At 61.0% G+C, this 56677-nt stretch carries 55 protein-coding genes (2 of these 55 only partly in view); 44 read left to right on the forward strand and 11 right to left on the reverse strand.

Going from position 1 to position 56677, the window contains the following annotated elements; genetic code table 11:
* From phnH to E0H22_RS06165, 9 genes are all read left to right on the forward strand, one after another.
* Positions 1-7 carry the end of a phosphonate C-P lyase system protein PhnH gene (gene phnH, locus E0H22_RS06125; RefSeq protein WP_233024759.1) on the forward strand. 602 nt of this gene lie to the left of the window's left edge, so 7 of the gene's 609 nt are visible here — the last part of the coding sequence; the start codon falls outside the window, past its left edge; it ends in the stop codon at positions 5-7.
* Between the two features lie 2 nt (positions 8-9).
* The gene (locus E0H22_RS06130; RefSeq protein ID WP_233024760.1) at positions 10-1119 is read left to right on the forward strand and encodes a carbon-phosphorus lyase complex subunit; all 1110 of its coding nucleotides are present in this window, start codon (positions 10-12) and stop codon (positions 1117-1119) included.
* The gene (locus E0H22_RS06135; protein ID WP_233024761.1) at positions 1116-2000 is read left to right on the forward strand and encodes an alpha-D-ribose 1-methylphosphonate 5-phosphate C-P-lyase PhnJ; all 885 of its coding nucleotides are present in this window, start codon (positions 1116-1118) and stop codon (positions 1998-2000) included. The genes E0H22_RS06130 and E0H22_RS06135 overlap by 4 nt, the downstream gene beginning before the upstream one ends.
* On the forward strand, positions 1993-2793 hold the full coding sequence (gene phnK, locus E0H22_RS06140; protein ID WP_233024762.1) for a phosphonate C-P lyase system protein PhnK: 801 nt from the start codon (positions 1993-1995) through the stop codon (positions 2791-2793). Before E0H22_RS06135 ends, phnK begins: the two co-directional genes overlap by 8 nt.
* A gap of 7 nt (positions 2794-2800) precedes the next feature.
* Entirely contained in the window at positions 2801-3499 is a 699-nt protein-coding gene (gene phnL / locus E0H22_RS06145; protein ID WP_233024763.1) for a phosphonate C-P lyase system protein PhnL, read from the forward strand.
* A 10-nt stretch (positions 3500-3509) separates the two neighbouring features.
* Positions 3510-4664: an alpha-D-ribose 1-methylphosphonate 5-triphosphate diphosphatase gene (locus E0H22_RS06150; protein WP_233024764.1), complete on the forward strand. Its 1155-nt coding sequence runs from the start codon at positions 3510-3512 to the stop codon at positions 4662-4664.
* A complete protein-coding gene (phnN, locus tag E0H22_RS06155; RefSeq protein ID WP_233024765.1) occupies positions 4661-5245 on the forward strand; it encodes a phosphonate metabolism protein/1,5-bisphosphokinase (PRPP-forming) PhnN in 585 nt (194 codons plus the stop codon). Before E0H22_RS06150 ends, phnN begins: the two co-directional genes overlap by 4 nt.
* A 122-nt stretch (positions 5246-5367) precedes the next feature.
* A complete protein-coding gene (locus E0H22_RS06160) occupies positions 5368-5988 on the forward strand; it encodes a pyridoxamine 5'-phosphate oxidase family protein (protein ID WP_233024766.1) in 621 nt (206 codons plus the stop codon).
* Between the two features lie 244 nt (positions 5989-6232).
* A complete protein-coding gene (locus E0H22_RS06165) occupies positions 6233-6532 on the forward strand; it encodes an HU family DNA-binding protein (protein ID WP_233024767.1) in 300 nt (99 codons plus the stop codon).
* A gap of 100 nt (positions 6533-6632) precedes the next feature.
* Here E0H22_RS06165 and E0H22_RS06170 read toward each other — a convergent pair whose 3' ends face one another.
* Positions 6633-6806: a DUF1328 domain-containing protein gene (locus E0H22_RS06170; protein WP_233024768.1), complete on the reverse strand. Its 174-nt coding sequence runs from the start codon at positions 6804-6806 to the stop codon at positions 6633-6635.
* A 425-nt stretch (positions 6807-7231) separates the two neighbouring features.
* Here E0H22_RS06170 and E0H22_RS06175 point away from each other — a divergent pair, with 425 nt between their 5' ends.
* From E0H22_RS06175 to E0H22_RS06195, 5 genes are read left to right on the forward strand one after another with little or no spacing between them, the layout of a single operon-like run.
* Positions 7232-9463 carry a GumC family protein gene (locus tag E0H22_RS06175; RefSeq protein WP_233026168.1) on the forward strand — a complete coding sequence of 744 codons (2232 nt, stop codon included), beginning with the start codon at positions 7232-7234 and terminating at the stop codon, positions 9461-9463.
* Positions 9460-10611, forward strand: a complete 1152-nt coding sequence (locus E0H22_RS06180) for a glycosyltransferase family 4 protein (RefSeq protein WP_233024769.1) — start codon at positions 9460-9462, stop codon at positions 10609-10611. Before E0H22_RS06175 ends, E0H22_RS06180 begins: the two co-directional genes overlap by 4 nt.
* 31 nt (positions 10612-10642) lie before the next feature.
* Positions 10643-12142, forward strand: coding sequence for a murein biosynthesis integral membrane protein MurJ (murJ, locus tag E0H22_RS06185; RefSeq protein ID WP_233024770.1), 1500 nt, complete (start codon positions 10643-10645; stop codon positions 12140-12142).
* Positions 12143-12187: 45 nt separating this feature from the next.
* Positions 12188-13204, forward strand: coding sequence for a polysaccharide deacetylase family protein (locus E0H22_RS06190; RefSeq protein WP_233024771.1), 1017 nt, complete (start codon positions 12188-12190; stop codon positions 13202-13204).
* Positions 13197-14348: a glycosyltransferase family 4 protein gene (locus tag E0H22_RS06195; protein ID WP_430715219.1), complete on the forward strand. Its 1152-nt coding sequence runs from the start codon at positions 13197-13199 to the stop codon at positions 14346-14348. Before E0H22_RS06190 ends, E0H22_RS06195 begins: the two co-directional genes overlap by 8 nt.
* Positions 14349-14354: 6 nt before the next feature.
* Here the strand turns inward: E0H22_RS06195 and E0H22_RS06200 are convergent, their stop codons facing one another.
* Both E0H22_RS06200 and E0H22_RS06205 read right to left on the reverse strand, forming a co-directional pair.
* Positions 14355-15533, reverse strand: a complete 1179-nt coding sequence (locus E0H22_RS06200; protein WP_233024773.1) for a glycosyltransferase family 4 protein — start codon at positions 15531-15533, stop codon at positions 14355-14357.
* A gap of 270 nt (positions 15534-15803) precedes the next feature.
* Positions 15804-16598: an IclR family transcriptional regulator gene (locus E0H22_RS06205; RefSeq protein ID WP_233024774.1), complete on the reverse strand. Its 795-nt coding sequence runs from the start codon at positions 16596-16598 to the stop codon at positions 15804-15806.
* A gap of 136 nt (positions 16599-16734) precedes the next feature.
* Here E0H22_RS06205 and E0H22_RS06210 point away from each other — a divergent pair, with 136 nt between their 5' ends.
* From E0H22_RS06210 to E0H22_RS06240, 7 genes are read left to right on the forward strand one after another with little or no spacing between them, the layout of a single operon-like run.
* The gene (locus E0H22_RS06210) at positions 16735-17622 is read left to right on the forward strand and encodes an FAD binding domain-containing protein (protein WP_233024775.1); all 888 of its coding nucleotides are present in this window, start codon (positions 16735-16737) and stop codon (positions 17620-17622) included.
* Complete coding sequence (locus E0H22_RS06215; RefSeq protein WP_233024776.1) at positions 17610-18107, forward strand: (2Fe-2S)-binding protein; 498 nt, start codon at positions 17610-17612, stop codon at positions 18105-18107. Before E0H22_RS06210 ends, E0H22_RS06215 begins: the two co-directional genes overlap by 13 nt.
* Positions 18104-20395, forward strand: a complete 2292-nt coding sequence (locus tag E0H22_RS06220; protein WP_233024777.1) for a xanthine dehydrogenase family protein molybdopterin-binding subunit — start codon at positions 18104-18106, stop codon at positions 20393-20395. Before E0H22_RS06215 ends, E0H22_RS06220 begins: the two co-directional genes overlap by 4 nt.
* An 8-nt stretch (positions 20396-20403) precedes the next feature.
* Entirely contained in the window at positions 20404-21408 is a 1005-nt protein-coding gene (locus E0H22_RS06225; RefSeq protein ID WP_233024778.1) for an amidohydrolase family protein, read from the forward strand.
* Positions 21409-21458: 50 nt separating this feature from the next.
* On the forward strand, positions 21459-22487 hold the full coding sequence (locus tag E0H22_RS06230; protein WP_233024779.1) for an ABC transporter substrate-binding protein: 1029 nt from the start codon (positions 21459-21461) through the stop codon (positions 22485-22487).
* A gap of 25 nt (positions 22488-22512) precedes the next feature.
* Positions 22513-23310, forward strand: a complete 798-nt coding sequence (locus tag E0H22_RS06235) for an ABC transporter ATP-binding protein (protein ID WP_233024780.1) — start codon at positions 22513-22515, stop codon at positions 23308-23310.
* Positions 23307-24080 carry an ABC transporter permease gene (locus tag E0H22_RS06240; protein ID WP_233024781.1) on the forward strand — a complete coding sequence of 258 codons (774 nt, stop codon included), beginning with the start codon at positions 23307-23309 and terminating at the stop codon, positions 24078-24080. The genes E0H22_RS06235 and E0H22_RS06240 overlap by 4 nt, the downstream gene beginning before the upstream one ends.
* A gap of 6 nt (positions 24081-24086) precedes the next feature.
* Here the strand turns inward: E0H22_RS06240 and E0H22_RS06245 are convergent, their stop codons facing one another.
* From E0H22_RS06245 to hemP, 6 genes are all read right to left on the reverse strand, one after another.
* On the reverse strand, positions 24087-25403 hold the full coding sequence (locus E0H22_RS06245; RefSeq protein WP_233024782.1) for an FAD/NAD(P)-binding protein: 1317 nt from the start codon (positions 25401-25403) through the stop codon (positions 24087-24089).
* 189 nt (positions 25404-25592) lie between these two features.
* Positions 25593-25958 (reverse strand): response regulator, encoded by a 366-nt coding sequence (locus E0H22_RS06250; RefSeq protein ID WP_233024783.1) that lies wholly within the window; start codon positions 25956-25958, stop codon positions 25593-25595.
* Positions 25959-26093: 135 nt separating this feature from the next.
* Positions 26094-26906: a heme ABC transporter ATP-binding protein gene (locus E0H22_RS06255; protein ID WP_233024784.1), complete on the reverse strand. Its 813-nt coding sequence runs from the start codon at positions 26904-26906 to the stop codon at positions 26094-26096.
* Positions 26903-28000: a FecCD family ABC transporter permease gene (locus E0H22_RS06260; RefSeq protein ID WP_233024785.1), complete on the reverse strand. Its 1098-nt coding sequence runs from the start codon at positions 27998-28000 to the stop codon at positions 26903-26905. Before E0H22_RS06260 ends, E0H22_RS06255 begins: the two co-directional genes overlap by 4 nt.
* A gap of 1 nt (position 28001) precedes the next feature.
* On the reverse strand, positions 28002-28979 hold the full coding sequence (locus tag E0H22_RS06265; RefSeq protein WP_233024786.1) for a heme/hemin ABC transporter substrate-binding protein: 978 nt from the start codon (positions 28977-28979) through the stop codon (positions 28002-28004).
* A complete protein-coding gene (gene hemP / locus E0H22_RS06270) occupies positions 28976-29170 on the reverse strand; it encodes a hemin uptake protein HemP (RefSeq protein WP_233024787.1) in 195 nt (64 codons plus the stop codon). The genes E0H22_RS06265 and hemP overlap by 4 nt, the downstream gene beginning before the upstream one ends.
* A 250-nt stretch (positions 29171-29420) precedes the next feature.
* Between hemP and E0H22_RS06275 the strand changes: the two genes are divergently transcribed.
* The 3 genes from E0H22_RS06275 (at position 29421) to hutX (ending at position 32742) form a co-directional block, all read left to right on the forward strand.
* The gene (locus E0H22_RS06275) at positions 29421-31772 is read left to right on the forward strand and encodes a TonB-dependent hemoglobin/transferrin/lactoferrin family receptor (RefSeq protein ID WP_233024788.1); all 2352 of its coding nucleotides are present in this window, start codon (positions 29421-29423) and stop codon (positions 31770-31772) included.
* A 95-nt stretch (positions 31773-31867) separates the two neighbouring features.
* Entirely contained in the window at positions 31868-32203 is a 336-nt protein-coding gene (hmuQ, locus tag E0H22_RS06280; protein ID WP_233024789.1) for a heme-degrading protein HmuQ, read from the forward strand.
* A 32-nt stretch (positions 32204-32235) separates the two neighbouring features.
* Positions 32236-32742, forward strand: coding sequence for a heme utilization cystosolic carrier protein HutX (gene hutX / locus E0H22_RS06285; protein WP_233024790.1), 507 nt, complete (start codon positions 32236-32238; stop codon positions 32740-32742).
* 2 nt (positions 32743-32744) lie between these two features.
* Here hutX and E0H22_RS06290 read toward each other — a convergent pair whose 3' ends face one another.
* Positions 32745-33647: a LysR family transcriptional regulator gene (locus E0H22_RS06290; RefSeq protein WP_233024791.1), complete on the reverse strand. Its 903-nt coding sequence runs from the start codon at positions 33645-33647 to the stop codon at positions 32745-32747.
* A gap of 160 nt (positions 33648-33807) precedes the next feature.
* Here E0H22_RS06290 and E0H22_RS06295 point away from each other — a divergent pair, with 160 nt between their 5' ends.
* From E0H22_RS06295 to ftsH, 18 genes are all read left to right on the forward strand, one after another.
* Positions 33808-35025 (forward strand): amino acid ABC transporter substrate-binding protein, encoded by a 1218-nt coding sequence (locus E0H22_RS06295; RefSeq protein WP_233024792.1) that lies wholly within the window; start codon positions 33808-33810, stop codon positions 35023-35025.
* A gap of 28 nt (positions 35026-35053) precedes the next feature.
* Positions 35054-35920 carry a branched-chain amino acid ABC transporter permease gene (locus E0H22_RS06300; protein ID WP_233024793.1) on the forward strand — a complete coding sequence of 289 codons (867 nt, stop codon included), beginning with the start codon at positions 35054-35056 and terminating at the stop codon, positions 35918-35920.
* A complete protein-coding gene (locus E0H22_RS06305) occupies positions 35917-36867 on the forward strand; it encodes a branched-chain amino acid ABC transporter permease (RefSeq protein WP_233024794.1) in 951 nt (316 codons plus the stop codon). Before E0H22_RS06300 ends, E0H22_RS06305 begins: the two co-directional genes overlap by 4 nt.
* A complete protein-coding gene (locus tag E0H22_RS06310; protein ID WP_233024795.1) occupies positions 36860-37621 on the forward strand; it encodes an ABC transporter ATP-binding protein in 762 nt (253 codons plus the stop codon). Before E0H22_RS06305 ends, E0H22_RS06310 begins: the two co-directional genes overlap by 8 nt.
* Before the next feature lie 7 nt (positions 37622-37628).
* On the forward strand, positions 37629-38345 hold the full coding sequence (locus E0H22_RS06315; RefSeq protein WP_233026170.1) for an ABC transporter ATP-binding protein: 717 nt from the start codon (positions 37629-37631) through the stop codon (positions 38343-38345).
* Between the two features lie 27 nt (positions 38346-38372).
* On the forward strand, positions 38373-39128 hold the full coding sequence (cnbZ, locus tag E0H22_RS06320; protein WP_233024796.1) for a 2-amino-5-chloromuconate deaminase CnbZ: 756 nt from the start codon (positions 38373-38375) through the stop codon (positions 39126-39128).
* Positions 39129-39193: 65 nt separating this feature from the next.
* Positions 39194-39895 carry a TetR/AcrR family transcriptional regulator gene (locus tag E0H22_RS06325; RefSeq protein WP_233024797.1) on the forward strand — a complete coding sequence of 234 codons (702 nt, stop codon included), beginning with the start codon at positions 39194-39196 and terminating at the stop codon, positions 39893-39895.
* 128 nt (positions 39896-40023) lie between these two features.
* Entirely contained in the window at positions 40024-40506 is a 483-nt protein-coding gene (locus E0H22_RS06330) for a DUF2852 domain-containing protein (RefSeq protein WP_233024798.1), read from the forward strand.
* Positions 40507-40886: 380 nt separating this feature from the next.
* The gene (tolQ, locus tag E0H22_RS06335) at positions 40887-41597 is read left to right on the forward strand and encodes a protein TolQ (RefSeq protein ID WP_233024799.1); all 711 of its coding nucleotides are present in this window, start codon (positions 40887-40889) and stop codon (positions 41595-41597) included.
* Between the two features lie 37 nt (positions 41598-41634).
* Positions 41635-42108, forward strand: a complete 474-nt coding sequence (locus E0H22_RS06340) for an ExbD/TolR family protein (protein ID WP_233024800.1) — start codon at positions 41635-41637, stop codon at positions 42106-42108.
* Positions 42109-42129: 21 nt separating this feature from the next.
* Positions 42130-43194 carry a cell envelope integrity protein TolA gene (gene tolA, locus E0H22_RS06345; RefSeq protein ID WP_233024801.1) on the forward strand — a complete coding sequence of 355 codons (1065 nt, stop codon included), beginning with the start codon at positions 42130-42132 and terminating at the stop codon, positions 43192-43194.
* 68 nt (positions 43195-43262) lie between these two features.
* Positions 43263-44588, forward strand: coding sequence for a Tol-Pal system beta propeller repeat protein TolB (gene tolB, locus E0H22_RS06350; protein ID WP_430715220.1), 1326 nt, complete (start codon positions 43263-43265; stop codon positions 44586-44588).
* A gap of 185 nt (positions 44589-44773) precedes the next feature.
* On the forward strand, positions 44774-47095 hold the full coding sequence (locus E0H22_RS06355) for a putative bifunctional diguanylate cyclase/phosphodiesterase (RefSeq protein ID WP_233024803.1): 2322 nt from the start codon (positions 44774-44776) through the stop codon (positions 47093-47095).
* A 167-nt stretch (positions 47096-47262) separates the two neighbouring features.
* Entirely contained in the window at positions 47263-47997 is a 735-nt protein-coding gene (locus tag E0H22_RS06360; protein ID WP_233024804.1) for an N-acyl amino acid synthase FeeM domain-containing protein, read from the forward strand.
* Between the two features lie 290 nt (positions 47998-48287).
* On the forward strand, positions 48288-48785 hold the full coding sequence (gene pal / locus E0H22_RS06365; protein ID WP_233024805.1) for a peptidoglycan-associated lipoprotein Pal: 498 nt from the start codon (positions 48288-48290) through the stop codon (positions 48783-48785).
* 166 nt (positions 48786-48951) lie between these two features.
* Positions 48952-49971: a tol-pal system protein YbgF gene (ybgF, locus tag E0H22_RS06370; protein ID WP_233024806.1), complete on the forward strand. Its 1020-nt coding sequence runs from the start codon at positions 48952-48954 to the stop codon at positions 49969-49971.
* 51 nt (positions 49972-50022) lie between these two features.
* Entirely contained in the window at positions 50023-51063 is a 1041-nt protein-coding gene (tilS, locus tag E0H22_RS06375) for a tRNA lysidine(34) synthetase TilS (RefSeq protein WP_233024807.1), read from the forward strand.
* A 196-nt stretch (positions 51064-51259) separates the two neighbouring features.
* Positions 51260-53176 (forward strand): ATP-dependent zinc metalloprotease FtsH, encoded by a 1917-nt coding sequence (ftsH, locus tag E0H22_RS06380; protein WP_233024808.1) that lies wholly within the window; start codon positions 51260-51262, stop codon positions 53174-53176.
* A gap of 68 nt (positions 53177-53244) precedes the next feature.
* Here ftsH and E0H22_RS06385 read toward each other — a convergent pair whose 3' ends face one another.
* Positions 53245-53928 carry a GntR family transcriptional regulator gene (locus E0H22_RS06385; protein ID WP_233024809.1) on the reverse strand — a complete coding sequence of 228 codons (684 nt, stop codon included), beginning with the start codon at positions 53926-53928 and terminating at the stop codon, positions 53245-53247.
* A gap of 202 nt (positions 53929-54130) precedes the next feature.
* Between E0H22_RS06385 and E0H22_RS06390 the strand changes: the two genes are divergently transcribed.
* A complete protein-coding gene (locus E0H22_RS06390; RefSeq protein ID WP_233026172.1) occupies positions 54131-55336 on the forward strand; it encodes an ABC transporter substrate-binding protein in 1206 nt (401 codons plus the stop codon).
* 329 nt (positions 55337-55665) lie between these two features.
* A protein-coding gene (locus E0H22_RS06395) for a glycosyltransferase family 87 protein (RefSeq protein WP_233024810.1) crosses the window boundary here: on the forward strand, positions 55666-56677 show its 5' portion. The gene runs 236 nt beyond the window's last position; 1012 of the gene's 1248 nt are visible here — the first part of the coding sequence; its start codon is at positions 55666-55668; its stop codon lies beyond the right edge, outside the window.

A 56677-nucleotide genomic window follows, 5' to 3' on the forward strand; every position in this document is an offset into this window, starting at 1 on the left:
GGGCTGAATATGTATGTTGCTGTCAAGGGTGGCGAACGCGCCATCGAAAATGCCCATCGCTTGCTGGCGCATGAGCGCCGTGGCGATCGCAGTGTGCCGGAAGTCTCGCTGGATCAGATCTCCAATCAGCTCGGTCTTGCGGTCGACCGCGTGATGACCGAAGGCTCGCTCTACGATCGCGAGCTGGCTGCGCTCGCCATCAAGCAGGCGCGCGGGGACATGATCGAGGCTATTTTCCTGCTGCGTGCCTTTCGCGCGACGCTGCCGCGCTTCGGCTCGAGTGAGCCCGTCGATACGTCGAAGATGCAGGTGCGCCGCCGTGTGTCCTCGACCTTCAAGGACATGCCGGGTGGGCAGGTGCTCGGCCCGACCTTCGACTATACGCATCGTCTGCTCGATTCCGCGCTGATGGGCGAGGGATCGCCGGACCTTCCGAATGTCGTGGCCGATGCGGAGCCGGGTATTATGCCACGCGTCACGGACATTCTCGGCCGCGACGGTCTGATCGAGCAATCACCTCCCGAAGATCCGGAACAGCCCGTCGGTGATCTCACGCGCGATTCGCTCAGCTTTCCGGCCGACCGCGATCTGCGCCTCCAGAACCTCGCCCGTGGCGACGAGGGTTACTTGCTCGCGCTCGGTTACTCGACGCAGCGCGGCTATGGCCGCAACCATCCCTTCGCCGGCGAAATCCGCCTCGGTGAAGTCGAGGTCGAATTCGTGGCTGAGGATGTTGGCTTTGCGGTGCCTCTGGGGTCGATCACGTTGACCGAGTGTCAAATGGTCAATCAGTTCAAGGGCTCCGACACCGAGGCGCCGTGCTTTACCCGCGGCTATGGTCTGGCCTTCGGTCAGTGCGAACGCAAGGTGATGTCGATGGCGCTCGTGGATCGCGCGCTGCGTGCGCGTGAACTTGGCGAGGAAATCAAGGCGCCGGCGCAGGACGAGGAATTCGTGCTGTCGCATTCCGACAATGTGCAGTCCACCGGCTTCGTCGAACACCTCAAGCTGCCGCATTACGTGGACTTCCAATCCGAGCTCGGTCTGCTGCGCAAGCTGCGCAGGGAGTTCGCCGAGGCCAATGAAGCGCCAGAGCCCATGCAGGAGGCTGCGGAATGAACGCGCCGTCTTACAATTTCGCCTATCTCGACGAACAGACCAAACGGATGATCCGTCGCGCGATTCTGAAAGCGATCGCGATCCCCGGCTATCAGGTGCCGTTTGCGTCCCGCGAAATGCCGATGCCTTACGGCTGGGGCACGGGCGGCGTGCAGGTCACCGCGTCCATTCTCGGACCGGATGATCAGCTCAAGGTCATCGACCAGGGCTCGGACGATACGACGAACGCGATCTCGATCCGCAAATTCTTCGAGAAAACAGCGGGTGTTGCAGTTACTACGAGCACGCAGGACGCGACGGTGATCCAGACGCGCCATCGTATTCCGGAAGCAAAACTCGGCGCGCAACAGGTGCTGGTTTATCAGGTACCAATTCCCGAGCCGCTGCGTTTTCTGGAGCCGCGCGAGACCGAGACGCGGCGCATGCACGCGCTCGGCGAATATGGCTTGATCCATGTGAAGCTCTATGAAGACATCGCCCGCTTCGGTCACATCGCCACGGCCTATGCCTATCCGGTCAAGGTCAATGCACGCTATGTGATGGACCCGTCGCCGACGCCGAAATTCGACAATCCCAAGATGGACAATTGTCCGGCCTTGCAATTGTTCGGTGCCGGCCGCGAGAAGCGCATCTATGCGATCCCGCCTTACACCAAGGTGCAGTCGCTGGACTTCGAGGATCATCCGTTCGAGCCCTACAAGCACAAGGCTTGCTGCGCGCTCTGCAACGCAGAGGATTCCTATCTCGACGAGGTTGTCACCGACGACCAGGGCAGCCGCATGTTCGTCTGCTCCGATACCGACTACTGCGAGACGCGGCAGGCGCAAGGCCATCGTGGGGTTGAAAACGCCGCTCCTTATGCGGAGAACCGTCATGCTTGATCGCACCACGACATTGCAGGACGACGCGCCGTTGCTGATCGCTGAAGGGCTCGGCAAGACCTATGGCAAGCTGCAGGCCTGCCGCGACGTTTCCTTCAAGCTCTATCCCGGCGAAGTTCTCGCCATTGTCGGCGAAAGCGGCTCGGGCAAATCGACCCTGCTGCAGCTTCTCTCGGCGCAGCTCGCGCCGAACACCGGCCGCGTGTCCTATCGCATGCGCGACGGCGTTACGCGCGATCTCGCTGCGATGGGCGAGGCCGAGCGCCGCCTGCTGTTCCGTACCGATTGGGGCTTCGTTCATCAGGACCCCGCGATGGGCCTGCGCATGGCGGTTTCTGCCGGCGCCAATGTCGGCGAACGCCTCATGGCTGTCGGCCATAATCACTATGGCAAGATCCGCGAGACCGCGACGACCTGGCTCGAACGCGTCGAGATTTCGGCCGAGCGTATCGACGACGCGCCGCGGACCTATTCCGGCGGCATGCGGCAGCGCCTGCAGATCGCGCGCAATCTCGTCACCGAGCCGCGCCTTGTCTTCATGGATGAGCCGACTGGTGGTCTCGATGTTTCCGTCCAGGCTCGCCTGCTGGATATGATGCGCTCGCTGGTCGGCGAGCTCGGCCTCTCGGCCATCGTCGTCACGCACGATCTCGCTGTCGCGCGGCTATTGTCGCATCGCGTGATGGTGATGCAAGGCGGCCGGGTGATCGAGACCGGTCTCACCGATCAGGTGCTCGACGATCCCCGCGAGCCTTATACCCAGCTGCTTGTTTCTTCGATCCTGCCGGCGTGAGGACACCATGACTGCGATGATCGAACTCCGAAATGCCGAGAAGACCTTCGTGATGCACCTCCAGGGCGGTGTGCGGCTGCCGGTGATGCATGGTGTAAGTTTTGATGTGAATGCCGGCGAGTGTGTCGTGCTGTCTGGTCCGTCAGGCGCGGGCAAGTCATCGATCCTGAAAATGATCTTCGGCAATTATCGCTGCGATGGCGGCGCCATCACCGTGCGGCATCTCGGTACATGGGTGGATATCGCCAGCGCCGAGCCACGCCAGATCCTCAGCGTTCGCCGCGATACCATCGGCTATGTCAGTCAGTTCCTGCGAGCCGTGCCGCGTGTGGCCGCGATCGACGTGGTTGCCGAGCCGCTGCTCAATGCCGGCATCAACCGCGAGGAGGCGCATGCGCGCGCGGGTAGCCTTCTGAAGCGTCTGAATATCGGCGAGCGTCTGTGGTGGCTGCCGCCATCGACGTTCTCCGGCGGCGAACAGCAGCGCGTCAATATCGCGCGCGGCTTCATCTCGGACCTGCCGATCCTGTTGCTGGACGAGCCGACGGCCTCGCTGGATGCAGTCAATCGTGCTGTGGTGGTCGATCTCGTCGCTGAGAAAAAACGTGCCGGTGTGGCCATGGTGGCCATTGTCCATGACGACGAAGTGCGGCATCTGATCGCGGACCGGCTGATCGACGTCACGTCCTTCGCCGCTGCCGCCTGAGAGGGAGACCATGAGCGCTTCATCGACTGAAATTGTCATCGGCAACGCCAAGCTCGTTCTGGCTGATCGTGTCATCGACAAGGGCTGGGTTGCTTTTGCGGATGGCCGCGTCGCCGAATTCGGCGAAGGCGATGCGCCCCGCGGTGCTGAAGATGCGCGCGGCGATCTGGTGATGCCGGGTCTGGTTGAGCTGCATACCGATCACCTCGAGGCGCATTTCATGCCACGCCCAAAGGTGTTCTGGGATCCGATCTCCGCTGTGGTTTCCTATGACGGCCAGCTTGCCACGTCGGGTATCACCACGGTGCTCGACTCCGTGCGGGTCGGTTGCGAGGATTCGAGCCAGGGCATCGATAGTTATGCCGAGCTGCTGGTCGATTCCATCGCCAATGCCGGCAAGGCCGACCTGCTGCGGGTCGAACATTTCCTGCATCTGCGCTGTGAGATCCCGATGCCTTCCGTTGTCACGGAAGCCAAGGCGCTGCTCGGCAAGACCGAGGTGCGGCTGATGTCTCTGATGGATCACACGCCGGGTCAGCGTCAGTTCCGCGACGAGGAGAAGCTGCGCACCTATTATCGCGGCAAGAGCGGCAAGACCGACGCCGAACTCGATTTGCTGTTCGCCAACAGGCTCGCTTGCCAGCAGCAATATGCGGCCGGCAATACGCGTGCGATCGTGGCGCTGGCCCATGCCAACAACATCCCGCTGGCAAGTCATGACGACACCACGGACGGCAATGTCAGTGAGGCGGTCGCGGACAAAGTGTCGGTGGCAGAGTTCCCGACCACTTTCGAAGCGGCGCATGGCCTGCACAAGGCCGGCATCGGCATTTTGATGGGCGCACCGAATGTGGTTCGCAACGGCTCGCATTCCGGCAATATCGCCGCCATCGATCTCGCCCGCGAAGGCATGCTCGATATCCTGTCGTCGGATTACGTGCCGTCGAGCCTCTTGATGGGGGCGCTGCAGCTTGCGACGAAGGTGCCGGCCATCGATCTCGCCAGCGCCGTTCGCACGGTCACCAAGCGGCCGGCGGAAGCGGTCGGCCTGACGGATCGCGGTGAAATCGCGGTAGGCAAGCGGGCGGATGTCATTCGTGTCCATGTCGCCCATGATGTGCCGGTCGTGCGCAGCGTGTGGCGGGAAGGGCGGCGCGTGGCATGACGGGTCTCGCAGCGGCCCCCGACGCAGCGGCGAAGATCGGACCCGGCCGGCTGGTGCTGGTCGTAGGCCCATCCGGTGCCGGCAAGGATACGCTGCTGGGTCTGGCACAGGCCGCACTGGCCGACGATGAGAATGTCGTGTTCGTTCGTCGTGTGGTGACGCGCGAGGCGTCTGCCTACGAGAATAACGAGCAGGTGACGCCGGAAGCCTTTCACGCCGCGAAGGCGGATGGCGCCTTCGCCGTCGATTGGGAAGCCCACGGCCTCTGCTACGCACTGCCTCGAACGATCGACGACGATCTCAGGGCCGGGCGCAATGTGGTTGCCAATGTCTCGCGCACGGCTATCCCGGCATTGCGTGCGGCCTATGCCGATGTGATCGTGGTGTCGATCACGGCGCCGCCGGACGTTCTCGCGGTACGGCTTGCGGCACGTGGCCGCGCCAGCGATGGGCCGATCAGCGACCGCCTCAGGCGCAGCGTCGAGACATCTGGCGCAGATGTGACGATCAATAATGTCGGCACCGTGGAGGCGCATGCCTTGGAGCTGATACACGCGATCAACGGCCGTAGGGCGGATTAGCCCAACGGGTCGCGCGAAGCGCGCCCGATGATAAACTCCGGCGTAATCCGCCGGCCGAATATGTGCGACGAAGAAGAGCGGATTACGCTGCGCTAATCCGCCCTGCGAAAGGGAGAATGGCCATGGCAATGATCGAGAGCGTCGAACAACTGGAAGCCATTTATGGCCGCTTCGACGATGTGGCAGAGGCGTCCACGGCCAAGGTCGCTGACCGCGTCACAGCCCAGTATCGCCGCCTTATCGAGGTCTCGCCCTTTGTGGCCCTTGCGACGTCGGGCCCCGAGGGCCTCGATAGCTCACCGCGCGGCGACATGCCGGGCTTTGTCCGCATCCATGATGAAAAGACCCTGATGATGCCGGATCGCCGCGGGAACAATCGTATCGACAGCCTCCGCAATATCGTCAGGGATCCCCGCGTCGGCCTGCTGTTCCTGATCCCCGGATCCGGCACGACCCTGCGCGTCAACGGCACCGCGCATCTGTCCGACGATCCCGACCTGCTGCAATCCTTTGCCGTGACCGAAAAGGCGCCGAGGACCGTGATCGTGATGCAGGTCGGGGAGATCTATTTCCAGTGCGCCCGTGCCATCGTCCGCTCCGAGCTGTGGAATCCCGACAAGCACATCGATCCGAAGACCCTGCCGACGCCTGGCGAGATTCTGGCCGAGATGAGCGGACAGCGGGTGGGCGGCGCCGAATACGACCGCGCCTGGCCGGAGCGGGCGCGGCAGACCATGTGGTAACGAGCTGGCGGGGGCGTTTGCCGCAATCCGGCAAAGGGCGAATCCCTTAACCCCTTTATTTATAGGAAATGGGCTTGCGCAGTCCTCGAATCCCTGCCGTACAAGGCGAATCGGGGTTTGTGCGCCAAAAAACACCGTTTTTTACGGGAAAAACGGCGTTCAGGCTGATTGAACACCTGCTTTTTCCGGCGATTCCGCTAGTGTCAGGTTCACCGAATCACTCCTGCTAACGCAAAGGTGCAACATGGCAGAACAACTGACGAAGTCGCAGCTCATCGAGAAGATTGCCGAAACCACCGAACTCACCAAGAAGGATGTCAAGGGCGTTCTCGAAAACCTCGCCACCCTGGGCTACAAAGAGCTGAAGAAGAACGGCGTGTTTCTGGTTCCGGGCTTCGCCAAGTTCGTCGTCATCAAGAAGCCGGCGACCAAGGCACGCAAGGGCACGAACCCCTTCACCGGTGAACCTATGACCTTCAAGGCCAAGCCGGCCCGCAAGATTGTGCGCGCCCGCCCGGTCAAGGCTGCGAAGGACGCGGTCTAAGAATGTCCGGAACGGCCGTCCGGTCGTTCCACTCGATTGCGCCCGGCGCGGCATTGCTTCGGCGATGCCGCGCCGGTTGCGTTTGGCGACGAAGGCTGCGCTAAGCCCGGAAGATCGTGATACCGAGCAGCAAGAGTACGACGCAGATCGCCAGGAAGATGTAGAAAAGAATTTTGGCGACATCGGCTGTTGCGGCTGAAATGCCAGTGAAGCCAAACACGCCGGCGACGATCGAGACCAGAAAGAAAATCAGCGCCCATTTCAGCAGGCTCATGGCATTGCTCCGATTGAACTCAAATCGGGAACGCCAGCCTCAGGCTATTGGTTCCGGAGCGGAGCCTTTTCCGGAAATGGAGAAGGCTTGCGAGGCCACGCGCAGAAGCTCTCCGCTCGCGTAGAAATGTACCAATTTGGATCACGTCGGCGGAAAAGTCGCATTTTAAACGAGACCTTAACCAAGACATCCCTAATGAAGAGTGAGTGACCGCTGCAGTCGTTTTTGCATGCGGGACGCCGCATCAGGGTGTTTGTATGCGTATGGTGGTCGTTGAGTACTGGACCCGTAGAGTGGGCACCGTGAAACTGCCGCGCGCCGTATCGACGCCGAGCGACATCGTGTGACACGCTATGTTCATCCGACGACCCGCAAACTCTTCGTCCGCCGCTGAAGCGGCGCCGACCGAGAGCCCGTTGCAGAAGGTGTGGCGTCACCGTCAGATCTTCGGCGCCGTCCTTTGTGGCGTCATGATCGTGACCGTCATCGCGCTGTTCGTCGTGCCGGTGCGCTACTTCGCGACGGGCTCCGTTATTGTCGCCGAACAGGAACCGAGTAACAGCAACGCCTCGGCGGCATGGGCTGCCAAGATCGGCGATCCCGCCGACGTGGAAAGCCAGCTCCTGATCGTCAAGTCGCCACGTATCATGCGGCTGGCCCTCGATGCACCCGGCGTCCGCGAGGCGGCGATCCAAGACTGCTTCGCGCGCAGCACGATCGGCTCGACATGCGAGAAGGCGAAGGAGGACACCGGCGCGCTGGTCGATTACATCGCTGCCAATTATTCCATCGGCGGCGCCGGCCGCTCGCGCGTCATCAACATCTCCTATACTTCGCCGATCGCCGAGGTCGCACAGAAGATGGCCAACGCGCTGACCAATGCGTTCCTCGACGATCAGCGCGTCACCGGCTCGAACAGCAAGGAGCTCGCGGCCTCCTATCTCTGGAAGGAAGCCAAGGATCTTGATGCCGAACTGCGAGACGCCGATGCCAAGATCCAGGCTTTCCGCCGCAACAAGGGTCTCGCCCGCGGCCAGCAGGCGCCGATCTGGTCGGAGCGTCTCACCAGCATCAGCCAACAACTGGCCAATGCCGAGAACGCGCGTGCCGAAGCCGCGGCACGCCTGCAGGAAATCAAAAGCAATCAGGCGCGTGCCATCGACTCGCCGGCTGCGCAGTCGAACCGTTCGATCTCCGATCTCAAGCAACAGTTGACCGTGGTGACGGCGCAGCTTGCCAACCAGTCAAATTCGCTCGGTCCGCGTCACCCGTCGATCCGTGCGCTCGAGCAGGAACAGGCGGCGATCCGCGACCGCATCAATTCCGAAGTTGCCAGTATCATTGCAAGTGCGCAGAAGGCCTACGATTCCAGCGACGCGCTGGTGAAGTCCCTGACCAAGCAGATGGACGCCGCCAAGGCTGAAGTCGGCTCGGCCACCTCGGACGAGGCCACCATCGAAAGTTTGGCGCGCAATACCGAGATCAAGCGCGCGCAATATGCGGATCTCTATCGCCGTGCCAGCGAACTCGAGACCGAACGCCGCGTGCTGATCGGTAATACGCGTCTCGTCAGCTTGGCTGAACTGCCGATGAAGCCGTTCTTCCCGAAAAAGATCCCCTTCATCGCCGCGGGAGCGACCCTTGGTCTGCTGCTGGCGAGCTTCGCCGCATTTTTCGGCGATAGTATCCGGCTCGACGGCTTACCGCGGATGCGTTTGCCGCCGCGCCGCAACCCGGAGATTGAACCTGTTGCGGCAGCGCCGATTGTCGTCCCCGTGGCCGCGTCTGCCGCTCCGCCGGTCGAGTCGAGCGCTCCGATCGATACACCGTCGCCGCTCCGCCCAGCCTCCGTGCCGGCCGGAGCCACGTCTGAACTTTCCGTCGTCACCGGCGCACCGATCCTTGCGCATCTGCCGGCAATCCGGCGAGACTCGTCGGAATCGGCGATCGGCGCGATCCTGTCTGCACAATCGGGCGCCGCATTGGCGCGCAGCCTGTCGAAGGCGCGGGAGAACAATCATTATCAGGATGCGTTGCGGGATCTCGCGACAAATCTTCTCACGCCGGCCGGCGGCAAGGTTCGCAAGCGAATTCTCGTGGCTTCGCCCTCGACCGCCGAAGGCAAGACCTTCCTAACTCTGTCGCTGGCCCATCACTTGGCTGCCGCAGGCCGCAGTGTGCTGGTGATGGAATGCGATCTTGGTGCGCCGAAGTTCGAAGCGGCGCTCGGTCTGCGCAGCAGCCTTGGCCTGCAGGGCGTCCTGCGTGGCGAGATCACGTCACGGGAGAGCGTCGTCAGCTCCGGTGTACCGAATCTCGATGCCATCCCGGCCGGTCCCGTCCCGGCATCGACCGAACTCCTGATGCGAAAATCATTCGCCGATGTGCTGCAATGGGCGGACATTTACGACGTCGTCCTCGTCGATGCACCATCGCCCGGTATCCAGACCGACATCGGTGTGCTCGCCAAACATGTCGATGGCGTGCTGCTGTGCATGCGTTCCGGGCGCTCGTCGATCGGGCAGGCGGTTGCCACCTCCAGCGCCATTCGCGCCGCAGGAGGCGCGCTAATTGGCATTGCCATCACCATGGTTCCGGATGCAGGCCCGATGCGTACTGCGTCGGCTACGAGCGATGCCTATGCCGGAGCGACATGATGTCGTCGCGTGTTCTGTTCGTGTGCCATACGGGCTCGATCTCCGGCGCTGAACTGGTCTTGCTGGATCTGGTGCGGCCATGGATAGGGCAATCGGCTTTGCTGTTCGAGGATGGCCCGCTGCATCAGGCGCTCGCTGCACGCGGTTTGAACGTCAAAGTCTCCCCCTGGGGGAGCGGACTCAACGATGTCCGGCGCGACAGTTCGTTCGTCAAAGTCGTGCCTGCCGCCGGTGCGATGCTCGGTATCGTAGCCGAGGTTGCGCGGTTCGCGCGCAGGCATGACGTGGTTTATGCAAATTCGCAGAAAGCGTTCGTACTTTCGGCGATTGCCGCGAAGCTGGCGCGCCGTCCTCTGATCTGGCACCTGCACGATATCATTTCGCCGGCGCATTTCGGGAGGATGCAGCGCCGCGTTCAGGTGATGCTGGCAAACCATTGCACGATCAAGGTTGTCGTTCCATCCAAGGCGGCAGCCGATGCGTTCGTTGCCGAGGGCGGCCGCAAGGAACTCGTTGCCATCGTCCCCAATGGACTCGATATACCGCCGGAGACGCAAACTTCTGCAGAGTTACGTCGGGAACTGGACCTGCCGCAAGGACCGCTTGTGGGCGTCTTCAGTCGTCTCGCGGAATGGAAAGGGCAACATGTCGTGCTGCGTGCCCTGGCAAAGGCGCCTGGCGTCAGCTGCATCCTTGCGGGATCAGCCTTGTTCGGCGAGGAGACCTATGAACAACGGCTGCGCCAGATGGTGGGCGATCTCGACATTGCCGATCGCGTGCATTTCCTCGGACAGCGCAACGACGTGCCGCGATTGATGCGCGCGGTCGATGCGGTGATCCATCCGTCCATCGATCCCGAGCCGTTCGGTCGGACGTTGGTCGAGGCAATGCTGGCCGAGGTGCCTGTAATCGCGACGGACGCTGGTGCGGCATCGGATATTCTTGAGGACGGCAAGGCCGGCACGCTCGTGCCGCCAGACGATCCCGACGCGATGGCACATGCGATCCGCAACGCAATGTCGCCTTCGCCTGCGCATGCGGAGCAGATCAGGCATGCGGCCGCACGTGCGCGCTCGCATTACAGTGTTGGGCAGATGCTCGATGCGACATCGGGTCTGATCCGCCAGGTTGCCGGAGAGAAAGCGTGATAGGACGCCGCATCACTGGGGTGTATGCCTCATGACGGCGCCGCGACAATCGACCGGGCGTTTCGTCGCCAAGCTGATCAGCGGCGCGCTTGCGAGCAAGCTGCTCGGTTTTGGTCGTGAGATATTGATGGCGCATGTGCTCGGCGCAACCCTCGTTGCCGACGGTTTTCGCGGAGCAATCACAGCGGTGTTTCTGCCGGTGGCCTTTCTGCAGAACGAGACCGTGCCGGCAGTGATGATTCCGATGCATCGCGATGCGTTGAGGGGAGACGACGCGCCCCGAAAGCTTGGCGCCCTGGCTATCGCGACCACGGGGATTGCTCTGATCCTGATGGCGGTGCTGCAAGGGCTCGGCGAAGTGGCGGTTCAGGCTCTGGTAGGCGGTTTTTCGCCGGAGGGGCGCAGCCTGACGCTCGACTTCATCCGCATTATGGCTCTCGGCATGCCGGCTTCGGTGCTGGTGAACGTGCTCGCATCCGGTGAGATCGCCCTGGGGCGAACGCGACTGACCAATATCCGGGCGAGCATCCTCAATATTTCTGTGTTGGTCGGAATTGTTCTGATCGTGTTGACGAGCGATTTCCATGCGTTGGCATGGTCATTCACCGTTGCGTTCAACGCCCTCGCCATCTGGGGTCTGGTTACTTTGAGGCGCGAAGGCGCAATCAGTTTTCGAGACATGTCGTTTGCTGCGGTACTGGCATCGTCCCGCGAATTCTTTCGCAGGCTACGCCCATTGCTGGCGCTGCCTATCGCGGAGCAGGCGAATATTTGGGTGGAGCGTCTGCTGGCATCGCGTGTCGGCACCGGCGCCGTGGCATCGCTCGATTATGCGCGCACGCTGACGGAAAGTGCCCTGCTGCTGATCAGCCAGCCCGTCGGTCTTGCTGTGCTGTCAAGCGCGAAGCCGAAAGAACCTAGCGACCAGATCGCAAGCATCGCGCGGCCGATCCTGGCGCTGGCCGTTCCCGCATCGGCGTTTCTGTTCATGTTTGCGCCCGACATCGTGCGCCTCGTCTTCTTCCGCGGCGCCTTCAATGAGCAAGCCGTGATCCTGACCAGTCAGGCGTTGCAAGGCATTTCATGCGGCTTGTGGGCTGCAACGCTCGGCTGGATCCTGATCCGTATCTTGAACGGGACCGGACGGAACTTCGTCGCTGCGCTGATCATCGTCATCGCCTATTTGGTTAACATCGGAATTAACCTTCTCACATCGTATCTGCCGCACGTTTCGGAGTCCGGCACACTGCTGCTTGGACTGGGCGAAGCGACCCGTGGTATCGTTCTGCTTGCCGGAGTCATGATGGTTCTGAAGTCGCGGAAGAAACTGCTTTTCTGGCTGTTTCTCGCGAGCATTCCGGCTGTTCTGATGATCCTATCGGGTTGGCAGATCCACGCATGGTTCGCCGGGTCTTGGCAACGACTGTTCGTCGGCAGCGTCGCGTGTCTTGTGTGCATCGCGCTGGCTTTCGCGATGCTTCTGCCAAACGCCTATGTTGCGGCATTCGCGCGCTTGCGCAGCCGATTCTGATTTGAGTAGATCCGTTGGGGTGCAGGGCGGCTGAGGAATTCTTCGATGAAGCGACTGTTGTCTGGTGCGGCCAGGCGGATGGCTCGGTCTGGAGCGCTCACGCGTCCGATCAGCATGGCTGCGGATATGGTCATGAGTGACCGCGGTTGCCTCATGACCTTTCATCGGGGAGCGCCGGCCCAGCTCTGGGAGCAGCTGCCCAATCGGGATTTTTATCTCGATACGACGTTTCTGGACGAATTCCTCAGCTATTTGAAGAAGCGTGAATGGGATGTGGTGACGATCGAGGAATCCATACGTCGTTCCCGAAAAGGGAGAGGACGCTTTGTAAATTTCTCCATCGACGATTGCTATCGCGATACTTACGAGAACATAGTGCCGCTGTTCCGGCGCCATAACGTACCCGTGACGCTGTTTGTGACTACGGGGATTCCGGACGGAACGTTGCCGCTGTGGGCTGCAGGACTTGAGGACACGCTACTCAACAACGATAGTGTCATGCTTGACGATGGCGCCATTCGGGTGCCTGATTTTGAAACCAAGCAGGCAGCGTTCTATCGGATAGCAGATAGTTGGGATGGGCCGCAGGCAGCGAGCAGCTACGCGACGTTCTGCGAGTTGAACGACGTCGATATGAAAGCGATGCACTGGAAGCACGCGATCACCTGGGAAATGCTCGAAGAGTTGCGCGAAGATCCGCTGGTCGAGATTGGCGGTCACACCGTCACTCACGCTCGCATCTCGTCCCTGCCGCCGGAAGGTGCTCGCTTCGAGCTGCAAGGCTGCCGCGATCGGCTGATTGAGCGTCTCGGCATTCCCGCGCGGCATTTTGCGTTTCCGTATGGACGCGCCGGTGATTGCGGCGCGCGCGATTTTGCGATCGCACGCGATGCCGGCTATGCGAGTGCATCGACGACGCGCAAGGGTCTCGTGCTGGAAGGGCAGGATCCGTATTCTTTGCCTCGCTGTACCATCAACGGATCGGACCGCAGCGTCGCCACCATGGAATTGCATCTCTCCGGCATGACTGGCTTGGCTGCGCGGATGGCAGGACGTGTCTAGCTCGGCACCTCCGAGAATTCTGTCGATTGCGCACCCAGCGGTGAGTCGGGATGCGGGGCGGCTGCGCTACTATCCGCTCGGGCATCGCAACGATGTCGATGTGCATCTCGTCGTGCCGGCGGTCTGGCATCAGTTCGGGCGTGTCATCGTCGCCGATCCTTCGAACGATCCCGGCATCACCGTGCATTTGATGCCGATCCGGCTGCCGAAAGCGGGGCCGATGAGCTGGTATCTTCATTTCTATCCAGGCCTGCGAAAGCTCATCCGTGAACTCGATCCGGATGTGATCCACCTTTGGGAGGAGCCATGGAGCGTCGTGGCCATGCAGGCGCGTCTTCTCAGGGGGCGGGCCGCCCTGGTGATGGAAGTGGATCAGAACATTCTGAAACGTCTGCCGCCGCCGTTTGAATTCATTCGCAAGCAGGTGCTTGCAAATACCGATCATGTGCTGTCCCGAAGCCCGGATGCCACCGCGGTGGTGCGTGCGCGGGGATATCGCGGGCCGGTGTCCTCGATTGGTTACGGAGTCGATCTCACCAATTTCCATCCTGATGTCGAACCGTTGTTGCCTCCCGTCGCACGGCCGGCATTCAGGATCGGCTATGTCGGCCGTCTGGTAGTGGAGAAGGGGATCGACGACGCGCTGGATGCGATAGCGCGCACGAAGACGCCCGTTGCGCTTGCTCTGATGGGCGAGGGACCGCATGAAGGGGCTCTGCGGCAGCGCGTGATCGAACTCGGATTGACTGAACGTGTCAGCTTTCGCGGCTGGGGCAAGCCGGCGGAAGTTGCCGGCTTTCTGCGTAGTCTCGATGCGTTGATCCTGCTGACGCGCACGACCAATGCCGTGAAGGAACAGTTCGGGCGCGTCATCACCGAGGCGCAGGCTTGTGGCGTGCCGGTGATCGGATCAACCTGCGGTGCAATTCCCGATGTGACCGGCAAGGGGGGCTGGATCGTGCCGGAAAGCGATCCGGGCGCGCTTGCGGCCCTGATCGATCGTATCGCGGTCGATCCCGATGAGATGCAGAAGCGCAGCCAGGCAGCGTTGGACAATGTCGTGAGCCGCTTCACCTATGACGCCGTCGCCGGTGACCTCGCCAACGCCTGTTTGACGGCCGCCGCACGGCGGCGTGGCAACTGAACGGACTCAGGCGCCGGCAGGCATGGCGCCGTGCGGGAAGGCTTCCTTAGACGCATGCACCTGTTCCAGCAGCTCGATATAGCGTGAGCCGACATGGTCCCAGCCGTAGTTGAGTGCCGTGGTATGCGCGCCCTCCCGCAATTTTGCGAGCAGGTCCGGATCGGCAAAGGTTGCGGCAATTTTGGTGGCGATGTCTTCGGCGTCCATCGTTATCCGGTAGCCGTTTACACCATCGCGCAGATAGTCTTCGATGCCGCCGACCGGAGTTGCGAAGACCGGCGTCGAACATGCCATGGCTTCCATGCAGACCAGTGAGAAGGTCTCATAAGCTGTGGGCAACACGAACGCGTCGGCGGCCGAATAGAGGGCAGGCATATCCGTGCGGGATCCCGCAAAGATGAGCCGATCCGCAGATGTCGTCGCGATTTTGCGATAAGGAGCTGGATTGTCCGAGCCGACCACCAGCATCCACGCCTCTGGCCCAAGGCGGTCGAGTGCGCCGATCGCGTGAGCAAGGCCTTTGCGACGAAATTCGTGACCGGCAAACAGCAGCAACTTGGCATCCAGTGGGATACCGAACTCGCGGCGCATGGCAATGCCTGCGGCGATGTCCCGCTTGAAGCGCGTGAGATCGATACCATTCGGGATCACACGTATGCGCGACGCCGGCACCTTGTAGATATCCTGCAGTTCCGTCGCAACGCGCGGCGAGACCGCCACATACATGCGATAGCGCAGACCACCGATCATCCAGCGATCCCGCAGGCTCACCCACAGATGCATCGGGTTGACCATCCATTTCCAATCGCCGGCATTGCGCTTCTCGATCAGGCTTTGCGCATTCACTGCATGGACCACGAGCACGTCGCCGCTCAGGCTGTCGCCATGGCTGAGAACGACAGCCTTGGCATGATGTTGGAGTGCGCGCGTTGCCAGCATGGTGAAGATCGGCACTACGAGGAAGCGGCCGACATAGCGCAGCATGCCGCGCGTCTTGATGCGCGACAGCCACCCGCCGACACGTTCCACATGCGTGCCAGCGGCAGCTCTCTCGCCGACTGCGCTGGCAAGAACGGTATTGGCGATTTTTGCCCGGCTGAACGCGCAAGCGAGTTCATTCGCGACGCTCTCGACGCCGCCGACCGAACTTAGCTCTTGGACGATCTGTACGATCTCGATGGTCATGGCGTAACGCTCGAAAATGGCCGAATGAACCAGCCGCGAAATTCACCGCGGATCGCAATGTTGATCCGTCCTGTTCTTGGCAGGCTTTCACCTGCGACACAATGTCCAATTCCAGAAACAGCATATGATCATCCAGCCGGGACATATTTCGACATATTACGCCGATGTGGTCCGGTTGAATGGTTCTGATGTGTATCGAATTGAAGTACCCGGTCTCAAAAGGAAACAGGTGAAGCAGGCCGGTAAAAGCGATTGCGCGACGAAGCCGTATCAGAGGTTAACAGCGGAATAGGCCTTGCTGATGGCGGCTGCTGCCCGCTGCAGCTTTTCACGCAGATTGATTTGACCGGCTTTGGGAGTCCGGAAGGCGGGCGCGACGAAGGAAATGGCCGCGACGACACCGTTGCCGTCGCGAACGCCGGCGGCGACGGCATAGACATGCGGTGTGATTTCCGCGTGCGATTCCGACCAGCCTTCCTCGCGGATCGTTGTCAGTTCATGCGCCAAGGCTTTGCGATGTTGACCGAAGCCGGGATCGCGCAAAATAGCGTCCTCGAGCAACTGCTCGATCTCGGCCTGCGGCTGGTATGCGAGCAGGAGCTTCGGTCCCGCGCCGCGATGCAGCGGCAAGGCGGTGCCGACCTCGAAGGTGAGACGTATGCGCGACGACGACTCGGCGCGTTCGATGCAGACAGCGCGATCGCCCGAGCGGCGCAGGAGAATGACGGTTTCACCGACGTCCTGTGCAAGCCGCTTCATATGCGGGCGTGCCATGGAGCTCAGATCCGTGCCGGCGCGTGCCGCTTGTGCAAGGCCGATGACGCGCGGCGCGAGAACGAACGAGCCGCGTCCGTCTTCGTCGATGAGTTCGGCTTCGCGGAGAATGCCAATATAGCGATAGGTGGAGGAGAGCGGGACGCCGATCTGCTCGGACAGGCTTTCAGCCGAATGCCGCGGGCGCTCGGTCGAGAAAGCGAGGAGTGCACGCAGGATTTTACGCGAACTGCCGTCCACTACTTGCGTCCGGTTCGTTCCGTCGCGCGCTGCGGTGGTTCTCTTGATCACCAATGCGCTCTCCATTCGCTACAGCTTGCCGATGGAAAAGGCGGTTCGCGGACATCGATACATGCGATCAAACCTTGCCACGCCGCTCAATTCTTATACCATAAGACAGTGTTCTCATCAATTGAGAAGTAGCGCTATGAAGCTTCCGTCGCTGGACTATGCTCGCCCCGCTACACTCAACGAGGCGATCGCGATTCTCGCCGCGCAGGGGGGGGATGCGAAAGCGATCGCTGGCGGTCAAAGCCTGATGCCGATGCTGGCGTTTCGGCTTGCTGCGCCAAAATTGCTCGTCGATATCGGGCGCTTACCCGGTCTGAATCGAATCGATGTCTCCGAAGATGGCGTCGATCTCGGCGCGCTCGTGACCTGGCGCATGATCGAGCGCGATGCGCGTCTCGCGCAGGCCCATCCACTATTGGCCGCTGCAATTGCTCATGTTGCGCATTATCAGGTGCGTAATCGCGGCACTGTCGGCGGTAGCCTCGCGCATGCCGATCCTGCAGCGGAAATGCCCGGCATCGCGGTGACATGCGATGCGCTGCTGACGGTCGTCGGTCTGAACGGCATGCGCATCGTACCCGCAGCCGCCTTCTTCCGCGGTGGCTTGGAGACCGTTCTGGCGCCCGATGAGCTGATCGTCAACGTGCGTTTGCCGCCATGGCGACGCGCGCGGCGATGGGGGTTTGCAGAATTCGGACGCCGGCGCGGCGATTTCGCCATGGCCGGCGTTGCAGTCTACTATGATCTCGATGTGCAGGGAGATATCGGCGATGCACATGTCGGCGTCATCGGTGTGGCCGATCGGCCGGTGCGACTCAAAGACGTTGAGGGCATCCTGAATGGCCAGCGGCCAAGCGTGGACCTGATCCGGCAGGCGGCTGATGTGGCACGAGGCGCCGTCGATCCTTCGGATGATATCCATGCGGAAGGCGCCTATCGCCGTGAACTCGTCGGTGTCTTGCTCGAACGAGTGCTCGCCACGGCCGGCAATATAAAAATACCGGAGGCGGCATGGCATCTCTGATTGCGGTTCATATCCGCGTCAATGGATCGGATGTGTCGATGATGGTCGAGCCGCGAATGACGCTGGCCGATACCCTTCGCAACGAACTCCGTCTGACCGGCACGCATCTCGGCTGCGAACATGGCGCATGTGGCGCCTGTACCGTGATAGTGGATGGTGCGGCCGTGCGCGCCTGCCTGATGTTGGCTGCGCAGGCAGAAGGATCCGATGTGATGACAGTGGAAGGGCTTGGCGGTATCGCGCAGCTCGGTCCATTGCAGCGCGCCTTCCGGAAAAACCACGCTTTGCAATGCGGCTTCTGCACGCCCGGCATTTTGACCACGGCGCATGCGCTTCTGATGGAGGAGCCGGATGCTGATGAGGACCGTATCCGTGAGGTGATTTCCGGTAATCTGTGTCGCTGTACCGGTTATCTTCCGATCATCGCCGCCATTCTCGAAGCGCGCGAGGCGTATCGCGATCAGCAGCGTGAGGCGGCGCAATGACCGCACCCGTGAATCTTTTAGTGGGCAGCGCCGTCGAGCGCATGGAAGACGCGCGTTTCCTCGCGGGTACGGGAACGTTTGCCGACGATCTCATCCGCGAAGATATGCTGCATGCGGTGATCCTGCGTAGTCCGGTCGCGCATGCGCGTATCGTCAAAATCGATGCGGCAGTGGCTTTGGAGATGGCGGGCGTGCATGCTGTTATCACCGCTGCCGATATTGGCGCGGATATCCCGCTGATTCCGTTACGCCTCGCGCCAATGGTGGAGTTCGAGCCGTTTCGACAGCCCGTTATCGCCAGCGACAAGGTGCGCTATGTCGGCGAACCGATCGCCCTGGTCGTCGCCAGATGTCGTGCGCTGGCCGAGGACGCGCTCGAGGCGATCGAGGTCCAGTTTGAGACACTGACGGCAGTGACCGGGCGAGGCGTCGGCGCGGACGCGTTGTTCGACGGTGCGAATGAAAACGTCGCCGTGCAATATGATGCAGGTTTTGGCGAGGTCGATACCGCATTTATTGGGGCAGATTACATCCGCACCGAGTGCTTCAGCGTGCAGCGACATACGGCGCTGCCGATGGAAACACGCGGTCTGCTCGCCGAATGGGATATCGCATCGCGCCGCCTTGTGGTCAGCGGAGCGACAAAGGTCACCTTCTATAACCGGCGTACACTCGCAAGCATGCTCGGTATGCGCACGGAAGACATCGATCTGATCGAGATTGATGTCGGTGGCGGCTTCGGTGTCCGCGGAGAGTTCTATCCCGAGGATTTTCTTGTGCCATTCGCGGCTCGTAGGTTGGAACGTCCCGTCAAATGGATCGAGGACCGCCGCGAGCATTTGATGGCAATCAATCATTCGCGCGATGTCGCCTGCGAATTGTCGATTGCTTGCCGCAGCGACGGCTTGTTTCTCGGCCTGCGTGGTAAGCTGTTCAGCGATATGGGCGCCTATATTCGCACCAATGGTGGCGTCGTGCCCGCCAAAGCCGCGCAATTCCTGCCGGGGCCTTACCGCATTCCGCATGTCGGCATTTCGGTCGAAGCGTTTCTCACCAGCAAGACGCCGGTTGGCACCTATCGCGGCCCGGGACGCTTCGAAGCCAACTTCTTTCGCGAGAGGTTGATCGACATGGTAGCTGCGGATCTCGGCATCGATCCCGCGGAAATCCGTCGCAAGAATCTCATCACCGAAGCAGAGTTGCCCTATCCCATTGATGGGCTCGTTCCCTATGAAGGGTCGACCGCGTACGACACCGGTAATTATCTGGCTGGATTCAAACGCGCGCTGGACGAGATCGGCTGGCATGAGAAGATGGATTTGCAAGGCAAGCTCATCGACGGCGTTCGTCACGGCATCGGGCTTGGCTGCTTCGTTGAAAGCGGCGGTGCAGGACCGAAAGAGAACGCGTTGCTCACGGTGGAAGTGGACGGTTCATTGACCGTGGCCGTCGGCTCTTCGGTGCTGGGGCAGGGACTGGAAACAGTGCTCGGCCAGATTGCCGCGGATATGTTGTCGATTCCGTTCGACCGCATTCGTGTCCTGCATGGCTCGACGACCCTGCTCGATGAAGGCTTCGGCACCTACCACTCGCGGGCCGTCGTCATGGGCGGATCTGCTGTGCTCGATGCAGGGAAGAAATTGCGCGAGAAGATCCTGGCGCGTGGGGCGGAGCGGCTGGGGCGGCCGAACAGCGAGTTGATCGTCCTCGATGGCAATGTAGTAGCTGCCAATGGCGCGACCGTCTCGTTTGCGTCGCTTGCCAGCGATGGCGCTCTCTCAGCGAGCGGTACATTCTCCAACAATCAACGCACGTATAGTTACGGGACGCATGCCGCGCATGTCACGGTCGATCCTCGAACCGGTGCGGTAGAGATCCTCGATTATGTGGCCGTGGAAGATGTCGGCCGGGCGATCAATCCGGCCGTGGTGCACGGGCAGGCGATCGGCGCCATCGTCCAGGGGCTCGGCGGCGTATTTCTCGATCATCTCATCTATGATGAGGAAGGGCAGTTGTTGAACGCTTCGCTGGCGGACTACTTGGTGCCAACGGCGAGCGATTATCCGGCACTGCGGGCGATCACGCTTGAACTCTGCCGGTCGCCGAGCAATCCGCTCGGTGCGAAGGGGGCCGGTGAAGGGGGTATCGTGGCCGTGGCCGCGGCGACGGCGAATGCCGTAGCGGCAGCTCTGGCGCCGCTGAATGTACAGATTCATCATCTGCCCCTGACGCCGCCGCGTCTGTGGCGTCTCATCAAGGATGCGCGCGAACCCGCCGCTGCTGCATAGGAACGCTTGTGCCGATCGATATTCACGCTCACTACGTGCCGCCCCAACTGCTCTCCGCCGTTGCGGACCGTGGTGCGATGTGCGGCGTCAGGCTGCTGCCGGCGGGGAATGGTCGTCCGCCGGCGCTCGGCTTTGACTATGGCTTCAGGGTTCGCCCCTTCTTCCCCCAGCTCGTCGAACCGGTTGCTCAGCGCCGCGCCAGCCTCGATCGCCAGAGGCTGGACCGCCAGCTGGTCGCAACCTGGCCCGATATCTATGGCTACGGTCTCGAACGCGGCGCCTGCGCGCAGTGGCATCGCATGCTCAACGACACGCTGGCGGAATGGTGTAACGCCAATAGCGATCGTTTCTCCTTCGTGGCATCGGTGCCGCTGGTCGATACGAACGATGCGGCTGCCGAGCTCGAACGGGCGATCTATCTCGGCGCAGTCGCAGCAATGATTCCAGCCAATGTGGAAGGCGTCAATATTGGCGAGAAAGCGCTCGATCCATTCTGGGCCAAGGCCGAAGCGCTTGGCCTTCCCGTGATTTTGCATCCCGTTCTCGTCGAACCGGCGCCCCGGGCAGCAAAGTTCGCGCTGACACAGATCGCCCAGTATACATTCGATACCACACTCGGCATTGGTTCGGTCCTGCTGTCAGGTGTGCTGGATCGTTTCCCCGCGCTGACGCTCGTGCTCAGCCATGGTGGTGGGGCATTTCCTTATTTGCTCGGGCGATTCGATGTGATGCATGAGCGGATGGACAAGGCGGCACAAGGCAATGTCGCGCAACTCGCGCCGTCCGCCTACGCGACACGGGTCGGCTATGACACCATCGTGCATGCGCCGAAGGCGTTGCGGTTTCTGGTCGACACGGTAGGCATCGAACAGATTGCGCTCGGTACCGATGAGTCCTTTCAGCCGGCCGATCGAGATCCTGTCGCCAGCGTAAAGGCTGCGGGGTTCTCGCCGGTCGATGTCGAGCTGATCACAGAGATCAATCCGAGACGCCTGTTTCCCCGCCTTCCCTGAATTTTGGCGCTGTCCCGCCTGGTTATACATGAGAGTGAGAGGAATGACCGATGCTGAAAGATCTGCTTGTCGTCGCTGCCGCTACCTTTGCACTGCTCGGTCACGCGCAGGCTCAGACCATGAAGACGGTCAAGGTCGGGACCACCAATCTCTCGTCGGATATCGGCTTGTTCCTGGCGGAGAAACGCGGTTATTTCAGGGATGAAGGACTGAAGGTCGAGCTCGTTCCCTTCGATGCCGGTGCCAAGATGGTGGCGCCGCTCGGTGCTGGCGATCTCGATGCCGGCGCGGGCGCTGCATCTGCGGGACTCTATAATGCCGTCAATCGCGGACTGAAGCTGAAAATGGTGGCTGACAAGGGCACCAATATCTCCGGCTACAGCTACAAGGCATTGATGGTGCGCAAGGATCTGATCGAATCCGGAGCGTTCAAATCATTGGCCGACTTGAAGGGCAAGAAAGTTGCGATCATTGCCAACGGTGCGGCGGACGAGTCGGTGATCAATCAGGCCCTCAAGAAAGCGGGACTGAAAGATGACGATATCGAAAAGGTATTCCTGCCGTTTCCGCAGCATCTGACCGCCTTCGCCAACAAGGCGATCGACGCTTCCATTTCTGCTGAACCTGGCGTCACCGCCATGATACGCAACAACGCCGCGGTGCGCTTTGTCGGTATCGATGACTTCTATCCGGTGCAGCAGACCGCGATGTTGCTCATCAACGGGAAATTCGCCGATGATCGCAAGACCGTTACGGCCTTTCTCAAGGCCTATCTGCGCGGCGTGCGCGATTATGTAGCAACCCTGAAGGACGGAAAGATCGCAGGTCCCGGCGCCGAGACCATGATCCGGGACATCGCCGAGATGACGGGAATTAGGGATACGACGCTGCTTCATCAAATGGTGCCGGTATTCATCGATCCGGACGGACAGATTAATCGCGCCAGCGTCGAGACCGATCTGGCGTACCTCAAGTCTCGCGGTTTGGTCGCCAATGATATTTCAGCCGAGGGCGTCGTCGATATGTCCTTCGTCGAAGAATTAAAGCCTGTGCTCGGATCGTTCAAGGCGTCAAACTGAGCGAGCGATCACTCCGATGTCCTCGTTGGAGCAGCCGGTGACTGCCGCGAAGATCAGTCTCTGCAATGTGTCCAAGCGCCATGGCGAGCAATTGGCGTTGGCCAACATCACCCTCGACATTCCCGTCAGCACCTTTTTTGTGGTGGTCGGGCCAAGTGGCTGCGGCAAAACGACTTTGTTGCGGATGCTGGCAGGTCTCGATGCGCCATCCGATGGCGAGATCCGGATCGGTGAGCCGCAGCTGGGACAGCCGCAAAACGCGATGGTCTTTCAGGGCGACTCGCTTTTTCCATGGATGACGGTGTGGGACAACGCTGCATACGGTCTGACGATGCGCAATGTGCCGTCCGCACGCATCGCCGAGGTGGTCGGGCACTTCCTGAACAAGACTGGCATGTATGACGCGCGGGCGCTTTATCCGCATCAGCTCTCCGGCGGCATGCGCCAGCGTGTGTCGATCGCGCGGGCTTTTGCCACCGATCCCGATATCCTCCTGATGGACGAGCCGTTTTCGGCACTCGACGAGCAAAACAGGGTGTTGCTGCACGAAGAGCTGCTGCGGATCTGGGAGGAGGCGCGCAAGACCGTGGTATTCATCACTCACAGCGTCGATGAAGCCGTGACGCTGGGCGACCGGATCATGGTGATGACGGCGGGCCCCGGACGCATCAAGACCATTGTTCCGGTCACGCTGCCACGTCCGCGCAATGTGGTCGAGCTTCGGCACACGCCGGCTTATGGTGAGCTCGTCTATGACATCTGGGCGCAACTGCGTGAGGAAGTTGATCGCGTACGCAGCCGCGAACCCAGGGGGAAGACATGAGTGCTTTGCGATCGAAATCGCTCGTGAGCGACCGCGCCATCGGTGTACTTTCGCCGTTGATCCTGCTCGGTATATGGGAAATCTGCGCGCGCGCTGCGATTGTCGATGCCAGATTCTTTCCTGCTCCGTCGCTTGTGACCAGGCATCTGATCGAGATGATCGGGGCGGGCGATCTGTGGCGGCATCTCGGTGCCAGTCTCTATCGTCTTGTGATCGGCTTTTTTGTCGGCTGTGTGCCGGCGATCGCAATCGGTCTTGCGATTGGGCTGTATCGACCGATCCGCGCGGCCTTCGATCCGCTGATCTCGGCGACCTATCCGATTCCGAAGAGTTCGCTCCTGCCGCTGATCTTGCTCGTTTTCGGACTCGGCGAGAGTTCGAAGATTGCCATGGTCGCAATCGGCGTGTTCTATCCGGTGGTCATCAATACGGCGGCCGGCGTGCGACAGATTGCGCCGATCTTTCTCGACGTCGGCCGCAATTTCGGCGCCAACCAGTTTAACATGTTCCGCACGGTAGCGCTTCCTGGCGCGTTGCCGATGATCATGACCGGCGTGAAGCTCGGTGCCGGCATGGGCCTCGTGCTGATCGCCATCGCCGAGATGGTGGGAGCCAAAAGTGGCCTTGGTTACATGATCTGGAACGCCTGGGAACTGTTCGACGTCCAGACCATGTATGTCGGTCTGTTTGTCATCGCGATCATTGGCTTCCTGCTCAATGCCGGATTCGACATGCTGGAGCGTGTGATCGTGCCGTGGCGGAAAGGCTGAGACGAACTAGCGGATCGTTGTCGTCTTCAGTGCGTCGGCGATGCTGAGAATTTGCTGGCGAATATTGGTCGCCGCCGTCACCTCCCAGAACGCACCGCGCGTTGCATGCCCGATCGCGTAGAGACCCGTCTGAACCTCTCCGGCGCGATCCCTGATCCGACACGCTTCGTCAACATCTAGCCCTAGGCCGTTATTGCCCCGCTGTGCGATGCCGCTGGCGAGCATCGATCGGACGAGCGGGTTCTCGATCCGGTCGTAACGCTCTTCGGGACCGGTGCAGTTCAGGATCCAGTCGGCGGTCATCTGCATGGCGATTCCGCCACGTCGATGGATCGCGACGTCGTAGCCCGTGGGCGTTACTCGAGCATTGATGATCCGGCCAGCGAGTACGTTGAGGTTGCGCTCGCTCTGCAACCTATTCAGTGACTGTGCCACGTCCGGCGCGAGCCGGTGTCGATGCACAAGCCAGATGGCGCGGAGGTGGCGTGAGAAGCGCTCGCGCTCGGTCAGCGAAGCGCCGGTCCAGAGTCGGCCGATCTGGAGGCGGAACGTATCGACCGAGGTCTGCCATGGAATGCCGGTCGCCATCTTCTGGCGCGTATCCTTCAGCAGGGCGGCGAAGATACCGCGTGTGGTCGGCTCCGGCCAGTTCTCCAGCGGAGTGGGATCGGTCTGCGCTGGTGCATCGATCAGCGGTAGCAATCCGCGGCGCGAGATAATGGTGATCGGCTGTTGCATGCTGCGGCGATTGAGGTCGATCACCACATCGACGGCCGTCGCGCCGGTGCCGATCACCAGCACGCGGTCATTCGGGCCTATGGGATCGAGTGCGCCGGGCGCCCAGACATCGGTGATGGAGCGCGGAGAGGTCTCGATGCCGGGAAACGGCGACGGAGATGGATTGCCGAGGCAGAGCAAGACGATATCGAACGTCTGGCGCTCGCCGGACGAACGCGTCAGCTCATAACCGGATTGTCTGCGTTCGAGATGTTCGATCACGTCGGTATGCATGGTTGCATGGCCGCTTCCGGCAATCGCGGACAGCTGCGCTGCAATGTAGTCGCCATAGACCCATCGTGGAACGAACGAATCGGAATAGTCGCGCCAGTTCGCTTGTCCGGTGGCGCCGAGCCAATCGGCAAAGCCTTCCGTGTCTTCGGCGCCGACACCGCCCATTTTGTAGGCTGGCACATTGATGCGATGCCAAGGTGATTTCGCCGAATAAGCGAGGCCTCGGCCGAATGCGCCATGCCGGTCGAAGACCGTGATCGATTCGATTTGCTGTAGCTTCGCAAGCGCGATGGCTGTCAGGGAGCCGGCCACGCCGCCACCAACGATCGCTGCACGCCACCGCCTGGGGAAAGCTGGAGTCATCGGACTGGAGCGTTGCGACAGGGTGATCGGCTCGTAAACGGCGTGAAACCGTCCGATTTATTCCATGCTGCAGCAGCTCAACGCAAGCCCTTCCGCACGACCAAGCCAGGAGCGTGCGGAACGCATAATAGGCAGAGTTCAGTGGAGCGCTTGTTCCGCAACCCGCAGTATGTCGATCGGGCTCCAGGGTTTTGCCATGAACAATGTGCCGTCCGGCAGCCGGCGGACACGCGGGGCTCCAGAAGTAACGATGACCTTCAAGTCGGGATAACGTTGCCTTGCAAGACAAGCGAGCTCGACGCCATCCATCATGCCTGCAAGCTCAATATCGGTAAACACCATCGAGACATTGTTGCCAGACTCTTCGAGCACGAGAATGGCGGCTTCCGCGCTTTCACATTCGATGACATCCATTTCACTTTCTTCGAGCAAAAGGCTGACGAGCGTGCGCTGTGCCTCGTCGTTTTCGACCACCAGAGCAGTTGACCGGCGTGCATATCCCATGGGGAAACCTCCGTGGTTGTTGATTGGAGGGCAATGCATGAATTCATCGGGAGTTCATCAATAAGGCAGAGTTCCCTGCAAACAATCTTGTTGCGAGCATGCAATCCCTGGATCAGCCACCCTTCGGCGGTTCATTCAACATCGGGGATGAAGGTCCGTCACTGTTTGCATCGATTGTGGCAGCAGATAGGGCGTTCCGTCTTCTGATCGTGCCATCGGAACTTCGATCTGGAACACGCGCCTGAGGATATCGCTGGTGATCGTCTCGTGCGGTGTTCCCTCGGCGGCGACGGCGCCGTCGCACATGACGACGATGCGATCCGCAAAGCGGATGGCGAGATTGATATCGTGCAGCACGGCAATGACTGCGGTGCCATTGCGCGCACGCTGCTTCGATGTCTCCACCAATGCAATCTGGTGACGTAGATCGAGGCTCGACGTCGGTTCGTCAAGCATCAGCACGCCGGGGCCGGACGTCGCTTCGCCGCACGCCAATTGTACCAGGATGCGGGCGAAATGTGCGCGCTGCTGCTCGCCGCCGGACATTGTCGGCAGTTCGCGGTGCCGGAATACATCGAGTCCGACTTCAGCGATCGCATCGTCGATCAGGTGCTGCACCGCCGGGAGAGAGCGATTGCCAGCTCCCATGCAAATGATTTCTTCCACCGTGAAGGGAAAGCTGACCGAGACGTGCTGTGACAGCATGGCGCGATGCAAGGCAAGGTCGGCGGGAGACCATGCGTCGATGCGCCGCCCCTTCAGCGCGACGCTGCCGCGTGTGGGGCGCAGATCAGCCGACAACAGACGCAGCAAGGTCGATTTGCCGGCGCCGTTAGGGCCGACAATGGCGACCATTTCGCCACTGCGCAGCGACAGGTCGACATGTCGGAGCAATGTCGCTTGTCCGATCGCGAGCGAGACGCCTGATGCTGTGAGGAGTTCTGTCACAGGCCGACCAATCCGCGCTGTCGTAACAGAATGAGCAGGAAAATCGGCGCACCGACTGCGGCAGTCAGAATGCCGATCGGCATCTCCGCTGGAGCGACGATCGTACGGGCCAGCGTATCGGCGCCGACCAGCATCATCGCACCAAGTGCGACCGATGCCGGCAGCAAGAGCCTGTGCCCAGGCCCGATCATCAGCCGCAGCAGATGCGGAACGACGATGCCAACGAAGCCGATGACGCCGCATACGGAGACGGCCACGCCGGTCATCGCGGAGATGACCACGATGCAGATGCGCTTGAGGCGCTCGACGTCGATGCCCGAGTGAAACGCTTCGGACTCGCCCAGGATCAGCATGTCCAAGCCGCGATGGATGAAGATCATGACGATCGAAGCGAGCGCGAAGACAGGGACGATCGTCATCGCCTTGCTCCAGGTGGCGCCACTAAGCGAACCGAGTAGCCAGAAGGTGATGTCGCGGAGCTGGCGGTCGTCGGCGACGAAGACGAGCAGGCCGATGCCGGCATTGGCGATAGCCGCGATGGCGAGCCCGGCGAGCAGGAAGATGGCGATCGAGGTGCGCCCGCTACGCGTGGCGATACGGTACAGGATCACTGTCGTCAGTAAGGAGCCGAGAAAGGCCGCAAGCGGCAACAGCATCGGCTGCAGGAACTGGATATGCACGGCGAAGCGGCTGTCGCTGATGACGATGGCGCTGGCAGCCGCGAAGGCCCCGCCGCTGGACACTCCGACCAGTGCAGGATCGGCCAGCGGATTGCGAAACAGTCCCTGCATGATTGCGCCCGCCGCCCCGAGGATGCCGCCGATCATCGCAGCCACGGCAATGCGTGGCAGGCGGATCGACCACAGGATCAGCTGATCTCGGGCATGGAACGCATCGCCGGGGCTGGGCGCTGCAAGGCCCAGCGCTGCTGGCAGACGCGAGAATGGAATGCCGGCAGCGCCCACCGTGGTTGCGAGGATGACGGCGAGCGACAAGAACAGAATGAGGCTGCTGACGACCAGCAATGCCGACGGACGTCGGACATGACCTTTCGTTCTGACGAAAGCGCCCGGCTTGACGTTGGCGAGGCTCATTTCACTGGCGGCAATTGACGGTCGGCAAAGCCGGCTGGAATGCCGTTCCTACCTTCGACAGGGTCGGATCGATCTTGAGTGCCAGATCGTGCGCCGCGGAGGCAGTACGCGGGCCGAAGCCGAGCAGATAAAGGCCGTCCATGGCCACAAAGCTCTTGCTCTTGGCTGCCGGGGTCAGCGCGAAGGCGGGATTGGCAAAGATCGCGGTTGCCTGTACCGAGTCCTTGCCGCGATCCATGACGAGGATGTGATCGGGGCGGGCTGCGGCGATCGCCTCGTCGCTCATGACCTTGTAGCCGTCGAAACCATCAGCAACATTGGTGCCGCCGGCTAGTTTGATGATCTCGTTGGCGGCGGTCTTCTTCCCTGCCACCATGGCGCGGCCGTCGAGGAAGGACATCACGAACATCACCCGTGGAGGGGTCGTCACCTTGGCGCGCAGATAGCTCAGCCTGGCGAGATCGGCCTCGACGGATCTGGCGAGGCATTCGCCACGTTTTTCAAGACCGGTGACTTTTGCGACCATCCGGATTTTTTCGATCATGCCGGTCTCGGAATAGGAGTCGGGGATCACGATCAAGGGGACCTTGGCGGCATCGATAACGTCGATGGTCTCTTTCGGTCCGGCACCCGCAATCGCCAAGACCAGCTGCGGGTTGAGGCCGAGCACGCCTTCCGACGACAGCTGGCGCATATAGCCGACATTGGGTTTGTCGGTCATCGCCTCGGGCGGATAGAGGCTGGTGGTGTCGATGGCAACGATCCTGTTTTCGGCACCCAGAGCGTAAAGAATCTCGGTAATTGCGCCGCCGATCGAAACGATGCGGGTCGGATGGCCGATGGTGACGTCGCGGCCGCGGGCATCGTGAATGACCACGTCCTCAGCCGCTGCAGCGGCAGAAAGAGCAAGGCATCCACCCAGGGCAGCGCATTGGAAAGCGCGGATGAGGGGGCGGCGGCGGCGCTGGGCGGGGGTCATTTGGTCAGGATCAGCTTGTTCTGGAAGGTCAGGCGCAGTCGATAGGTATCCTCGCCATGCGTGATCAACAGTTCACGCTGGTCGGCGAATAGCTCCTTGCTGTCCATCCTGTCGCCATTCACGAAGATGCTGCGCTGCGCCGGAGCTTTGATGCCAGCGGCGTTGCTGCCGTCGTGAGAACCTGTGTCCATCGTGTCAATCTGCCCGGTCGATGAAATTCATCAGGCAGTTATAGGTTTCGGTCGCGGGCATCGCCAAGCGTTGCAGTCTATAATCAATGTAAAGAGACCGGTGGTCGGTTGACCCCTTCGTTCCGGACCCGTAATCGAAAATGGCGGTTTGGTGGCGGGGATCACCGAGTCGTGTCAAAAGCCAGCAAGCCTGCATCATTTCGCAGCGTCAGCCAGCCAAGCATGTCCATTGTCACTTGGGGAATAGGTCATGGCTCTCGCGGGCAGGACGAAGTGCGCCTTGTTGCTTGGCGTATCGGTCGTAGTTTTGGGAGTGGTCAGCGCGCAGGTCGCGAGGGCGCAGGCAGTCGAAACGGTTCAAGCGGCCAAGCCGAAGAAGAAGCGGGCCGCAGCGCCACAAGCTGTTTTTCCAGAGCCGGTGCGCAACGCCAATGCTCAGATCGGCCGCCAGACCACGCAGGCGCTCGATGAAATTACGGTGACTGCCTCGAAGAGCCCCGAGCGCGCCATCGATGCGCTGGCTCCGGTCAGTGTGATGACACTCCAGCAGATCCAAGGGCGCCAGGCTTCGACGGTCGGTGCTCTCGTGTACAACATGCCGGGCGTCTGGCTTCAGGACCGGGGCGACGAACCCTCGACCTCAATCAATATCCGCGGCCTGCAGGACTTCGGCCGCGTGGCAGTGGTTGTCGATGGCGCGCGTCAGAATTATCAGCGCACCGGCCATTTTGCCAACGGCTCGTTCTTTCTCAATCCTGAGCTGATCGGGGGCATCGATATTACGCGCGGACCGACCGCGAATATCTATGGTTCTGGCGCCATCGGCGGCGTTGCATCGTTCCGTACCAAGGATATTCAAGACGTTCTGCGCCCGGGCGAGACGTGGGGCGTGGATGTCAACAGCATGTTCGGAAGCAACACCGCCCGCGCGATGAGCTCTGCTTTCGGCGGCGTGCGCATCAATCCGAACGTCGATTTCTTCGCCGGAGGCACCTATTCGACGCAAGAAAACTACCGCGACGGGAGCGGTGTCACGGTGTCCAACACAGGCAACAAGCTGTCGAGCGGCCTGGCCAAGCTGACGGTCCGACCGGCTGACGGGCATGAAGTGAAGCTCGGAACGGTCTTCCAGGAAGACCTTTACAGCGTCGGTCAGCCTGCGCGCCCGGCCGGCTTGCCAAACTCCGCGGGCGGCGCGCTGAGTACGGGTACTTCGGTCTATGCGACCAATGTCAAGAATTATACGACGACGCTGGGCTGGACCTATTCGCAGCCTGACGACAAACTGATCGATTGGGATGCCAAGATCTATTGGAATCGTACCGAGAACGATCAGACCAAGATTTCGCATAATGGCGTGTTCAGCGCGGCGCCGACACCGTTCCCGTCGAACTGTACGCCGCTCCGCGTAGCCGGGAACAATATCACGGGGTGTATCGGGGATCAGCGCAGCTACCGCATCGATACATTTGGCTTCGACGTGCACAATACGTCGCGGTTTGAGTTCGGCGACTGGCGAAATGCCATCACTTATGGCGGCGATGGCTTCCGGGACGATGTCTCAACCGCCGATCAGAACGGCAATTCAAACGTCACGACGCCGGGAGGTCAGCGCACGGTCACCGGTGCTTTCGTGCAGTGGAAAGGGAACTATACTTCGCTGCTCGAAGTCGTTGGCGCGTTGCGCTACGATAGCTATGAACTGTCGTCGGCCCGCAACAGCACCAGTGGCGATCGGCTGTCGCCAAAGATTACGATCGGCTTCCTGCCCACATCGATCGTCACCCCTTATCTGAGCTATGCCGAAGGCTACCGTGCGCCTTCGATCACCGAGTCGTTGATCTCTGGCGGGCATACGGCGACCAGTATCGGTGCAGGTGATACGGCGCGTTGCGCTGACGGCTCTCGTGGCTACTTCTGTTTCATTCCGAATACGGGGCTGCGACCGGAAGTCGGCAAGAACAAGGAAATCGGCATCAACCTGAAGAAGAACGATCTGATCGTTGCCGGGGACGGCCTACGTGGCAAGTTCAACCTCTATCAGAACGACGTCGAGGACTATATCGATTACAACCTGTTCACCTGTCCTCCGGGCAGCGGCAATACCGGCCTGTGCTATCAGTATCAGAACATCACTGGTGGTGCGCGTATCCGCGGCTTCGAGGCCGAGGTGATGTATGACGCGAATTCGTGGTTCGTGGGCGTGTCCGGGAGCGCGCAAGAAGGCAAGCGCGTACAGACCGGCGTCGGCTTGCTCAATATACCGTCGCAGAAGATCACCACAACGGCGGGCGTCCGCTTGCTCGACAACACCGTGATCCTGTCGGGCATGTGGACCAACGTGAAAGCCAACACGGATCTGCCGGCCGGCACCATTCCGGCGACATCCTACAATCTCGTCAATCTGTATGCGACGGTGCGACCGACCAAGGATATTTCGGTCCAGTTCTCGGTCGAGAATCTGTTGAACCAGTACTACCGTCCCTACGCGATCCCCGGGCCTGATCCCGGCACGGGTCTCGCACAGAACGACGTTCTGTGGGCGAGTGCCGGTTCCGGTATCGTCTTCAAGGGCGGCTTGAAGTATCACTTCGGCGGATAATCGATCGGACTGATCACGGCCGTAGTGTTGTGGTCAATGCCTCCGAAGCCGCGTCGATGTCCCGACGCGGTTTCTTCCATGACCAGGAGAAAACCATGTTTATCGCCATGAACCGCTTTCAGGTCAAAAAGGGCTCCGAGCAGGCCTTCGAACAGATCTGGGCCACCCGCGAGTCCTACCTCGGCGAGCTGCCGGGCTTCGTCGAGTTTCATCTGCTGAAGGGGCCGGCGGCCGAGGATCACACGCTGTATTCCTCACACACGGTCTGGGCCAGCAAGCCTGATTTCGAGAATTGGACCAGGTCCGAACAGTTTCGCAAGGCGCATGCGCGTGCCGACAACAAGTCGGAAGGTGCGAGCCTCTATCTCGGTCATCCGAAGTTCGAAGGCTTCGAGGTCATTCAGACCGAGAAGAATGGCAGCGCGGCCTGACCGTTGCGCCTCGATCGATCACGGAGCACATCATGTTGAATGCCGACTTGCCTGCACTCCAGGCTTATATGGCGGAGAATCCCGGCGCCGTGATCGAGACCGTGGCCCATGAGCGCGGCGTGACGCCACGGGCGGTCATCGAGGCGTTGCCGTCCGGAATGGTGAAGCTCGGTGGCGGTGCTGACGCATTCGTTACGGTGATGCAGGACATCGCCGAATGGGGCGAGGTGACGCTGATCGTCCATACGGATGACGGCATCTTCGAAACCACTGCGCCGTTGTCGCCCGGCAAGCTCGGCCATGGCTACTACAATCTGACCGAACCGAAGGGCCTGCATGGCCATTTGCGGCATGAACGGTGTGGCGGCATTGCGTTCGTCGAGCGGCCGTTCATGGGCAAGTCATCGGCCTTCGTCGCCTTCCTGAATGTCGATGGCGGCGTGATGTTCAAGGTCTTCGTCGGCCGAGACGAAACGCGCGCGCTGAATCAGGACCAGCTCGCGCGGTTTCGTGCACTGGCGGCGCAGATCGTTGCTTGATCCTATTCGTCGAGTTCCTTCATCCGTGCCATCAGCATTTCTGCCACCAGCCGTGTCGATGGCGAGGAGATGCGCGCGGCGAGCTGGACAAGAGCGACCTGGGTTGCTTCCAGGCGCTTGTCGCGGAGGGGGACTGCTGTCAGGTGGCCGGCATTGATCGATGCCATGGCGGAGACCATGGGCAGGAAGGTCGCGAGATCGGTCCGGGCGGTGATGGTTTGCGTGAAGGCCAGCGAATTGGTTTCGCTGCACATTTCCAGTTGAATACCAGCTTGGGCGCAGGATTTGTCGAGCTCTTGGCGGATGCCGAAGGACGTGTCCGGCAGGATGACGCGCAAGCCGGCCAAATCCTTCATGCGCAATGACATCTGACCTGCCAGTGGATGTCGCGGCGAAACGATCAAACAGACCGGCTGGCGCATGCGGCCGAGCTCGTTGAGATCGCGCTGGTTGGCGCGGCCGAAGATCAGGCCGAGGTCGACTTCGTTTTGTCCGACCAGCTCAACCACGTCGCGCGAGCCGACGGCGGTGACCGATAAAGCGATGCCGGGATATTGCTGGGACAGATTGGCGAAGACGCCTGGCAGGAAGTCCGACAGCATGCCTTCCACCGTGGCGATCTTCACCTGGCCGCGGCGCAGCGATGCGAATTCCTCGACCTGGCTGCGCAAACCATCGAGCTGGTTGCGATTGTCGATTGCATAGCGATAGAGCACGTGGCCGGCATCCGTCAGGTTCATGCCGCGTGCGCCGCGCTCGAACAGTTTGACGGCCAGCTCCTCTTCCAGCCCCTGCACCTGCCGGCTGATGGCGGACGGGGCGATCCGCAGCGCCGTGGCCGCCTGTTTAATCGATCCACATTCGGTGACCATGCGAAAATAGCGGATGGCAGTGGATTCGATCATCGAGCGGCCTCTCATATGCCATGCCCGCTACGGCGGCAGCGGTTGACTAGCGTTCTGATTTTCAGATCGGCTGCGTCGAAATTCAATGCTTTTATTCGATATCTAAATTTGTCAGACTTTTTGCCGGGTCAAAAGTCACCGTTCCTGATGGAGAGCTTGGATGTTTCACCTCCGGTCTGCCTTCCCGACACGCCTTTCAGCTCTCGTGCTGGCGGTGGCCGGCTTTGCCGCGGGGACGACAGTTGCGTCGGCGCAGGATGTCATCCGCTTCGGTGCGCCGCTGCCGATCACAGGCCCGCTCGCGCCGGAAGCTGTGAAACAGCAGCAGGGCTACGATCTCTGGGCCGAACAGGCCAACAAGGCTGGCGGCATCAATGTCGGTGGCAAAAAGTACAAAGTCGAAATCGTCTATTCCGACTACCAGTCGAATACGCCGCGCTCGGTGCAGACCACCGAACAGATGATCACCCAGGAAAAGGTGAACTTCATGTTCGGCCCGTTCGGCTCGGGCGCCGCCAAGGCCGCGAGCACGATCGCCGAAAAGTACAAGATGCCGATGTTGGCGGCGACCGCATCCTCGGTGCAGGTCTATGACCAGAACTACAAATATCTGTTCGGCACCTTTACGCCCAATGACACGCTGACCACGCCGCTGACCAAGCTCGTCAAGGCCAAGGCCGCAGACGTGAAGAAGGTCGCGATTCTCGCCCGCAACGACCTGTTCCCGCTCGCCATCGCGCAGGAAATGGAGAAATCGGCCAAGGAAAACGGGCTCGAAGTGGTCTATTTCGAGAAATATGCGATCAACACGCTCGATCACTCGGCGACGCTGTCGCAGATCAAGTCGCTGTCACCCCAGTGGATCTTCGTCACCGGCTACACCAACGACCTGCTGCTGGTCCGCAAGCAGATGGCCGACCAGCAGATCAAGGCTGGCGTCGTCACCATGATTGCAGGTCCGGCCTATCAGGAATTCATCGATTCCGCCGGGCCGACGGCCGAGAATATTTCCAGCGCGTCGTGGTGGCATCCGGCCGAAAAATATGACGGCAAGGACATCTTCGGCTCGACAGCCAATTTCGTGAAACTGTTCAAGGACAAGTACAAGTCCGAGCCGGACTATGCGCATGCCTCCGCGGCGGTCTGCGGCGCCCTGTTCCAGATGGCCATCGAGAAAGCTGGTTCGCTCGATCGCGACAAGGTGCGTGACGAGCTCGCCAAGATGGACGTCGTCACTTTCTGGGGACCCGTGAAATTCGGCGCCAACGGCCAGATCAATTCGCTGGAGCCTCCCGTCTTCCAGATTCAGGGCGGCAAGCCGATCGTGCTGTTCCCTGAGGCGATCAAGCAAGGCGACTTCAAATTCGGTGTGAACTGAGCACGGCCGGGACCGGCGAGGGGACGACATGCTGGCAGTCCAGGTTCTCATCAACGCACTCGTGCTCGGGTGCCTCTATGCCTGCATCGCCATCGGCTTCTCGCTGGTCTGGGGTGTCCTCAACGTTATCAACCTGATCCATGGCTCCTTCATCGTGCTCGGAGCCTATCTGGCATGGGGCGCGTATAACGGGCTCGGATTGTCGCCCTGGTACTCACTGCTGATCGCGGCGCCGGCCTTCTTCTTGTTCGGCTATGTCTTGCAGCGGGTTCTGCTCAATCGTGTCATCACTGCACCGGTGCTGGTGACGCTGACGTTGACCTTCGGGCTCGATCTGATCCTGAACAATGCGATGATCTATTATTTCAAGGCGGATTATCGGAAGCTCATCCTCAATCCGCCCACCGGTTCCATCTCGATCTTCGACGTGGTCGTGCCGATCGATCGCCTGATCGCCACCGGCGCGGCGTTGCTGCTGACATTTCTACTCTATCTGCTGTTGCGTCGCTCCAGGGTCGGTCGCGCCATTGTTGCGGTCCGTCTCGATCGCGACGCCGCTGTCCTGATGGGCGTCGATGTCAAATCCATCTACGCCGTCGCTTTCGGTCTTGGCGCGGCGCTGGCCGGCTGCGCCGGCGTGCTGATGGCACTGATCTTCCCCATCTCGCCGCTGACCTCCTCGGCCTATCTCGGCAAGGCTTTCGTGGTGTGCGTGCTCGGTGGTCTCGGTAGCGTTTCGGGCGCGCTGGCCGGCGGCCTGCTGCTGGCTTTGGTTGAGGGTATCGGTTCGATCTATCTCGGCCCGGCTCATGCGGTGACGCTGTCTTTCGTTCTGCTGATCGTGTTTCTCATCGTCAGGCCGCAGGGCCTGCTCGGCCGGAAAGGCTTTGAATGACCCGGTCTCACTACGCTCTGTTCGGCTTCCTTGCCTGTGTCGCGACGCTCCCGCTGTTTGGTGAAGCCTATGCGCTCAGGCTCGGCACCATCGCCTGCATGTATGCCGTGTTCGCGCTGTCATGGAACATTGTAGGGGGCTTTGCCGGCTATCCTTCTTTCTCGACTGCGGCCTTCTTCGGCCTCGGCGCCTATACGACCGGCATCCTGATGAACAAGGGTGTGCCTTTGTTGGTGTCGGTCGGCGTGGCGCTGGCGTTTTGCCTGCTGTTGGCGGCTCTGTTTGGCGCCGTGTTGTTGCGATTGCGTGGACACTACTTTGCCATCGCGTCGCTATCGCTGGTCGAGGTGTTTCGCGAACTCGTCAACAACGCGACCGATCTCACCGGCGGAGGTATGGGCCTCAACATTCCGCTGGTGTCGGGATCGAGCGTGATGTCGGATGCGACCTTCTTCTTCTATGCGATGTGGGGTCTGCTGCTGATCACGGCGATCACGGTCACGATCGTCGCGACATCGAAACTCGGTTTCGGCCTCAATTGCATCCGCCAGAACGAGACCGCGGCGAGCATGGTCGGCCTCAACGCAACGCTCTACAAGGCGATTGCCTTCGGCCTGTCCGCCTGTTTCGTGGGCGCAGCGGGTGGGCTCTATGCCGCCTGGGTGCATTACATCGATCCGTCCGACGTGTTCGATATCCTGTACTCGGTGAAGCCCATCGTGATGGCGCTGATGGGCGGCCTCGGCTCACCGCTTGGTGTGGCGCTCGGCGCGTTCGTTTATCTCGGCCTCGAAGAGGTGGTGTGGCGCAACTACATCCAGATCCATTCCGGCGTGCTTGGCGTGCTGATCATCCTGTTGCTGCTGTTCCTGCCGCATGGTCTGGTGTCGCTGCGGATCGAGAAAATCCGGCAGGCGCTGTTTGGACGAAAGGCGAGCCATGTCTGAGCCCGCGCACGAAATCCTGCATCTCAGCAACGTCTCCCGTCACTTCAGCGGCCTCAAGGCGTTGAGCGACGTGTCGCTCTCGGTCAACAAGGGAGAGGTGGTCGGGTTGATCGGCCCCAACGGAGCCGGCAAGACGACGCTGGTAAACACGATCTGCGGTGTCACGCCGGCGTCCTCGGGCGTTGTGACTTTCGATGGCAAGGACATCACGCGGATCAAGACCTATCAGTCTGCGCGCATGGGGCTGTCGCGTACGTTCCAGATCGTGCAGCCATTTGCGGAGTATTCGGCGCTCGACAACGTTGCCGCCGCTGCCTTGTTCTCGCAGCCCGGCGAAAGCTTGAAGTCGGCGAGGGAAGCCGCGCGAGCGCATTTGTCATTCGTTGGCCTCGACGCTCAGGCCGACCAGCCGGCGGCGACGCTGACCCTGGCCATGCGCAAGCGGCTCGAACTCGCCAAGGCACTGGCGATGAGACCGAAGCTGCTGTTTCTCGACGAGGTGAATGCCGGCCTCAACAGCGCCGAAGTCGAGCGCGCCACCAAGCTCATTCATCAGCTCGCAGCGGATGGCATCACCATCGTGATGATCGAACATCTGATGAAGGTTGTGCTGAATGTCTGTACCCGTATCGCGGTGCTGCATAACGGCAGGATGATCGCCGACGGTGCGCCCCGCGACATCATCAAGGATCCGGCTGTCGTCGATGCCTATCTGGGTCAGCAATATGCACAACGGAACGCCGCCCGTGGCTGATCATCCCATGCTCGAACTCAAACAGATTTGCGCCGGCTACGGCGAGATTCAGGTGCTGTGGGGCATCGACATGGCGGTGCGTTCCGGCGAGATCACCGCGCTGATCGGCTCCAATGGCGCCGGCAAGACGACGCTGATGCGCGCGCTCTCCGGACTGGTCGCGCGGCAGTCTGGCAGCTACATATCCGAAGGCGTCGATCTGTCGAAGGCATCGGCGGCGGAAATCCTCGCTCATGGTATCGTCCATGTGCCTGAGGGACGTCGCCTGTTTGGTGCGATGAGCATCGAGGACAATCTCCTGATGGGGGCCTATTCGCGCAAGGCTAGCAGCGCCGAACTGAAGCGAGATCTCGACCGTGTCTATGCGACATTCCCAAAGCTGCGTGAACGCCGCACGCAGGCGGCGGCTACGCTTTCTGGCGGTGAGCAGCAGATGTGCGCCATCGGCCGTGGTTTGATGAGCGCGCCGCGCTTGCTGATGATCGACGAATTGTCGCTCGGCCTGTCGCCGCTGCTCGTCGAGCAACTCGTCGCGGCGCTGCGCAAGCTCAATGCCGAGGGCATGTCGATCCTGCTGGTGGAGCAGGACGTCACGACGGCGCTCGATCTCTGCCATCACGCCTACATCATGGATATGGGCCGTATCGTGCGCGCCGGGCAAGGTGACGAACTCCTCGCCGATCCCATCATTCGCGACGCCTATCTCGGCGTCCTCGAAGACTGACCGTCATTTTACTGAAGAGAGGCCAACATGATCGCTACGGTGGAAGCTCCCAACAGCGGCTATCGCTACATGCCCGGTGTGTTCCAATATTCCTGCGGCGTCGGTGCGCTGCCGGGTTTTGCGCTGGAGCGTGTGCGCTTTTCCAAAGTCGTGCCGCTGAAGGAGGGCTTTGCCCGTATCGCCGAGATCATCAAGGCCGCCGGCCGGCCGCTGACGTCCTTCGCCGCCTGCGAGCTCCGCTCTCCCGCCCCCTTCACCGAGCAGGGCTTTGTCGATTTCAACGAGATCTACATCAAGACGCTTGAAGACTGGGGCATCATGAAGGACCGCGTGAATCCGATCGCGCGCAGCAATGTCTGTCCGAAGATCGATCCGCCGCCGGCGCCGGGCTTCCACGCTTTCGCCTTCACCACCGTTGCGCCAAATGCGCCGTCCTCCTTTGTCATCGCCGGCAGCGGTGAGGCGGCCGAAGGAAAGGGCAACTACCGCGACCACACGGTGCGGTTCGGCGATACCAGCCCCTCCGGCATGCTGGAAAAGGCAAAATTCGTGCTCGACGAGATGGAGCGCCGCATGAGCGCCTTTTCCGGCGACTGGAGCCAGACCACGGGCGCCCAGCTCTATACCGTCCAGGACGTCTACCCGATCCTGGAAGGCGAGCTTGGCCGCCGCGGCGTCTTCCGCAACGGTCTGACCTGGCATTTCAACCGTCCGCCGATCGAAGGCCTCGAATATGAGATGGACTGTCGCCGGGTCCATCACGAGCGCGTGGTCGAGGTCTGATCGAGCTCCTGATCCAGCGTCTTTCAGGATGACCTGTTGATCCAGCTCATGTAAAAGCCCTTTACATGAGCTGGCACAAGGACCGCCGCGGCGAACGCGGCTATCACCACGGCAATCTGAAGGAGGCGCTGCTGCAGGCAGCGCTGGGCTTGATCGCTGAGAAGGGACCGGCAGGCTTCACCTTCGCCGATGCCGCGCGTACGGCCGGTGTCAGCGCCGCCGCACCCTACCGCCATTTTCGCGACCGTGACGATCTCCTGGCCAATATCGCCCAGCGTGGCTTCGAGCAATTCGAGCAGACGCTGGCGCAGGCCTGGGACGATGGCCGGCCAAACACGGTCACCGCCTTTGAACGCCTCGGCAAGGCCTATCTGGCTTTCGCTCGCAACGAGCCCGCCTTCTATTCGGCCATGTTCGAATCCGGAATTCCCGCGGATTCCAGTCCAGAATTGATGGCAGCGGGGGAGCGGGCTTTTGGCGTCATCCGCGCCGCTGCCGAGCGTCTTGCGGCACTGACGCCGCCGGGTGTGCCGCGTCCGCCGGCTCTGATGATGGCGCTGCATATCTGGTCGATGTCCCATGGCATCGCCTCGTTGTTCGGCCGCGGCGATGCCGCGCGGCGCAAGCTGCCGATGTCGCCGGACGACCTGCTGGAAGCAGGAGCGCTGATCTATTTGCGCGGATTGGGGTTTCCGACCGATCGGCCTCCGGACAACAACGAGGCTTCTGTGCCGAAATCCGGCCCGTGGGGCTCGGCGCCCAAATAGTCGCAGGCCACCTCGCAATTATGTGAGCGGCCGGTCTTGAGCCCGCCTTGACAAAATCCGAGTGTGGTTTACGTATGTAAATGTTATTTACATTCACAAGCGGCATGGTGCCGCCGATGGAGAGGACGATGTCCGACACTGCAGATCTCAATCGCTGGGGCCGTCCCTACGATGAGCGCGTGACCTATGGCCTTCGTTCGCCATGGCACATCGTGCTGATTGTTCTTGGTTTTATCGTCTGGTGGCCGATTGGCCTCGCACTTCTCTTCTTCAAACTCGGGAGCAGAAACATGGGTTGCTGGGATCGTCAGGGGCGTTTCGAACACAAGATGCAGCGAATGCAGGACAGGATGGAGCGCATGCGCGGCCGCATGGAGCGCCATGGTTTCGGGGCCGGTTTCGGCTTCGGTCCGCCGTCATCGGGTAACCGAGCGTTCGATGAATACCGCATGGAAACGTTGCGCCGGCTCGAGGAAGAGCAGCACGAGTTCAAGGATTTTCTCGAGCGTCTGCGCCATGCCAAGGACAAGGAAGAGTTCGATCAGTTCATGGCCCAGCATCGCCAGCGTCCAACCCCGCCGGCGGGCAACAACGACCAGCCGCAGGGCTGATGTAAACGGACGCAACATACTGCGCTGCAGCATTGCTCAGCCTTCGCCCGATACCGCCCGCCTGCTCTCGCAGGCGGGCGGTTCTTTTGCTGTTCACGTAATGGTCACGAACAAGCGAATGAAGCTTCATTTCTCCGCAAAGCGGCCCGTGGTAACGCAACGTTAACCATAGCCGCGCTCTGGTAAGGCCTGCAGAAATGTGCGGGAAGCCCTTGTTTTGACATGTTGGCAGGGAATTTAAGGCCCGGCCTCGGACGGGTCATCCATGCAACACAACAAGGACAGGCCTTGGCGCTGCAGCGCCCGGTGCGGCGTGTGGCTGCAAGATCGGTCGGCGGGACGCCGGTCGAAGGGGAATTTGCGTTGAGAGGATACTACTCATGAATCCGGATGTCGCACAGTCAGCCTTGCCGCTGGTGTCGTCCGATGTGTCGCTGATCTCGCTGTTCTTGCAGGCGCACTGGATCGTCAAATTCGTCATGCTGGGGCTGATCGGCTGTTCGGTCTGGGTCTGGGCGATCGCGATCGACAAGATGTTCCTCTATTCCCGTTCCCGCCGTTCGATGGATCGGTTCGAGCAGGCCTTCTGGTCGGGCGAGTCCATCGAGGAGCTTTATCGCGCGCTGTCGGCCAAGCCCACGCAGTCCATGGCAGCCTGCTTCGTCGCTGCGATGCGCGAGTGGAAGCGGTCGTTCGAAAGCCAGGCGCGATCCTTCACCGGCCTGCAGATGCGCATCGACAAGGTGATGAACGTCTCGATCGCGCGCGAGGTCGAGCGGCTGGAGCGCCGCCTGCTGGTGCTGGCAACGGTCGGTTCGGCAGGGCCCTTCGTCGGCCTGTTCGGCACCGTCTGGGGCATCATGACCAGTTTCCAGGCCATCGCCTCGTCGAAGAACACCTCGCTCGCGGTGGTCGCGCCGGGTATCGCCGAAGCGCTGTTCGCCACCGCCATTGGCCTTATCGCCGCCATCCCGGCGACGATTTTCTACAACAAATTCATGGCAGAAGTGAACCGGCAGGCCCAGCGTCTGGAGGGCTTTGCCGACGAGTTCTCGGCTATCCTGTCGCGCCAGATCGATGAGCGCGCGTGATGAACCCCGTATTTGATATTGCGATGAGCGCCTGACGATGGGGATGAATGCAGCAGCAGGCGGTGGGGGCGGTGGCCGGCGAGGACGCCGGCGCGCGGCTGTCATGGCCGAAATCAACGTCACCCCGATGGTCGACGTAATGCTGGTGCTGATGATCATCTTCATGGTCTCGGCGCCGCTGATGACCTCGACCATCGATATCGACCTGCCCATCGCCAGCGGCGGCAAATCGATGTCGCAGAACACACCGCCGCTCACCGTCTCGGTGAAGCGCACCGGCGGCAACTGCAATTCCGCGGTGGAAACCTATGTCGGCGACGCGCTGGTTCCGGCAAACGAACTGGCCGCCAAGATCACTGCGATCCGCTCCACGCGCTCGGAAACGGACAACACCGTGTTTCTGCGTGGCGATCGGGACGTCTGTTATACGGATATGATGAAGCTGCTCGGCATGGTTCGCGCTGCCGGGTTCAAGGCCAATATCGTGATCCTGCCGGAGCAGGGATCGTAAGGCGACGACGCAAGCGTAACCATGAGCCAGATGAGAGATATCATCGCCAGGATCGACAAGACGCTGATTGCGTCGGTGGTCCTGCATGTGCTCGTGATCGGCTGGGGCCTGCTCACTTTTTCCTCCAGGGCGCTGGAGGTGATGCCGGAAGATTCCGTGGCGGTGGATGTCATTTCCGATGATCAGCTCGCCAAGGCTATGGCAGGTGAAAGAACCGGCAAGAAGGACAATCCGAAGCCGAAGGTCGAGAAGATCGCGGAAGCCAAGCCGCCGGATGAGGCGGTCGGCAAGGTCGACGACAAGAAGGCGCCGGTGATCACCGAAGTCGCGCCGAAGGAGCAGCCGAAGACCGAGGACAAGGCCGCGGCCGAAGCTGCAGCCAAGGCGGAAGCCGCGGCCAAGGCTGAGGCTGCAGCCAAAGCTGCGGCAGATGCCAAGGCCAAAGCTGAAGCGAAGGCTGCTGCTGCGGCAGAGGCGAAACAGCTGGCAGAAGAGAAAGCCGAGGCCGACGCCAAGGCGCAGGCTGAAGCCAAGGCAAAGGCCGAAGCGCAGGCCAAGGCGAAAGCAGAAGCCAAGGCCAAGGCTGAGGCGAAAGCCAAGGCGGACGCCGAAGCGAAAGCCAAGGCAGAGGCCAAGGCAAAAGCCGAAGAAGCGAAGAGGGCGGAGCGCGTGTTCGACCAGTCGAAGATCGCTGCGCTGATCGACAAGCGCGACCCGACACGCAATTCGGCGACCGGCTCCGACCTCAATCCGACGGCCGCGCTAGGTCTTTCCAAAGGCAATGCGGCCAACAACGTCGCGACTTGGGGGGCGATGTTCAAGTCTCAGGTCGAGCGCTGCTGGAAGAAGCCCTATGGCGGCGTCGAGGCGCAGTTCACTCAGGCCATTTTCAGCGTCAGGCTGAAGCGTGACGGCACGCTGGAAACGACACCCTCTGCGATCAGCAATCCATCGACGCCATACTTCCGTGTCTATCAAGAGAGCGCGCTGCGTGCCATCATCGAGTGCCAGCCCTATAGATTGCCGGCGGCTTTTTTTGACGAGTGGAAGTTCTTTGAGCCCGTTTTCACCGAGCGTGCATCCTGAGCCAGACCGGCCGCCGACCGCAGATCGAGTAAAGCTATAATATGACCGACAACAATGGATTGCCCCTGATGTTTTCCCGTCCAAGCCGCCGTCAGATCATCACGGGCATGGCATCGCTCGGCCTTTTGGCGGGGACGGGCGCGCGCACGGCTTTCGGTCAGGCCCGCGTGCAGATCACCGAAGGCAATGTTGCGCCGCTGCCGATTGCGATTCCGACGTTCAATGCAGGCACCGGTGCCGATAATGAAGTCAGTAACGGCGTGTCGCAAGTCATCACCAACAATCTGAAGCGCAGCGGCCTGTTCGCGCCGATCGATCCCGCCGCCTTCGTGGAGAAGACCGTCAATATCGACGCGCCGCCAAATTTCCAGAACTGGAAGACCGTCAACGCGCAGGCCCTTGTCACCGGTCGCATGACCCGTCAGGGCGACGGTCGTCTCAAGGCTGAATTCCGTCTGTGGGACGTTGCCACCGGCCAGCAGCTCGCCGGTCAGCAATATTTCACCTCGCCGGAATACTGGCGCCGTATCGCCCATATCATCTCGGACCAGATCTATGAACGTCTGACTGGCGAAAAAGGTTATTTCGACAGCCGCATCGTGTTCGTGGACGAGACCGGCGCCAAGGAGCGCCGTGTCAAACGCCTCGCGCTGATGGATCAGGACGGCGCCAATGTCCGCTATCTCACCCGCGGCGCCGATCTCGTGCTGACCCCGCGCTTCTCGCCATCGACGCAAGAGATCACCTATATGGAGTTCGGCCAGGGCGATCCGCGCGTCTATCTGTTCAATATCGAGACCGGCCAGCGTGAGATTGTCGGTAACTTCCCAGGCATGTCGTTCTCGCCGCGCTTCTCGCCGGATGGACAGCGCGTGATCATGAGCCTGCAGCAGGGCGGCAATTCGAACCTGTTCGTGATGGATCTGCGCTCCAAGTCGACCACGCGGCTCACCGACACGCCGGCGATCGATACTTCGCCATCCTATGCGCCGGACGGCAGCCGCATCTGTTTTGAGAGCGATCGCGGCGGCAAGCCGCAGATCTATGTGATGGGTGCGAATGGCGGGGGCGCGCAGCGCATCTCGTTCGGCGAGGGCAGTTATTCGACTCCGGTATGGTCGCCGCGCGGCGACTATATCGCCTTCACCAAGCAGGGCGGAGGTCAGTTCTCCATCGGTATCATGAAGCCGGATGGTTCGGGTGAGCGCATTCTTACCTCGGGCTATCACAACGAAGGTCCGACATTCGCACCGAACGGCCGCGTGATCATGTTCTTCCGCGACATGGGTGGCGGGCCGTCGCTGTTTACGGTCGACGTCTCCGGCCGCAACGAGCTGAAGGTGCCGACGCCGGGCTATGCCTCGGATCCGGCATGGTCGCCGCTGTTATCGTAAACGCTTCCTTGCGATCGGGGGGCGGATTGCCGGCTATTACCGGCAAACTTTACCCACCGCTCTGAATTTACAGGCAGATTTCCTGTTTATGCAGATGTGTAAACAGTTCGCTAAGGATGTTCCCTCAGAAAGAGTTCATCAGGACCCGGTACCAGTGTGCGCAGAAATGGACGCGCCAACGCCCGATGCAACTCGCCGATCACAGCCGGACGAATAGCAAGTCGATGTCCCCGTCGATCTACACGGCGCTCGTCGATTCCCTGTTCGAGAATCCAATTCCGATGCTGGCTGGCGCCGTCTGTGCCGGCTCCGGCGCCGTCATGACAGCGGTCAAGACCGGCAATCCACTGCTGTGGCCTTGCGCGGGACTGATCATTCTCGTCGGCGCGCTGCGCGCGCTGCAGCTCAGCAAATACGAGCAGCGCGAAACCACGCTGACTTGCGACGAGGCAGCGCGTTGGGAACGCAACTACATGATCGGCGGCTCGCTCTATGCAGCGTCGCTCGGCCTGTGGTGCTGGGTCGTATTGCTCGGCAGCGACGATCCGGTGGCACATATGCTCGGGACCGCCGTCACCGTCGCTTATATCGCTGCCGGCGCCGGACGCACCTATGGACGGCCGAAGATCGCCCAGCTGCAGGTTCTGCTGGCTTGCGGGCCAATGGCGCTGGCGTTGGTCATCCACGGCAACTTCTACTATGTCGGCTTTGCCTTCCTGAACGTGCTGTTCTTTATCGGCCTGCGCCGTATCACGCTGCGTCTGCATGACGTCTATGTGAAGGCGTTGCTGGCGACGGAGCGGGTCGGCTCGATTGCCGGTCAGTTCGATACGGCGCTGAACAACATGCCGAACGGGCTATGCATGTTTGGAGCGGACGGTCGGCTGGCCGTGCTTAACAACCGTTTCGCCGAGATGATGGAGATCACCGGCAATCTCGCCGTTCGCAGCGGCATCCGCATGCGCGATCTCGTCTCCCTATGCGTCAACGCCGGCAGCGTGTCGGCGGCGAGCGGGATGACCATCGTTGCGGAGATCGAAAGCTCGAAAGCCGCAGAGATCACCACCATCGACCATGCGCATGATTTGGAGCGTGCGCTGTTGTGGAAGTTCCAGCCGATGTCCGGCGGTGGGACCGTTGTATTGCTTGAGGACATCACCGAGCGCCGCAATTCTGAAGCACGCATCAGTCATATGGCGCGCTTCGACGAGTTGACCGGCCTGCCGAATCGGATGAGTTTCCGCAACGAAATCGGCCGCATGCTCAGGGTCGGTGACGGCTCGACGATGTCGGCATTGCTGTTTGTCGATCTCGATCAGTTCAAGCAGGTCAACGATACGCTCGGGCATCCCTGCGGCGATCAGCTGCTCTGCATGGTGGCTGACCGTTTGCGCGCAATGCTGCGGGCCGACGATTTCGTTGCACGCTTCGGCGGTGACGAGTTCGTCGTCTTCCAGCGCGGTATCAAGGCCAATCACGATGCCGCCGATCTGGCGCGTCGCATCGTCGAACATCTGAGCGAGCGCTACGAGATCGACAATCATCAGGTCGAGATCGGCGCCAGCGTCGGCATCGCCCTGACCGAGCCTGGTGTCAGCGCCGATCATCTCCTCAAGAACGCCGATATGGCGCTTTACCGTGCCAAGGCGTCCGGCCGCGGCACCTTCTGTTTCTTCCGAGACGAGATGGCCCAGACGGTCGAGGCGCGTCGCGTGCTCGAACTCGATTTGCGCAAGGCGCTCGCGAACGAGGAGTTCGAAATCTACTATCAGCCGCTGGTCAATCTAAAGTCCGGCCGCGTCTCGACCTGTGAAGCGTTGTTGCGCTGGAATCATCCGGTTCGCGGCACCGTTTCGCCCGCCGATATCATCCCGATCGCGGAAGACATGGGCTTGATCGTCGACCTCGGCCGCTGGATTCTGCGCAAGGCTTGTATCGAGTGCATGAAGTGGCCGGAAGCCGTCAGCGTCGCCGTGAACTTTTCGTCCCAGCAATTCCATCAGCGCGACGTGTTGAGCGAGGTTCGCTATGCGCTGGAAGTATCGGGGCTGCCGGCGCATCGCCTCGAGATCGAAATCACCGAGTCTTCACTGTTGCGAAATACGCAGTGGACACACGATGCGCTGGCGCAGCTCCATGCCGCCGGTTGCCGAATTTCGCTCGACGATTTCGGCACCGGTTATTCCAGCCTCAGCTATCTGCATAACTTCCCGCTGCAGAAGGTGAAGATCGACCGTTCGTTCCTCGAGGGGATCGATACGCAGCGCCCGTTGACCCTGCTGCGCGGTGTCGCCCGTCTCAGTGCGGATCTCGGCATGTCGGTGGTGGTGGAGGGCATCGAGACCAACGAGCAGCTCGAACTGATCAGTGCCGATGGCACGATCACAGAAGCCCAGGGTTATCTGTTCAGCCGCCCCGTACCGGCCGCACGCATCCGCCAGCTGCTTGAGGCCTCGCATGGCCGCCGTGTGGAACGCGATGTGGAAACGGCCCGCACCTCGGCCTGAATCACCTTCCGCGGCACTTCAACAAAACTGTCGCGATTCATTTCATTCATCATCGTTTGATAAAAGCTTAACCAAGATGCTGCAGAACCTTTGACAACTTTTAAGAAAGCTTTAACTTTCGCCTTACTCACATACTGATGGCGTTTTGTGCGCGTGGAGATGGAATGATGGCTGCGGCCGATCAAGTGACGGGTATCTCTGCACGCCATCAAGACATTCTGGACAGGGTCGATTACCGCCTCGCCGAGACTGAGACCGAGAAGGAGGCGATCTACGGCCTCCGCTATCGTGCCTATCTTCACGAAGGAGCGATCGAACCGCGCGTTGAGCGTCGGCTCCATGATCGCTTCGACGATATGCCGAATTCCTGGATCTTCGGCATCTATATGGACGGCGAGCTGGCGAGCTCGCTGCGGATCAGCGTCGGTTCCCCGGACCATCCCGATACTCCGGCAGTGGACGCTTTCGGCGATCTGCTCCGTCCGCAGATCGAGGCGGGCAAAACCATCGTCGATCCCAACCGCTTTGTTGCCGACCCGACCAATCGCACCAAGTTTCCCGAACTGCCTTATCTGACGGTTCGCCTTGGTTATGTCGCCTGTGCCTATTTCAATGCGGATATCGGCACGGCGACCGTTCGCGCCGAGCATCGTGCCTTCTATCGCCGCGTGTTCCTGCAGACGCCGCTGTGCGAGCCACGCCCCTATCCGACGCTGCTGAAGCCGCTTTGTCTGATGGCGGCGGATTTCAATGTCGTTCGCGAAAAGATCTTCGAGCGCTACCCGTATTTCCGTTCCAGCCAGTTCGAACGCCGGGCACTGTTCGAACGCAAGAGCGAACCGCTGGCGCCCGATCTGCATTTGCCTGAGTTCCGGTTGCCACAGGCGGCGCAGCAGCCATAAGCGTCGGTTACGGGACCGGCCTTCGACTTCTGAACGGTAGCAACAGGGATATGCGGCCGTTTTTGGTGGATTCCCGCTAAAAATCGGGCTCTCCCACGCAGCGCTTCACCATCGCGCCATATTTCATAAGCATTAACCATGCCGTTGCTTTTCGGCGGCCTGTGGCTTTTGATCGGTTTTGGCAACATCCCATCAAGGTTGACGGAACGTTCGCTTAACCAACGCCCTGTAGACCCAAGACAGTTGCTTTAGGTGACAGTTGGTTAAAGCGTGAGCGTGGAGGCTCCGGAATGATTCAGCAGATGCGTATCCTCCAGGGATTGAAACTGGCTGCCGTGCTGGCTGTGGCGCTGACGATGGGCGCCTGCGCGAACAAGAATGGCCTCGGTGGCGCGGATGGTGCGATGGCAGGTGCTGCCGCTCCTGGCAGCCAGCAGGATTTTGTGGTCAACGTGGGCGATCGCGTGTTCTTCGAAAGCGATCAGACCGAGCTGTCGCCGCAGGCCATGGCCACGCTCGACAAGCAGGCCCAGTGGCTGCAGCAGTACAACCGCTATTCCTTCACTATCGAAGGCCATGCGGACGAGCGCGGTACCCGCGAATACAATATCGCCCTCGGTGCTCGCCGCGCCCAGTCGGTGCGCAGCTATCTCGCCTCGCGCGGGATCGATCCGAGCCGCATGCGCACGATCTCCTACGGTAAGGAACGTCCGGTCGCGGTCTGTAACGACATCTCGTGCTGGTCGCAGAACCGCCGTGCGGTGACCGTGTTGAACGCGGGAGCGTAAAGCCCCTCGATGTGATAAAAATGGCGGCGTCTGCCTGACCGGGCAGGCGCCGTTTTTTGTGTCTGCAGTCGGCTTTGTCGCGGTTTGTAGTCACAATTCCGGCGTAGTGCGGCACTCATCGTTTTTAGCGCCAATGAGGCGCGTTTCAGTCATCGCTCAGGCCAAGATGTCATTCAGATTCAAGTCGCTCGCCGGCGCAGCGCTTTTCGGTTCCATGCTTGTCACGGCGTCGCCGGTGTCGGCGCAATTCTGGGGCCAGCAGCAACAACAGCAGCCACAGACTTATGGCCAGCAGGACGGCGGCGTTGATCCGGAAATGCGGATCGAGCAGCTCGAGAACCAGCTTCGCAAGCTGACCGGCCAGAACGAGGAGCTGCAATATCGCAACCGCCAGCTCGAGGATCAGTTGCGCCAGCTGCAGGCCGGTGGAAGCGCGCCGCCGGCTGGCGGTGTCCGTTCGAGCGCTGCTGCTGCCCCGGCGCAGCAGCCGGTCCCGTTGCAGGCTCCGCCGGGCGGTTACAATCAGGCACCGGCCCCTCAGCCCGGATATAACCAGCAAGGTAGCGGAGCTCCTGTGCCTGTCATTCAGGATCCGGCGCCAGCGCCGCGTAGTGGCCGTCGTAACGATGCTTTTGACCCCAACGCCAATCCGAATGCGCCAGGCGTGCCGCGCGCGCTTGGCGGTGGTCAACTGCCGATGCAGGCGAATGCCCCGGCCGGCGCACCGGGCGGACGCGAAGGGGGCGAGCCACTGCCGCTCGGTCAGAGCGGCGCTCCGGCGCTGACCACGCTGCCACCGGGCGCGACGCCGAAGGACGAGTTCGATCTCGGCATCGGCTATATGCAACGTCGCGACTATGCGCTGGCCGAAGAGACCATGCGTAATTTCAGCCAGAAGTATCCCAACGATCCGATGATCGCCGATTCACAATATTGGCTCGGCGAAAGCTATTTCCAGCGCCAGAAGTATCGCGAGGCAGCCTCCGCATTTCTGGGGGTGACGAGCAAATACGACACCTCCGCCAAGGCGCCGGATGCGCTGTTGCGTCTCGGCCAGTCGCTTGCTGCGCTGAAAGAAAAGGAAGCCGCTTGCGCTGCCTTCGGCGAAGTGGCCCGCAAATATCCGCGCGCCTCGACCGGCGTGAAGCAGGGGGTGGACCGCGAGCAGAAGCGCAACAAGTGTTAGGCTGAGCCGCCCGGCACGTGGAGCCGGACCGACACCTGGTTCTGAACGCGCATGGCCGATGACGATCATCTTCCGATTTCTGCCCAGCAGGCGAAACAGCTTTTCGCCCGCTGGGCGTCTGCACCGGTGCTGATCCTGGCCGTCTCGGGTGGGCCGGATTCGATCGCCTTGATGTGGCTCGCCGCGCGCTGGCGGCGCAGCCTGAAGCGTGGTCCTGGCCTGACGGTCGTGACGATCGATCACGGATTACGGCCGGAGGCTGCGCGTGAAGCTCGTGATGTAAAGCGCCTCGCAGCCTCGCTCGATCTGCCGCACAAAACCATGCGCTGGACTGGCGATAAGCCGAAAGCGGGGCTTGCCGCCGCGGCACGCGATGCGCGCTACGCTTTGCTCGCCCATGCTGCGCGCAAAGTCGGTGCGGTCCATGTGATGACCGCGCATACGCGGGACGATCAGGCCGAGACGGTTCTGATGCGGATGGCGCGCGGGAGCGGTCTGGCAGGTCTCGGCGCCATGAGCGTGGAAACCGAGCGCGACGGTATCCAGATTGTCCGCCCGCTTCTGCGGGTGTCCAAGGCGGCGCTGATCGCGACGCTCGATAAGGCCGGGATCGCCTATGCCGTCGATCCCACCAATACGGACCCGCATTTCACCCGCCCGCGGTTGCGCGCCCTGATGCCGGGTCTGGCTGCCGAAGGGCTGGGTCCACATACCCTGACACGCCTCGCCGCGCGAATGGCGCGGGCGGATGCTGCGCTCGAACTGATGGTGGACGGCGCAGAGCGCTTCCTTGCCCTTCGCAATCCCGGTCGTTCGCCCGAGGCGATCGATACTGTGGCCTTCATGGGGCTGGCCGAGGAAATTCGTGTCCGGCTCCTGCTGCGGATGATCAATGCGATCGGCCACGAAGGGCCCACCGAGCTCGGCAAGGTCGAAAGCCTGTCTCTGGCGATGGAACAAGCAATGCGGCCGGGCGGAAACGGTATTCTGCTGAAGCAGACCCTCGCTGGTGCCGTCATTTCGCTAACCCGCAACCGGCTGAAGATCACACCGGCGCCGCTTCGTCGCTCCATTGCACGGAAAAGGCCTTAACCACCTCCCGAAAAGAGGCCGTGCACCGCCATCATTTGAACCGGAAAAGCGCCTAGATGCGCTAAATAGTCCGTCCCAGTTCCCTTGGCAGCGGCCCCGGTCGCACTTAAATTGCAACCGACTGACCCAGGGTGATCGCCTTGTGGCGAATCAAGGGAAGAGAGCCGCGGATTTCAGCGGTGACGAAGGAAGATCGATGAACGCGAACCTGCGCAATTTCGCCCTCTGGGTCATTATCGTATTGTTGCTGCTGGCGCTGTTCACGCTCTTCCAGAATCCGGGTCAGCGCGCCGCCTCGCAGGACATTCCGTTCTCGCAGCTCCTGACCGATATCGATCAGAACCGGGTGCGCGACGTCGTCATTCAGGGGCCGGAGATCAACGGCACCTATACTAACGGTTCGACTTTCCACACCTACGCGCCGAGCGATCCGACGCTCATCAAGCGCCTGTATGACGCCAAGGTCTCGATCACCGCGAAGGCGCCGGGTGACAACGTGCCGTGGTTCGTCTCACTGCTCGTCTCGTGGCTGCCGTTCATTGCGTTGATCGGCGTCTGGATATTCCTGTCACGTCAGATGCAGGGCGGCGCCGGTAAGGCGATGGGATTTGGCAAGTCGCGCGCCAAGATGCTCACCGAGGCGCATGGCCGCGTGACCTTCGAGGACGTGGCAGGTGTCGACGAAGCCAAGCAGGATTTGCAGGAGATCGTCGAATTCCTCCGCGATCCCGGCAAGTTCCAGCGTCTCGGCGGACGCATTCCGCGCGGTGTGCTGCTGGTCGGCCCTCCCGGCACCGGCAAGACGCTGATCGCGCGCGCGGTCGCGGGCGAAGCCAATGTGCCGTTCTTCACCATTTCGGGTTCGGACTTCGTCGAAATGTTCGTCGGTGTTGGCGCCAGCCGCGTGCGCGACATGTTCGAGCAGGCTAAGAAGAACGCGCCTTGCATCATCTTCATCGATGAAATCGATGCGGTCGGTCGTCATCGTGGCGCCGGTCTCGGCGGCGGCAATGACGAGCGCGAGCAGACCCTCAACCAGTTGCTGGTGGAGATGGACGGCTTCGAGGCCAATGAGGGCGTAATCCTGATCGCCGCCACCAACCGTCCGGACGTGCTCGACCCCGCGCTGCTGCGTCCGGGCCGTTTCGACCGTCAGGTCGTGGTGCCCAACCCGGACGTCGTCGGTCGCGAACAGATCCTCAAGGTCCATGTCCGCAAGGTGCCGCTGGCGCCGGATATCAACCTCAAGACCATCGCCCGTGGCACGCCTGGCTTCTCCGGCGCGGACCTGATGAACCTTGTCAACGAAGCCGCGCTGACTGCCGCGCGTCGCAACAAGCGGATGGTGACCCAGGCCGAGTTCGAAGAGGCCAAGGACAAGGTCATGATGGGCGCCGAGCGCAAGTCGCTGGTGATGTCCGAGGAAGAGAAGATGCTGACGGCCTATCACGAAGGCGGCCATGCCATCGTCGGCCTCAACGTCCCCGCCACCGATCCGATCCACAAGGCGACGATCATTCCGCGCGGCCGTGCGCTGGGTATGGTCATGCAGCTGCCTGAGCGCGACAAGATGTCGATGTCACTGGAGCAGATGACGTCGCGCCTCGCCATCATGATGGGCGGCCGCGTTGCCGAGGAGTTGATCTTCGGTCGTAACAAGGTCACCTCCGGTGCATCGTCGGATATCGACCAGGCCACCCGTCTGGCGCGTATGATGGTGACCCGATGGGGCCTCTCGGAAGAGCTCGGCACGGTCTCCTATGGCGAGAACAATGACGAGGTCTTCCTCGGCATGCAGGTCAATCGCCAGCAGAACGTCTCCGAAGCGACGGCGCAGAAGATCGATCAGGAAGTGCGCCGCCTCGTCGAGGATGGCTACAAGGAAGCCACCCGTATCCTCACCGAAAAGCGCGACGATCTCGAAACCCTGTCCAAGGGGCTGCTCGAATACGAGACCCTGAGCGGCGACGAGATCAAGGATCTGCTTGAAGGCAAGAAGCCGAACCGCGAGTCGGTGTTGGAGCCGACCGGTCCGCGCACCTCCGCCGTGCCGCCCGCAGGCAAGCCGCGCCCACGCCCGGATTCGGGCATGGAGCCGCAGCCGCAGGCGTAACCGACAAGTCTGTTTGAAGAATAACACCGCCTCGGTTTCACTCCGAGGCGGTTTTTTATTGCAGCGATTCAGCGGTGTCCGGAATCGTTTGCCGGCTGCCTGTGAAATGCCGTTTCGATGCTTTTAGTCGTTAGCGCGAGATGAGCAGTTATGCGCGTGATGGCCAGATCGACGTCACGGGCCAGCACGGCTTCCATGAGTTCGCGGTGCTCGCGCTGCACGTCGCGTTCCCCTTTGTCAGCTATCAGTGCCAGATCGCGGTAGCGCTCGCTTTGCGTGAACAGCATCTCGCGCAACTTGAGCGACCATGGACTGTCGCAGGCGCTGGTCAGCATCCTGTGAAAATCAGCATGAGCAGCGAGCCAGCCATCGCTGAAACCAGGTCGTCCGTCCTTCGGATGCAGTTCGGTGCGAACAAGCCGATGATGGCTGGCGATGATGGCCGCCTCCCAGGCGGCGTCACCGCATGCGATGGCGCGCCGCAGACATCGTACCTCAATCTCAGTGCGCACCATCGTCAGATCCCGGAGGTCGGCCAGAGAGACTGGCGCAACGCGAAAGCCGCGTTGTGGCTCGGCAATGACGAGGCCTTCTGACGTCAGTCGCGACAAGGCCTCGCGGACGGCACCGATGCTGACCTGAAAGGCGAGGCCAAGTTCATTTATTTTGAGCCGCTCGTCCGGTCGCCGCCGGCCTGTCAGCAGATCGGAGCGCAACCGTTCGTAAATCGTATGAGTGGCGCTGGTGGACATGAAAGGCTCCCGAAGCGTTTGGAATCGTAAGCGAGAGCGTCTATAAAATCTACTTTCTAAGAAAAATATATTTTATGTTGCCAAGTTGGTGGGCAGCCTTAAGATTGCTGCCGGATCGCCTGCGCAAGACTTCCAACAAGGAGGCTTGGCTGATCCAGACCGCTCAACGCGGCGTCATCAAAAGAACCGGAGGGGACATCACATGCGACTGAAGTTCGGATCCAAAATCTTCGCGTTCGCGGCCATTGTCACTGTTGCGACGCCTTGTTTCGCGCAGAATTATCCCGGGGTGACAGCAACTGAAATCAGGATTGGCCAGACCATGCCTTATAGCGGTCCGGTCTCTGCTTTCGGTGTCTTGGGCAAGGGCGAAGTTGCTTATTTCAAGATGGTCAACGACCGCGGCGGCATCAACGGCCGCAAGGTCAACCTGATATCACTCGACGATAGCTACGTACCGCCGAAGACGGTGGAGCAAACGCGGCGACTGGTGGAAAACGACGAAGTCGCGCTGATCTTCTCCACCATGGGTACCGCGCACAACACCGCGATTGCCAAATATCTGCAGGGCAAGAAGATCCCGCAACTATTCATAGCCTCCGGCGCGTCGAAGTTCGGCGACATTGCACAATATCCTCAAGCGACAATGGGAGTGATGGCGCCATTCCGTTACGAGGCGCGGCTATATGCGCGCTACGCGCTGATGAAAAATCCCGAAGCGAAGTTCGCTATCCTCTCGCAGAATGACGACTTTGGCCGCGATTATCTCGCCGGTCTCAAGGATGTACTCGGTGACAAGTACGATCAGCGGGTAACAGCCGCGACCTATGAGATTACAGATCCGACGATTGACTCGCAGATTGTTAAACTCAAGGCGTCCGGTGCCGATACGCTTATCATCGCCGCGACGCCGAAATTCGCCGCGCAGGCAATCCGAAAAGCTCATGAGATCAGCTGGAAGCCGCTCACGTTTCTCACCAACGTCTCGGTCTGGATTTCGACAGTGATGGAGCCAGCCGGCCTCGATGCCGGGATCGGCATTATCTCATCGGCCTATGTCAAGGATCCAATGGATCCGGCCTGGAAAGACGATCCGGGTGCGCAGGAATGGCGGGCTTTCATGGCCAAGTATATGCCGGACGGCGATGTCCGCGATCAGAATTTTGTCAACGGCTTCAACAACGGCATGGCGCTTGAACACGTGCTGAGGGCATGCGGTGATGATCTGAGTACTGAGAACATTCTCAAGCAGGCGTTCAATATCAAGAATCTCGAGCTATCGATGTTGCTGCCCGGCATCAAGATCAACACCAGCCCGGTCGATCATCTGCCGGTCGAGCAGATGCAGTTCATGCGCTTTACCGGCAAGCAGTGGGAGCGTTTTGGAGAGCTGCAGTCCGGAAACTAGCACAGAGGCTGCAAAGCTTGACGTCACTTCGCCGAAGTACGGCATGCCCAGTGGCTGTTGAAAATTACTGAACGGCAGAAGGCTGAACCGCGATTCGGTGTTGGAGCTGTCGGGTCTGCGTAGGTCTGCAGTGCCGCTCCTCGGCAAGTCGCGCTCGCGTCCAGATTCCGATCCGGACGCGAGCCGCAGCCGTAACGCTCGCCTCACCGAACTACGAAATGCGGTCAAAAGGCCGCGTTTTTCGTTTCCGGGTAATGCGGTTCACTTAAACCTTCCTCAAACTTCCACCGGCACTGTCGCCTGCGTATTTCACCCGTCGCGGGGACCTCATGACGACGCCGTTGCATCTGACGCCTCCCGGCCGCGGACAGGTTCCGCCGGCGCTGGTGACGATGTGCGCGGTTCTCGCGATCCTGCAGATCGTCTTCTTCCCGCTCTATTACGGGCGCGGCTGGATCTTCGAAGACAACGGGCTTGGCTCGCCAACCGACTTCGTGAATGTCTGGTCCGCAGGCCGGCTGGCGCTCGAAGGTCATCCGGCCTGGGCCTATGACTGGGACATTCAGAAGAAGATCCAGGTCGCCGTGCTTGGCCGGACCTATCCCGGCAATTTTGCCTGGCACTATCCGCCGCCCTTCCTGTTCATTGCGGCAATACTCGCGAAGCTGTCATATCCCGTCGCCTTCATCGGATGGGCGTGTGTCAGCGCCATTCCCTATCTCGTCGCCATGCGCGCGATCGTCGGTCGTCCGTTCGGGCTGTTGCTCGCGCTCGGATTCCCTGTCGTCTTCACCAATGTGCTGGTCGGACAGAACGGTTTTCTCACTGCGGCGCTGATCGGTGGCATGCTGGTGCTGCTGCCGACGCGGCCGGTCCTTGCCGGCATCTGCCTCGGCCTGCTCAGCTACAAGCCGCAGTACGGCGTGTTGTTTCCGCTGGTGTTGATCGCTGCCGCGCAGTGGCGTGTTTTCGTCCCTGCCGCCGTCACCACCATTGCGCTGGTTCTCCTGTCATGGCTCGCCTTCGGCACCGAGAGCTGGCAGGCCTTCTTCAAATGGATGCCGATGTTCTCACAGGCCTTTCTTGTCGAGGGACGCGCGCCATGGGGCAAGATGCAGAGCTTGTTCGCATTGGTGCGCTATTTCGACGGCAGCGAAACGCTGGCATGGACGCTGCACTGGATGCTCGTCGCCGCCGTCGCGGTGTCGCTGATCCGGCTTTGGCGCAGCAATGAACGTTATGAATGGAAGGCGGCAGCCCTGGCCGTCGGCGCGGTGCTGGCGACGCCCTATCTGTTTCTCTACGACGTGATGGTGCTCGCCATCGCCATCGGCTTCATCG

Origin of the sequence: Rhodopseudomonas boonkerdii, from assembly GCF_021184025.1 — a bacterium.
In the GTDB taxonomy this organism is placed as follows: Bacteria; Pseudomonadota; Alphaproteobacteria; order Rhizobiales; family Xanthobacteraceae; genus Tardiphaga; species Tardiphaga boonkerdii.

What these genes read in the sequence shown, in the direction of transcription:
- ybgF (WP_233024806.1), top strand. Translation starts at nt 48,952, where the DNA reads ATGTCATTCAGATTCAAGTCGCTCGCCGGCGCAGCGCTTTTCGGTTCC.
- E0H22_RS06265 (WP_233024786.1), bottom strand. Translation starts at nt 28,979, where the DNA reads ATGACCCCCGCCCAGCGCCGCCGCCGCCCCCTCATCCGCGCTTTCCAA.
- ftsH (WP_233024808.1), top strand. Translation starts at nt 51,260, where the DNA reads ATGAACGCGAACCTGCGCAATTTCGCCCTCTGGGTCATTATCGTATTG.
- E0H22_RS06240 (WP_233024781.1), top strand. Translation starts at nt 23,307, where the DNA reads ATGAGTGCTTTGCGATCGAAATCGCTCGTGAGCGACCGCGCCATCGGT.
- E0H22_RS06190 (WP_233024771.1), top strand. Translation starts at nt 12,188, where the DNA reads ATGAAGCGACTGTTGTCTGGTGCGGCCAGGCGGATGGCTCGGTCTGGA.
- E0H22_RS06340 (WP_233024800.1), top strand. Translation starts at nt 41,635, where the DNA reads ATGGGGATGAATGCAGCAGCAGGCGGTGGGGGCGGTGGCCGGCGAGGA.
- E0H22_RS06165 (WP_233024767.1), top strand. Translation starts at nt 6,233, where the DNA reads ATGGCAGAACAACTGACGAAGTCGCAGCTCATCGAGAAGATTGCCGAA.
- E0H22_RS06390 (WP_233026172.1), top strand. Translation starts at nt 54,131, where the DNA reads ATGCGACTGAAGTTCGGATCCAAAATCTTCGCGTTCGCGGCCATTGTC.
- E0H22_RS06215 (WP_233024776.1), top strand. Translation starts at nt 17,610, where the DNA reads ATGGCATCTCTGATTGCGGTTCATATCCGCGTCAATGGATCGGATGTG.
- E0H22_RS06330 (WP_233024798.1), top strand. Translation starts at nt 40,024, where the DNA reads ATGTCCGACACTGCAGATCTCAATCGCTGGGGCCGTCCCTACGATGAG.
- E0H22_RS06355 (WP_233024803.1), top strand. Translation starts at nt 44,774, where the DNA reads ATGCAACTCGCCGATCACAGCCGGACGAATAGCAAGTCGATGTCCCCG.
- E0H22_RS06160 (WP_233024766.1), top strand. Translation starts at nt 5,368, where the DNA reads ATGGCAATGATCGAGAGCGTCGAACAACTGGAAGCCATTTATGGCCGC.
- E0H22_RS06130 (WP_233024760.1), top strand. Translation starts at nt 10, where the DNA reads ATGTATGTTGCTGTCAAGGGTGGCGAACGCGCCATCGAAAATGCCCAT.
- phnN (WP_233024765.1), top strand. Translation starts at nt 4,661, where the DNA reads ATGACGGGTCTCGCAGCGGCCCCCGACGCAGCGGCGAAGATCGGACCC.
- E0H22_RS06310 (WP_233024795.1), top strand. Translation starts at nt 36,860, where the DNA reads ATGTCTGAGCCCGCGCACGAAATCCTGCATCTCAGCAACGTCTCCCGT.
- E0H22_RS06150 (WP_233024764.1), top strand. Translation starts at nt 3,510, where the DNA reads ATGAGCGCTTCATCGACTGAAATTGTCATCGGCAACGCCAAGCTCGTT.
- E0H22_RS06325 (WP_233024797.1), top strand. Translation starts at nt 39,194, where the DNA reads ATGAGCTGGCACAAGGACCGCCGCGGCGAACGCGGCTATCACCACGGC.
- E0H22_RS06295 (WP_233024792.1), top strand. Translation starts at nt 33,808, where the DNA reads ATGTTTCACCTCCGGTCTGCCTTCCCGACACGCCTTTCAGCTCTCGTG.
- tilS (WP_233024807.1), top strand. Translation starts at nt 50,023, where the DNA reads ATGGCCGATGACGATCATCTTCCGATTTCTGCCCAGCAGGCGAAACAG.
- E0H22_RS06315 (WP_233026170.1), top strand. Translation starts at nt 37,629, where the DNA reads ATGCTCGAACTCAAACAGATTTGCGCCGGCTACGGCGAGATTCAGGTG.
- hmuQ (WP_233024789.1), top strand. Translation starts at nt 31,868, where the DNA reads ATGTTTATCGCCATGAACCGCTTTCAGGTCAAAAAGGGCTCCGAGCAG.
- E0H22_RS06200 (WP_233024773.1), bottom strand. Translation starts at nt 15,533, where the DNA reads ATGACCATCGAGATCGTACAGATCGTCCAAGAGCTAAGTTCGGTCGGC.
- tolA (WP_233024801.1), top strand. Translation starts at nt 42,130, where the DNA reads ATGAGCCAGATGAGAGATATCATCGCCAGGATCGACAAGACGCTGATT.
- E0H22_RS06305 (WP_233024794.1), top strand. Translation starts at nt 35,917, where the DNA reads ATGACCCGGTCTCACTACGCTCTGTTCGGCTTCCTTGCCTGTGTCGCG.
- E0H22_RS06250 (WP_233024783.1), bottom strand. Translation starts at nt 25,958, where the DNA reads ATGGGATATGCACGCCGGTCAACTGCTCTGGTGGTCGAAAACGACGAG.
- hutX (WP_233024790.1), top strand. Translation starts at nt 32,236, where the DNA reads ATGTTGAATGCCGACTTGCCTGCACTCCAGGCTTATATGGCGGAGAAT.
- E0H22_RS06210 (WP_233024775.1), top strand. Translation starts at nt 16,735, where the DNA reads ATGAAGCTTCCGTCGCTGGACTATGCTCGCCCCGCTACACTCAACGAG.
- E0H22_RS06260 (WP_233024785.1), bottom strand. Translation starts at nt 28,000, where the DNA reads ATGAGCCTCGCCAACGTCAAGCCGGGCGCTTTCGTCAGAACGAAAGGT.
- E0H22_RS06360 (WP_233024804.1), top strand. Translation starts at nt 47,263, where the DNA reads ATGGCTGCGGCCGATCAAGTGACGGGTATCTCTGCACGCCATCAAGAC.
- phnL (WP_233024763.1), top strand. Translation starts at nt 2,801, where the DNA reads ATGACTGCGATGATCGAACTCCGAAATGCCGAGAAGACCTTCGTGATG.
- tolB (WP_430715220.1), top strand. Translation starts at nt 43,263, where the DNA reads ATGTTTTCCCGTCCAAGCCGCCGTCAGATCATCACGGGCATGGCATCG.
- E0H22_RS06300 (WP_233024793.1), top strand. Translation starts at nt 35,054, where the DNA reads ATGCTGGCAGTCCAGGTTCTCATCAACGCACTCGTGCTCGGGTGCCTC.
- cnbZ (WP_233024796.1), top strand. Translation starts at nt 38,373, where the DNA reads ATGATCGCTACGGTGGAAGCTCCCAACAGCGGCTATCGCTACATGCCC.
- E0H22_RS06170 (WP_233024768.1), bottom strand. Translation starts at nt 6,806, where the DNA reads ATGAGCCTGCTGAAATGGGCGCTGATTTTCTTTCTGGTCTCGATCGTC.
- tolQ (WP_233024799.1), top strand. Translation starts at nt 40,887, where the DNA reads ATGAATCCGGATGTCGCACAGTCAGCCTTGCCGCTGGTGTCGTCCGAT.
- E0H22_RS06230 (WP_233024779.1), top strand. Translation starts at nt 21,459, where the DNA reads ATGCTGAAAGATCTGCTTGTCGTCGCTGCCGCTACCTTTGCACTGCTC.
- E0H22_RS06135 (WP_233024761.1), top strand. Translation starts at nt 1,116, where the DNA reads ATGAACGCGCCGTCTTACAATTTCGCCTATCTCGACGAACAGACCAAA.
- murJ (WP_233024770.1), top strand. Translation starts at nt 10,643, where the DNA reads ATGACGGCGCCGCGACAATCGACCGGGCGTTTCGTCGCCAAGCTGATC.
- hemP (WP_233024787.1), bottom strand. Translation starts at nt 29,170, where the DNA reads ATGGACACAGGTTCTCACGACGGCAGCAACGCCGCTGGCATCAAAGCT.
- pal (WP_233024805.1), top strand. Translation starts at nt 48,288, where the DNA reads ATGATTCAGCAGATGCGTATCCTCCAGGGATTGAAACTGGCTGCCGTG.
- E0H22_RS06290 (WP_233024791.1), bottom strand. Translation starts at nt 33,647, where the DNA reads ATGATCGAATCCACTGCCATCCGCTATTTTCGCATGGTCACCGAATGT.
- E0H22_RS06180 (WP_233024769.1), top strand. Translation starts at nt 9,460, where the DNA reads ATGATGTCGTCGCGTGTTCTGTTCGTGTGCCATACGGGCTCGATCTCC.
- phnK (WP_233024762.1), top strand. Translation starts at nt 1,993, where the DNA reads ATGCTTGATCGCACCACGACATTGCAGGACGACGCGCCGTTGCTGATC.
- E0H22_RS06385 (WP_233024809.1), bottom strand. Translation starts at nt 53,928, where the DNA reads ATGTCCACCAGCGCCACTCATACGATTTACGAACGGTTGCGCTCCGAT.
- E0H22_RS06275 (WP_233024788.1), top strand. Translation starts at nt 29,421, where the DNA reads ATGGCTCTCGCGGGCAGGACGAAGTGCGCCTTGTTGCTTGGCGTATCG.
- E0H22_RS06220 (WP_233024777.1), top strand. Translation starts at nt 18,104, where the DNA reads ATGACCGCACCCGTGAATCTTTTAGTGGGCAGCGCCGTCGAGCGCATG.